The 53,756-nt window shown below is 39.4% G+C and carries 42 protein-coding genes; 20 read left to right on the top strand and 22 right to left on the bottom strand.

All coding sequences use genetic code 11. From position 1 onward, the window contains the following. Window positions 1–792 precede the first annotated feature (792 nt). Together G322_RS0101170 and G322_RS0101165 are read left to right on the top strand one after the other, a co-directional pair. Window positions 793–2,676, top strand: coding sequence for a hypothetical protein (locus G322_RS0101170; protein WP_022939979.1), 1,884 nt, complete (start codon window positions 793–795; stop codon window positions 2,674–2,676). An 11-nt stretch (window positions 2,677–2,687) separates the two neighbouring features. Further along, a complete protein-coding gene (locus G322_RS0101165) occupies window positions 2,688–2,999 on the top strand; it encodes a hypothetical protein (RefSeq protein ID WP_022939978.1) in 312 nt (103 codons plus the stop codon). Between the two features lie 132 nt (window positions 3,000–3,131). Here the strand turns inward: G322_RS0101165 and G322_RS0101160 are convergent, their stop codons facing one another. From G322_RS0101160 to clcA, 6 genes are all read right to left on the bottom strand, one after another. Next, window positions 3,132–3,758 carry a trimeric intracellular cation channel family protein gene (locus G322_RS0101160; RefSeq protein WP_028866335.1) on the bottom strand — a complete coding sequence of 209 codons (627 nt, stop codon included), beginning with the start codon at window positions 3,756–3,758 and terminating at the stop codon, window positions 3,132–3,134. A gap of 65 nt (window positions 3,759–3,823) precedes the next feature. Further along, window positions 3,824–6,967, bottom strand: a complete 3,144-nt coding sequence (locus G322_RS19620; RefSeq protein ID WP_033421952.1) for an efflux RND transporter permease subunit — start codon at window positions 6,965–6,967, stop codon at window positions 3,824–3,826. Between the two features lie 2 nt (window positions 6,968–6,969). After that, window positions 6,970–8,049 carry an efflux RND transporter periplasmic adaptor subunit gene (locus G322_RS0101150; RefSeq protein ID WP_028866334.1) on the bottom strand — a complete coding sequence of 360 codons (1,080 nt, stop codon included), beginning with the start codon at window positions 8,047–8,049 and terminating at the stop codon, window positions 6,970–6,972. Between the two features lie 411 nt (window positions 8,050–8,460). Further along, window positions 8,461–8,808: an iron-sulfur cluster insertion protein ErpA gene (erpA, locus tag G322_RS0101145; protein ID WP_022939975.1), complete on the bottom strand. Its 348-nt coding sequence runs from the start codon at window positions 8,806–8,808 to the stop codon at window positions 8,461–8,463. Between the two features lie 285 nt (window positions 8,809–9,093). Next, window positions 9,094–9,822 (bottom strand): DUF6776 family protein, encoded by a 729-nt coding sequence (locus G322_RS0101140; RefSeq protein WP_022939974.1) that lies wholly within the window; start codon window positions 9,820–9,822, stop codon window positions 9,094–9,096. Between the two features lie 2 nt (window positions 9,823–9,824). Beyond that, window positions 9,825–11,243, bottom strand: a complete 1,419-nt coding sequence (clcA, locus tag G322_RS0101135; RefSeq protein WP_022939973.1) for a H(+)/Cl(-) exchange transporter ClcA — start codon at window positions 11,241–11,243, stop codon at window positions 9,825–9,827. Between the two features lie 177 nt (window positions 11,244–11,420). On the opposite strand from clcA, the gene hemL reads away from it, so the two are divergent. After that, on the top strand, window positions 11,421–12,698 hold the full coding sequence (gene hemL / locus G322_RS0101130; protein ID WP_022939972.1) for a glutamate-1-semialdehyde 2,1-aminomutase: 1,278 nt from the start codon (window positions 11,421–11,423) through the stop codon (window positions 12,696–12,698). A 227-nt stretch (window positions 12,699–12,925) separates the two neighbouring features. Then, complete coding sequence (locus G322_RS22090; protein WP_022939971.1) at window positions 12,926–14,371, top strand: HAMP domain-containing sensor histidine kinase; 1,446 nt, start codon at window positions 12,926–12,928, stop codon at window positions 14,369–14,371. Here G322_RS22090 and G322_RS0101120 read toward each other — a convergent pair. Beyond that, a complete protein-coding gene (locus tag G322_RS0101120; RefSeq protein WP_022939970.1) occupies window positions 14,363–15,481 on the bottom strand; it encodes a response regulator transcription factor in 1,119 nt (372 codons plus the stop codon). The genes G322_RS22090 and G322_RS0101120 overlap by 9 nt on opposite strands. Before the next feature lie 119 nt (window positions 15,482–15,600). Between G322_RS0101120 and degS the strand changes: the two genes are divergently transcribed. Beyond that, complete coding sequence (degS, locus tag G322_RS0101115; RefSeq protein WP_022939969.1) at window positions 15,601–16,662, top strand: outer membrane-stress sensor serine endopeptidase DegS; 1,062 nt, start codon at window positions 15,601–15,603, stop codon at window positions 16,660–16,662. A 46-nt stretch (window positions 16,663–16,708) separates the two neighbouring features. Here degS and murA read toward each other — a convergent pair whose 3' ends face one another. The 7 genes from murA to G322_RS0101080 form a co-directional block, all read right to left on the bottom strand. Then, window positions 16,709–17,968 carry a UDP-N-acetylglucosamine 1-carboxyvinyltransferase gene (murA, locus tag G322_RS0101110; protein ID WP_022939968.1) on the bottom strand — a complete coding sequence of 420 codons (1,260 nt, stop codon included), beginning with the start codon at window positions 17,966–17,968 and terminating at the stop codon, window positions 16,709–16,711. Window positions 17,969–17,987: 19 nt separating this feature from the next. After that, entirely contained in the window at window positions 17,988–18,236 is a 249-nt protein-coding gene (locus tag G322_RS0101105) for a BolA family protein (RefSeq protein WP_022939967.1), read from the bottom strand. Between the two features lie 8 nt (window positions 18,237–18,244). Beyond that, the gene (locus tag G322_RS0101100) at window positions 18,245–18,523 is read right to left on the bottom strand and encodes an STAS domain-containing protein (RefSeq protein WP_022939966.1); all 279 of its coding nucleotides are present in this window, start codon (window positions 18,521–18,523) and stop codon (window positions 18,245–18,247) included. Then, window positions 18,523–19,131, bottom strand: a complete 609-nt coding sequence (locus tag G322_RS0101095; protein WP_022939965.1) for an MlaC/ttg2D family ABC transporter substrate-binding protein — start codon at window positions 19,129–19,131, stop codon at window positions 18,523–18,525. Before G322_RS0101095 ends, G322_RS0101100 begins: the two co-directional genes overlap by 1 nt. Continuing rightward, window positions 19,131–19,601 (bottom strand): outer membrane lipid asymmetry maintenance protein MlaD, encoded by a 471-nt coding sequence (mlaD, locus tag G322_RS0101090; RefSeq protein WP_022939964.1) that lies wholly within the window; start codon window positions 19,599–19,601, stop codon window positions 19,131–19,133. The genes G322_RS0101095 and mlaD overlap by 1 nt, the downstream gene beginning before the upstream one ends. A 193-nt stretch (window positions 19,602–19,794) precedes the next feature. Continuing rightward, window positions 19,795–20,574 carry a lipid asymmetry maintenance ABC transporter permease subunit MlaE gene (mlaE, locus tag G322_RS0101085; protein ID WP_022939963.1) on the bottom strand — a complete coding sequence of 260 codons (780 nt, stop codon included), beginning with the start codon at window positions 20,572–20,574 and terminating at the stop codon, window positions 19,795–19,797. Further along, complete coding sequence (locus G322_RS0101080; protein ID WP_022939962.1) at window positions 20,571–21,380, bottom strand: ATP-binding cassette domain-containing protein; 810 nt, start codon at window positions 21,378–21,380, stop codon at window positions 20,571–20,573. The genes mlaE and G322_RS0101080 overlap by 4 nt, the downstream gene beginning before the upstream one ends. A gap of 197 nt (window positions 21,381–21,577) precedes the next feature. On the opposite strand from G322_RS0101080, the gene kdsC reads away from it, so the two are divergent. The 9 genes from kdsC (at window position 21,578) to mgtE (ending at window position 28,626) form a co-directional block, all read left to right on the top strand. Then, a complete protein-coding gene (gene kdsC / locus G322_RS0101075; RefSeq protein ID WP_022939961.1) occupies window positions 21,578–22,126 on the top strand; it encodes a 3-deoxy-manno-octulosonate-8-phosphatase KdsC in 549 nt (182 codons plus the stop codon). Further along, window positions 22,127–22,690, top strand: coding sequence for an LPS export ABC transporter periplasmic protein LptC (lptC, locus tag G322_RS0101070; RefSeq protein ID WP_022939960.1), 564 nt, complete (start codon window positions 22,127–22,129; stop codon window positions 22,688–22,690). Further along, window positions 22,677–23,231 (top strand): lipopolysaccharide transport periplasmic protein LptA, encoded by a 555-nt coding sequence (gene lptA / locus G322_RS0101065; protein ID WP_022939959.1) that lies wholly within the window; start codon window positions 22,677–22,679, stop codon window positions 23,229–23,231. The genes lptC and lptA overlap by 14 nt, the downstream gene beginning before the upstream one ends. After that, window positions 23,231–23,956 carry an LPS export ABC transporter ATP-binding protein gene (gene lptB, locus G322_RS0101060; protein WP_022939958.1) on the top strand — a complete coding sequence of 242 codons (726 nt, stop codon included), beginning with the start codon at window positions 23,231–23,233 and terminating at the stop codon, window positions 23,954–23,956. The genes lptA and lptB overlap by 1 nt, the downstream gene beginning before the upstream one ends. Window positions 23,957–23,998: 42 nt before the next feature. Continuing rightward, window positions 23,999–25,444, top strand: coding sequence for an RNA polymerase factor sigma-54 (locus G322_RS0101055; RefSeq protein ID WP_022939957.1), 1,446 nt, complete (start codon window positions 23,999–24,001; stop codon window positions 25,442–25,444). A gap of 104 nt (window positions 25,445–25,548) precedes the next feature. After that, window positions 25,549–25,995 carry a PTS IIA-like nitrogen regulatory protein PtsN gene (ptsN, locus tag G322_RS0101050; RefSeq protein WP_028866332.1) on the top strand — a complete coding sequence of 149 codons (447 nt, stop codon included), beginning with the start codon at window positions 25,549–25,551 and terminating at the stop codon, window positions 25,993–25,995. 15 nt (window positions 25,996–26,010) lie between these two features. Continuing rightward, complete coding sequence (gene rapZ / locus G322_RS0101045) at window positions 26,011–26,856, top strand: RNase adapter RapZ (protein ID WP_022939955.1); 846 nt, start codon at window positions 26,011–26,013, stop codon at window positions 26,854–26,856. Window positions 26,857–26,973: 117 nt separating this feature from the next. Further along, on the top strand, window positions 26,974–27,249 hold the full coding sequence (locus G322_RS0101040; protein WP_022939954.1) for an HPr family phosphocarrier protein: 276 nt from the start codon (window positions 26,974–26,976) through the stop codon (window positions 27,247–27,249). 15 nt (window positions 27,250–27,264) lie between these two features. After that, window positions 27,265–28,626 (top strand): magnesium transporter, encoded by a 1,362-nt coding sequence (mgtE, locus tag G322_RS0101035; protein ID WP_022939953.1) that lies wholly within the window; start codon window positions 27,265–27,267, stop codon window positions 28,624–28,626. Between the two features lie 36 nt (window positions 28,627–28,662). Here mgtE and G322_RS0101030 read toward each other — a convergent pair whose 3' ends face one another. Beyond that, complete coding sequence (locus G322_RS0101030; RefSeq protein ID WP_022939952.1) at window positions 28,663–29,028, bottom strand: YacL family protein; 366 nt, start codon at window positions 29,026–29,028, stop codon at window positions 28,663–28,665. Window positions 29,029–29,148: 120 nt separating this feature from the next. Continuing rightward, window positions 29,149–29,982 (bottom strand): winged helix-turn-helix domain-containing protein, encoded by an 834-nt coding sequence (locus G322_RS0101025; protein WP_022939951.1) that lies wholly within the window; start codon window positions 29,980–29,982, stop codon window positions 29,149–29,151. Between the two features lie 794 nt (window positions 29,983–30,776). Between G322_RS0101025 and G322_RS0101020 the strand changes: the two genes are divergently transcribed. The 5 genes from G322_RS0101020 (at window position 30,777) to torD (ending at window position 38,784) form a co-directional block, all read left to right on the top strand. Beyond that, window positions 30,777–33,581 carry a bifunctional aconitate hydratase 2/2-methylisocitrate dehydratase gene (locus G322_RS0101020; protein ID WP_022939950.1) on the top strand — a complete coding sequence of 935 codons (2,805 nt, stop codon included), beginning with the start codon at window positions 30,777–30,779 and terminating at the stop codon, window positions 33,579–33,581. A gap of 703 nt (window positions 33,582–34,284) precedes the next feature. After that, complete coding sequence (gene torE, locus G322_RS0101015; protein ID WP_022939949.1) at window positions 34,285–34,455, top strand: trimethylamine N-oxide reductase system protein TorE; 171 nt, start codon at window positions 34,285–34,287, stop codon at window positions 34,453–34,455. 31 nt (window positions 34,456–34,486) lie between these two features. Further along, complete coding sequence (gene torC, locus G322_RS0101010) at window positions 34,487–35,668, top strand: pentaheme c-type cytochrome TorC (RefSeq protein WP_022939948.1); 1,182 nt, start codon at window positions 34,487–34,489, stop codon at window positions 35,666–35,668. A 13-nt stretch (window positions 35,669–35,681) separates the two neighbouring features. Beyond that, on the top strand, window positions 35,682–38,147 hold the full coding sequence (torA, locus tag G322_RS0101005) for a trimethylamine-N-oxide reductase TorA (RefSeq protein WP_022939947.1): 2,466 nt from the start codon (window positions 35,682–35,684) through the stop codon (window positions 38,145–38,147). Between the two features lie 16 nt (window positions 38,148–38,163). Next, complete coding sequence (gene torD, locus G322_RS0101000) at window positions 38,164–38,784, top strand: molecular chaperone TorD (protein ID WP_022939946.1); 621 nt, start codon at window positions 38,164–38,166, stop codon at window positions 38,782–38,784. Between the two features lie 329 nt (window positions 38,785–39,113). Here the strand turns inward: torD and lpdA are convergent, their stop codons facing one another. The 4 genes from lpdA to pdhR form a co-directional block, all read right to left on the bottom strand. Next, on the bottom strand, window positions 39,114–40,547 hold the full coding sequence (lpdA, locus tag G322_RS0100990) for a dihydrolipoyl dehydrogenase (protein WP_022939944.1): 1,434 nt from the start codon (window positions 40,545–40,547) through the stop codon (window positions 39,114–39,116). A gap of 99 nt (window positions 40,548–40,646) precedes the next feature. After that, window positions 40,647–42,203, bottom strand: a complete 1,557-nt coding sequence (gene aceF, locus G322_RS19610) for a dihydrolipoyllysine-residue acetyltransferase (protein ID WP_022939943.1) — start codon at window positions 42,201–42,203, stop codon at window positions 40,647–40,649. Window positions 42,204–42,463: 260 nt separating this feature from the next. Next, on the bottom strand, window positions 42,464–45,127 hold the full coding sequence (gene aceE / locus G322_RS0100980) for a pyruvate dehydrogenase (acetyl-transferring), homodimeric type (protein ID WP_022939942.1): 2,664 nt from the start codon (window positions 45,125–45,127) through the stop codon (window positions 42,464–42,466). 230 nt (window positions 45,128–45,357) lie between these two features. Next, entirely contained in the window at window positions 45,358–46,107 is a 750-nt protein-coding gene (pdhR, locus tag G322_RS0100975; protein WP_022939941.1) for a pyruvate dehydrogenase complex transcriptional repressor PdhR, read from the bottom strand. Window positions 46,108–46,266: 159 nt separating this feature from the next. On the opposite strand from pdhR, the gene G322_RS23180 reads away from it, so the two are divergent. Further along, a complete protein-coding gene (locus G322_RS23180) occupies window positions 46,267–46,428 on the top strand; it encodes a hypothetical protein (RefSeq protein WP_022939940.1) in 162 nt (53 codons plus the stop codon). Between the two features lie 3 nt (window positions 46,429–46,431). Here G322_RS23180 and G322_RS0100965 read toward each other — a convergent pair whose 3' ends face one another. Further along, the gene (locus tag G322_RS0100965; RefSeq protein ID WP_022939939.1) at window positions 46,432–51,219 is read right to left on the bottom strand and encodes an NAD-glutamate dehydrogenase; all 4,788 of its coding nucleotides are present in this window, start codon (window positions 51,217–51,219) and stop codon (window positions 46,432–46,434) included. 145 nt (window positions 51,220–51,364) lie between these two features. Then, window positions 51,365–53,756, bottom strand: a 2,392-nt coding sequence (locus G322_RS0100960; RefSeq protein ID WP_156873893.1) for a cellulose-binding domain-containing protein, incomplete at its 5' end; no start/stop codon positions are given.

The following is a 53,756-nucleotide window of genomic DNA, read 5'->3' as shown; positions in this document are numbered from 1 at the left end:
TCTCGTTTACGCGCTACAACATGTGCTCTGACGCAGTAGTAATACATTTTCTGAGTTGAGTTGTAGCTTTTACTTGCGCGCTCTGGTGCTACTTTAGCAGTGTAAGCATAGTTATTCTTAGCAAGCGTAATAGGAAACGAATCAATAAGATAAACACGGTCATCATCTGCCGATATTTTTTTTTGCTTGCAAAAAAGATATCAATGCAATAAATCCATTTGACAACTTGTTAACTCGATGTACGAACGCTGCGTAACCACAGAGTTTTGGAAACGGGTCACTAAGATGCTCTTGAGCATAACGATGTATAACTGAGATTGTTCGGTAACCTCTTAATATACCGTAACAATATATTGCCATTACTTCTTCATCCGTAAATGAAATGTTTTTCCCGTTGGTAAACCTTTCAACATGTGAATGAATTATATCTTGATATTCATTGCAGATTATCAAATATAATGATATTAATTTGTCTTCCCAGTTCATGTTTTTATCTCTCTTCGTTGGTTCGCACCTGAAGAGTAATACTAAACATGGGCTGGGTTCTATTGTTTTCGACTTTTGATTCGAATATCTACCCATTGATAGGTATTTTCAGTGAGTAGAATTATATTTTTTTATGGCTCTGTTCCATTTTGCTGTTGCCACCACTACAACCACTTAAATTACAAAGAGTTATAGATAAAGCAAATTAACGTAATCTCAACATTTACAAGGTGTTAGATTAAACAATAAAACCAGCAACATTGTTATGGAACAGAGCCTTTTTTATATTCATATATGGGGAATTTTATGAAACTTCAACACACCTTACTCTCTTTATTTGTTATCGGTGCACTGTCTGCCTGTGGAGGTAGTTATTCATCAGATGATACTTATACAGCTCTGACTACTTCTGTTACAGGTAAAGCTGCTGATGGTTACCTTAGCAATGCCAAAGTATGCCTTGATTTAAATAGCAATAAAATGTGTGATAGTGACGAACCTTCTACGATTACGGGAGAAGGGGGTACGTTTACACTGACAGGGGTAACACGAGCACAGATTGATGCGAATCCATTATTGGTTGAAATTATTGCAGGTGAAACAATCGATGAAGATGAGCCCGGTGTAGTCTTAACACAAGGTTATACACTCAGTGCTCCCGCTGGTTATACCTTTGTTAGCCCACTAACTACCCTAGTACAAAATGAGGTTGATAATGGCAGTAGCGTAAACGAAGCGGAAGTTGCAGTACAAGGCAAGCTAGGCACGACACTCTCTCTTAATGAGGATTACATTGCAGGGACAGAAACGGGGGAAGATGCAGATGAGTTCAAAAAACTACATCAAATAGCACAAGTGACTGCAAATATTATCGCTAATAACATTGCATTACTGGAAGAGACGGCAGATGCGGCAAATATCGACCTTGATGATCTTATTTCATTAATTATTAATGAAATTTTTGATGCACTTGATGAAATCACAGTTCAGGTTAAACTGGCAGAGGCGGATGACAATATCACCTTTGATGCAGATTCGATTGCAACCACGATTGACGATGAATTAATCGCCATAGAACAAGATACACTGGTTGATCAAGTTGCACAAAATGAAGCAGAGAACGCATCAACTACATCAAACCTTGCTGAACTTATAAAAAATGGTGGTATTAATTGGTTTTGGAGCGAACGAGAAGATGGTTATGTTGCATTAGGATTTGGCCATTTAAGCGTAGATAGTGACGATGTTTTTACTGATATAGAATATGAAATTAATGCGGAAGGAATTGCAGAAGAGCGTGAATATGACCCTGAAACAGATCTTGTATTAACCAGTGAAGGCTGGATTATCGGCGATGATACTATTACCAATATTACCCTTAATGCGGATCAGTCAATCACATTAGTGATGACAACAACGGCGCTAAATGAAACAGTGACTGGTACAGAGCTAATTTTAGACGGATTAAATGTAAAAACGGCATTAATGCATACCGGTGGTGATGGGTCATGGGCGGGTACAGTTGATAGTTCTCTAATCTTTCCTGACGGGTCTATCGCTTACCAGTTAAGTTTTGAACAAACGATGAGTACCCTCTACTCGCTTAATTTTTACGGTAGCTGTGATACAAAAGTATCAACGAACCCAGAAGATAATTGTAATGGTGTATGGATCGCAAATACCCCAGTACAGGATCTTGAGTCCCTTATTGTTAGCGACTCATCTGATGACATAAATGATTCAGCATTTCGTGTTATTAATGTAAGTAATGGCCACATATTCGCAGAAGTTGTCACTGGTGGTGTGGTTCATTTCTATAATCGAAATAGTGAGGCAGACACAACGGTACAATTATCATCTGGAACTTGGCAAGATATTACGGTTCACGGTAAAACACTAAGAGCGATAAACGCCCCTGCTTCGGTTGTAAATATGGATAATAACGCATGGTCTGACTTTGAAGATAGCAATACGCTCTACTTGACCGTTGTAGAGGGTTATGTAAGAAAGTTATCCGCTGATGATGATTTTGGAGATGACGGTGAATATGTATTTAATACAATAGCAGCAGAGTATATTTTAGCGAATGCAGACAGAGATAATTTAGCTGGTGATACATTTACTGAAACACTAAAAGCGATTGACGATACGACTGAAACGAGAGAGTTTACCAAACAGAATCTGCTGTAGGTGTTTATGACATGCTCTTTGATGACAAAAATCCAATTACTGTTACCATTGAAAAAGGTGGAACAGGCATAATCCTTTTTGAAGGTGATGACACACCGCAAATCCTTACTTGGGAGATTGCAGATGGTGGGTCATTAGACTTTATTGAATATGAACCTAGTACTGAAGATAATCCTTCTGGCGACCAGTGGTTTTGGTCAGTTATCATGGTGGAAGCCGATGCAGATATGCCAAGTAAAACGGCATTAATCGACGTATATACCCCAGAAGGGCAAGACGATAGCGCTGATTACGTGATATTAAATACTTTCACAAAGCGCTAAACAGAATAGATTAACGATGCTTAAATTTAAACTCAAGGGGCTAATAACTATTATTAGCCCCTTTTTGATTGGTAGCACCACCTAGTGATTACGATAACAAATAGCAGTTATTCCTTGTATAACTGCTATCAACTACGCTTCCCTATCATCACTAAAAACAGGCAAAGAAAGGTGCCAATAGATAGCAGACAATCGTAAAGAGAGCGTGCCTAACATTGCAATCAGCATCGCACTAATGGCACCAAACTCTAGATAGTTACAGATAACATAAAGCGTCGCCCCTAAAATAGAGGCTGTTGCATAAATCTCTTTTTGTAAAACAAAAGGGATTTGCCCGCTGAGCAGATCGCGTATCATGCCACCAACGACACCTGTTACACAGCCCATCACAATAGCAACAGGGCCACTAAAACCAAACGCTAACGATTTTTGCGCGCCAATAATAGTAAAAATAGCGAGGCCAAAAGCATCTAAAATAGGCAGGAGATAAACAGGAAAACGCTGAATACGGTGTAACCAAAAAACAGAAACCGCAGCGGTTATCAAAATCACATAAATATAAGTATTATCGATAATCCAAAAAACAGGGGTAGCCCCCATCATCATATCTCGAAGCGTCCCTCCTCCAATACCAGTCACACCAGCAAGAACCGCAATACCAAAAGGGTCCATACGTAAGCGAGTAGCCACTAACACCCCTGAGATAGCGAACACAATAAGGCCTATCATGTCGGAGATATAGATAAAATTTTCAAGCATTTTGTCACGTTCCATGCAAACTAATGAGGTGATGAATGTTAACCACCTAATCTTAAGGTTGCAAGTTAGTTAATGCTCAACACCTCTTTTTTTATATTGCGTTTTTCTGATAATCGAGAAAACCAATCTGAACTTTTAACACCAATCATTAATAAACAAGGCGTTAATATTAAGGTTAGCACAGTGGCAAAGGTAAGCCCGCCAGCAATAGCTGTTGCTAATTGCGCCCACCATTGTGTTGAGGGTGCGCCAAACTCAATAGTACGTGCAACAAAATCGATATTCATTTTCAATACCATCGGCATTAAGCCTAAAATGGTAGTGATTGTGGTCAGTAACACAGGGCGAATACGCTGCGCACCGGTACGCAAAATTGCATCGTGGGTATTCATGCCTCGCGCTTTAAAAACGTTGTAGGTATCAATCAATACAATATTGTTATTCACCACGATACCCGCAAGGGCGATCACACCAATTCCCGACATCACAATACCAAAAGCACTTTGGGTTAAAAATAGACCTATAAATACCCCTGCAGTTGAGAAGATAACCGCACTTAATATCAAAAATGCCTGATAAAAGGAGTTAAACTGCAACACTAAAATCAGCGCCATTACCGCCAGTGCAACCATAAACGCATTTTGTAGAAAAGCAGCTGCTTCCTGCTCATCTTCATTTTGACCACGCAGTTTTAAACTTACGCGAGGGTCAAGTCCCAATTCAGCTAGCTCTTTTTCAAGCTCAGGTAAAATAAGGCTTAAATTATACCCTTCTGCCATATCTGCACTCACGGTCATCACAATGCGTCCATCGACCTTTTTAATGGCAGACTGTTTTGCCATTGGCGTCAATGTAACAAAATGACTAACAGGAATTTGCCCAAAATCAGTTTGTAGACGCAGCTCTGCAAGCTTGCTTAAACTACGCTCATTTTCTGGATAACGCACACGAATATCGAGCTCATCATCCACATCATCGGGTCGATAAGTGCCTAACATCAAACCATTGGTCAAAAACTGCACACTACTACCAAGCAGTGTTGCATCCGCACCATAACGGGCTGCATCTGCACGGTTTATTTTAAACTGCCATTCAACACCTGGTTTTTCACCATCATCTTCAAGGTTAATAAAATAGGGTTTAGCCGCTAAAGCATGATGTAATTTATCCGCCGCAGCTTGTAACAACTCAGGATAACGCGAGCTTAGCTCTATCTGTAACGCCTTGCCTGTTGGCGGCCCAGCTTGATCTTTTTTAAACTCAATTTCCACACCGGGCAGATCTTTAGTGCGCATTTTAATATCAGCAATGATCTCACTTGCAGGTCGTCTATCTTGCCAGTCTCGTAGGTTAATACGCATCGAGCCTACTGTTTCACCTGTTGAGTCGCCTGTTTTTACATAAAGTGTATCAATCTCATTTTGTAACGGTAATATTTTTTGCTCAATGGTTGCCATGATCTTATCTTGCTCATCAATGGAAAAATCACCATAAGAGCGTACTTTAACATTAATGCCCGATGGCTCTACATCAGGAAAAAATTCCACACCCAAGTTTGATTTAGCAAACAGTGCAATGCCAAAAACGGCAATAAGAGAGGTCATTAACAGCACTAACCAAGGTGCTTTAATCGCTTTATGTAAGGTTTTTACGTAAAGACCTGTAAAACCGCTTAATGTCAGTAGATCGCCTTTATCGGCAATAATGGCATCTCTTTTTTCTTTTTCAGAAAGAGCGCGTGGTTTGCCAAAAATACTGCCTAATACAGGAATAAAAACCAGTGCCATTAATAGTGATGCCGTCAATGTCGCAATTAAAGTTAATGGTAAGTATTTCATAAACTCACCAGTGATACCCGGCCAAAAAAGCAAGGGTGCAAAAGCGGCCAGTGTGGTTGCAGTAGAAGCGATAATTGGCCACGCCATTCGCTTTGCTGCGGTCAAATAAGCTTGATGTCGATGCACACCTGCTGTCATTTCACGATCTGCAAACTCAATCACCACTATGGCGCCATCAACCAACATGCCCACCGCCATAATAAGGGCAAAAAGCACCACAATATTAACCGTGATACCCGCCATCCAGAGTACTAAAATACCTGTTAGAAACGATCCTGGAATGGCAATGCTCACTAAACCTGCACTACGCACGCCTAAAATAGCAATGATCACAATCACCACTAATAGCACAGCACTAATCACATTATTTTGTAGGTCGTTAAGCATCTGTTTTACATCTTTTGAGCTATCGCCCGCATAACTTACCTGAATATTATTCGGCCAATATTGACGATTTTCATCAATGAGTGCTTTAACTTTATCAACCGTTTCAATGATATTTTCACCCGGGCGTTTAATCACTTCTAACGAAACAGTAGGCTGTCCGTTTACCCGCACATACGTGGATGGATCTTTAAACGTTCGACGAATTTGTGCAACATCCGCAAAGGTGATCACCTTGTCACCCGTCACCTTAATCGGCATCTCCATCACATCTTTAATCGATGAGAAAACGGAAGGCACTTTAATAGGAAAGCGTCCTTTGCCATTATCCATGACGCCTGCAGCCACCAAGCGATTATTACGTGAGATCAGATTATAGATATCCCCCATATTAAGTTGATAACTTTCCATCAGTAGTGGATCAACTAAAATTTCCAACATGTCTTCACGATCACCACCAATTCTGACTTCAAGAATTTCAGCAAAACCTTCTAATTTATCTTGCATCAAACGCGCAAGGGTTATCATTGCACGCTCAGGTGCACTACCCGATAACAAAATAGTTAATGCTGGATTTTCAGTGGCTAAAGTAACCTGTTTAACCACGGGCTCTTCACTGTCCTGTGGCAATTTACTTTTCGCTTGGCTAACTTGCTCGCGTACATCGATTAACGCATTTTTTATATCGGTATCCATATAAAACTCAATCACTATTGAAACATAACCAGAGTTTGCGGTAGATTTCATCTCTTTAATACCTTCGATACTACGTAACTCTTGCTCAAGAGGACGTAATAATTGCCGCTCTGCATCTTCAGGAGAGATCCCCTCATGACCCACAGAGACGTAGATAAAAGGGATTGGAATATCAGGATCAGACTCTTTAGGAATATTAATATAAGCAGATAACCCAGCCACCAGCAAAAAAGCAAGCATCATCAATACGGCACGTTTGCGTGACAATGAACCTTCGATAATTGTTTTCATGGTTACTCCTTGCTCGCCGTTGCATCAACCAGCGCACCAGATTTCACAAAGCCTTGCCCCAAGGTAATAATATCAACGGGCCCATCAAAACCCGATAACCACGCGCCATTATTATCCGCTTCAACAAGGTTAATTGCTTTAAAGACAACCCGCCCCTCTTTTACTAACTTAACCCCTAAATTTCCCAGTTCATCCATCGCTAATGCTGAAGGTGAAATATAAATAGCGTCAATAGGATAAAGAGGAATATTAAGTTTCGCACTAATACCAGAGAATATTTTTAAACTCGGGTTGGCAAATTCAGCCTCAATACGAAAGGTACTGCTTTTGCTGTCAGCCATGGAAGCGATAAAGGTCAATTTACCCGTGATCACCTCACCAGAGAGTAGTGTTGCCGTTACTTTCTGCCCCTGTTTTAGCTGTGTGATGTGATGCTCTGTTGCATCTCCGCGAATGACAATGGGGTTGGTATTTTCGATACTAAAAATGGGATCTCCTACCTGTAAGTAATCTCCTTTATCCGCAAACTGTTCCTGTAATATGCCAGAAAATGGCGCAACAACATGAGTACGTTTAAGTTGTAGCTTAAGTTGTTTAACCGTTGTTTTGGCGGCCAGATATAAACTGTTCATCTCAGCAAGACGTGCTCGCCCCTGCAACCCTTTATCATTAAGCGATTTTACCGCTTTATAATTTAATTCACGCTCAGCAAGTAATGCCTTAGCTTGTGCTAACCGCTCTGGTAGTTCACTTTTTTCAATATTAACTAAGCTTTTATTGGCTTTAACATAACGCCCCTTAGCGGTAGATATTTTAATTATTTTACCCGCGACTTCAGCACGAACAATCGCACGACTATTCGCTTCACTTTTACCGTATAAGCTCAATGTTTTAATCATCTGTTGCGGGATAAAATGGGTAGTTTGCACTTTAGGAAGAGGTACTGCCTTAACCTCTTTTCCTGTGGAAACAAGTCCGCTCTGCGCTGGTGAAGATAACATCCAAAAAAACAGCAAACCTGTGATCAATAAAGCTAAAGAGTAGGGATGTAATAGAAAACGGCGGGCAGTGGTAAAAGACATAATAAACCTCAAAAAACAATAAAAAATTTAATGACGTAATATTATAGAGGTTAGTTTTTAATACTAGATAAAACAGTGATTACTGTTACTCACAGTCTGTTTTTGAGAAAAAAAGTGACAAAGCATTGCATACCCGTTACCAATCAAAGTGCTTTATTCAGTCGTCAGCTCGGATACTAAGCCAAGGCGCAGTATGATGACCTTACGAGAGATTAACAAAAAGACGTTAATCCTCTATCGGTATGATTAAAATAAAGACTTTAATCATTAAATGGCTAGCCCTTATCAAATACTGCCCTGAATTAGTTTTCGAGCTGGCGACCCACAGCTTACTGAATTTTGCACCTTGAATGATAATGGGTATAAATCAAAACTTCACCACTTTATAAAGTAGGGCTGTCTGTTAAACAACTAAATAGAAAATGAAGAACCACAGCCACACGTTGCAGTTGCATTAGGGTTATCAACAAAGAAACGTGAACCATCAAGACCACTAGTATAATCAACGGTACCACCGACTAAATATTGTAGGCTCATTGAATCAACAATTAAGGTCACCCCCTCCTTTTCGATTTGCGTATCACCTTCATTGATTTTTTCATCAAAGGTAAAACCATATGAAAAACCAGAGCAACCACCACCCGTTACATACACACGTAACTTCATATTAGGCTCTTCGTCGGCCATTAGCCCTTTTACTTGCTTAGCAGCGCTATCGCTGAAATAAATGGGCAGTGCCATTTCTACTTCGGATGTCATGTTAACCTCTAATTCGATGTGACCTTTTCGTAACTACTCAGGTCGTTGCCATTTAAAATTTGTTCAAGTTAAACTTCAGTTGTTTATCAATAACCGTGTAAAAAATGATCATTTAAACTACTAAACTGCGCATTTTCGCCTTGAACTAGACATAAATGGCTTAGCCCTGAGCATTACTGTCTATTTTGTATATAAATAAACTCATTTTTATAGGCTACTGAATAGTTGCATCTTTTCTAAATGAGGTATTATCTAATACTTGACTAATTTGTTCAAGTATTTATTCTATGGGACAACACGACTTTCACTGCTGTCAAATTCACTCAAATCGCCAATGTCTTTTGTAGTAAGTACACGCCAATCATACCGTTCTTCTAAATTTTGTGTTTTATACCAACGATTACCAGCCACAGTTAACTGTAAAATCACCTCATCAACAGTCATCTTTTCAGGTAGAGAAAAAGATCCTTGGATGGTTTGAAAATATTTAAATTTGAAGCTATTTGTTAGCTCATCAGTTAACTCACTCAATGCTATTTTTTTAAGCTCTTCACCTTCAAAAATTGACAAGTACAGTTCAAATCTGCCCTTTAAAAAACGTCGACCTTTTTGTGACTGCATTAAAACCAGTTCATAATCCCAAAATCCTGTTTGGCTATTATTAGTAATTTCAAAGGAGTGAACTTTAACCCCTGTTGTCTCTAATTCAGGCGAAATAACACGCTCATAAAAAAACAGTTTATTATTAACTATTGCTAATTCATCTTGTAATTGCTTATTACTCTCGATTAAGCTTTTAACTGTTTGCTGATTTGAGGTTAAGTTCATTTGCAAACGAGAAAAGTTTGTTTCCAAATGATCATTACGGACTTTGATGGTGATTAAATCAGTCGTTATCACCGCTATTTTATCAATTAATAATTCTTGCTTAAATTTCCCTAGTAAAAAACCTAATAACAAACAGATAAGTGCAACCACAAACCATTTTATAACACTATTTCTTAAACGCTTCAAAACTACTCCTTAGGCTCAGTGGGTGCAATACGAGACATCGCTTTACGTGTTGTTTCTTCCCGCTTACGGCGCATAGAAAGTTTCATAGTGCGCTCTAAAAGTTGTGTATAAATAGGACGACCACCTAATGATTGTGCCACCATCGTAGCGCCCAAACAAGTTACAATCAGAGGTAAAATCATCTCATAATTACTGGTCATCTCAATCACTAATAATATCCCTGTTATTGGTGCACGTACCGTGGCTGCAAATAGCCCGCCCATACCTGCAATGGCAAATGTGCCAGCATCACTCACGATATCAGGAAACAGTTGCTGCGCGGCTAACCCAAACAACATGCCAAACAGTGTACCGAGCGCGAGTGTAGGCGCAAAAACGCCACCCGGCGCCCCCGATCCAAAACTAAGCAGGGTGGTAATGGTACGAAACAGGAACAGCATCAGTAATCCGCCCATCAAATAATGCCCCCCTTCCACATCGGGAATAAGCTCAATACCACTAAATGCGATATCGGGTTCAACAATTGATAATGCTCCAAAAACAGCACCAAGAAAAAGCCCAATAGTCACAAAACGCCAACGTTGATTTTTATGAATAAACAGGTACATATCTTGAGTGGCAAGGATCATTTTATTAAAAAGTACACCAATCACTCCAAAACAAAATCCTAACACAAGGTATAACCACAAAGACATCAGATCTGGGTGAGAGTATTGTGTCACCGTGACAACCGCATTTTGATCGGTAATTAAGCGCATCACAATGGTTGCCATTACCGCACTCAGAAAGACACTTTTAGTGGAGGTTAAGCTGTAATTAAATTGTGATCGCATCTCTTCAATGACAAACATGATGCCCGCCAAAGGGGCATTAAAGGCAGCGGCAAGCCCTCCTGCAGCACCAGCGGCAAGCAATGCCTGAGCATCAATTTTATTTACTTTAAAGAGATCAGAAATCATACGACCTAGGTTGGCACCCATTTGCACTGAGGGCCCCTCTCGCCCGAGAGCCATGCCACTGCCTAATGCCAACAAACCACCAAAAAACTTAACTGGGATCACGCGTTTCCAACGCACGGGTCGCATCCCTTCCATTGCACCTTCAATTTCAGGAATACCACTGCCTCCTGCTTCTGGTGCAAAACGATGCGTAATGTAAAAAGCAAGACCTGCCATCAATGATGAAATAGGAATTGCCACTAACCAAAGTGGAATATCGGAACCACTGTAGGTTTCAATAAATAACAGTCGTAATTCGCCTATCCAGATAATACCGTGATCAAAGAGTGCAGACATTGCTCCCGCTAATACACCGATAAAGACGGATAACCAAATAAGCAACGCACTGCTTTTTCGGGTAAAGAACCGATCCACAAAACGACGCAGATTATTGATAAGAAAGGATGAAGCTTTTTTTGCCATAGGAATGGAAGCAACTCTAAAAAGAAGATGAATGAAAGTATTATATAAAATAAACAGTGAATAGAAACTTGATATAGTTCAAATAAATCACTGAATATAAAAATAATTGCTATTTTTATCAATACAGAGAACCTGCTATTATTATGTTTTCTAAAAAACAACTAAAATAGGCATAATATGAGCAATTCAGAGACTCTTTTCCAACGTGCACAAAATATCATACCTGGTGGTGTCAACTCCCCTGTTCGTGCTTTTAATGGTGTGGGCGGAAGTCCTCTCTTCATTGAACGTGCACAAGGCGCTTATATTTTTGATGCCGATAAAAAACAGTATATTGATTATGTAGGTTCGTGGGGGCCCATGATTTTAGGCCATAATCACCCAGCAATAAAAAAAGCAGTCATAGAAGCGGCTGAAAATGGATTAAGTTTTGGTGCCCCCACTGAACTTGAAATTATCATGGCAGAAAAAGTAAGAAGCTTCGTCCCGTCGATGGAACAACTTCGTATGGTAAGCTCCGGCACAGAAGCAACCATGAGTGCAATTCGCCTTGCACGTGGTTATACCCATCGCGATAAAATATTGAAGTTTGAAGGTTGCTACCATGGCCATGCCGATTCTCTATTAGTAAAAGCGGGATCAGGTGCACTCACATTAGGCCAACCAAGCTCTCCGGGTATTCCAGCAGATTTTGCAAAACACACGTTGACCGCTGATTATAATGATTTAAATTCAGTTGAAGCATTATTTTCAGAGTATCCAGAACAAATTTCTTGCATCATTGTTGAGCCCGTTGCCGGCAATATGAACTGTATTCCACCCGCGGCAGGTTTCTTGCAAGGACTACGTGACATTTGTGATAAACACGGTGCGCTACTTATTTTAGATGAAGTCATGACCGGCTTTCGTGTTGCACTCGGTGGCGCACAAGCACATTACGGTATTACGCCCGATTTAACCACATTAGGAAAAGTAATTGGTGGCGGTATGCCAGTGGGTGCGTTTGGTGGTAAAAAAGAGATAATGCAACACATTGCACCAACAGGCCCAGTTTATCAAGCGGGCACACTTTCTGGCAATCCAATCGCAATGGCGGCTGGGCTTGCCGCTTTAAACGCATTAGACACGCCTGAATACAAACAACTGGCACAGAAAACAGAAAAGCTAGCTCTGGGTTTACAACGTGTCGCGAAAGAGGTTGGTGTACCACTCGTGGTAAACTACGTAGGAGGAATGTTTGGTTTCTTCTTCACAGAGGCAAAACAGGTCACTAACTTTAGCGACGTCTGTGAGTGTGATATTGATAAATTCAAGAAATTCTTTCACTTGATGCTCGCAGAGGGGATTTACCTTGCCCCTTCCGCTTTTGAAGCAGGATTTTTATCCTTAGCACACACTGATAAAGATATTGAAGACTCCCTACAAGCGGCTAAGCGCGCTTTTGCAAAACTGTAATGGTGAAATAATAAGTAACATTAGCTTATAAACAATACCTTCGCCAAAATGGAAACTAACCCATTTTGGCGAACTTTTTACTTGTAAGTGTTTGATTTGTACTGGTGTGAAACTCCATTTTAAACTTAAATCAAAATTGGCAAAGGTATTGTATAAATCATCGATATTTTTTTGTCAAAATCAATATTCATTCTTATACTTTAGCGAATCTTCTCTGAGAGTATAAAATGAATATTGATAATTTTTCAATTAAGACAAAAGTATTTTTAATCACTTTTTGTATTTTAACTTTTATTTCACTTACCTACTTCTTTGTTTTTTCCCGCCTTTTTATGCAAGTGAAGAATGATGTTTTTAATGATTACAAAGCGCTTATTCAGATCGAACATCAAATAAATTACCTAAATCAACATCACACACACAGAATTGAAAGTGAGTTTAATGCACTTTTACAACTCACAAACCATTATCAGAAACTAGTGATTAATAATGATGATTTAGAAGATGAAAGAGCTGAATTTGATGTCGCGAATAACATCGTAAAATTCAGCGTGCAATATGTAAAAACGAGTAAAAAATCAAACAATAATCTCAGTAATACGGAAAAAAAACGGTTAAAAAACAAAGTTGAGCGCTTCAAACTACAATTAGCTAATTCAATCAATAACGCTTTTGATATTATCGAACAGAAAGCAGATGAAAACTTGCATAAGTTATTTTATTTCGAGGTACTAAGCACTGTTATTTTCTTCGTCGTTACTCTATTTTTGGTCATGTACGGTATCAATTTAATCATTAAACCCCTTGTCTTATTACGTGCAAAAATAGAAATATTCCAAGGAAAAGTGATACAAAATGAAATTAAAGGCGATGAAGTAAAGTTATTAGTGAAGTCTTTTTTAGAGATGCGCACAGAGATAGAAGATAAACAAAAGCAATTAAATACCGCACTACAACAAGCCAAACAAGCCAATATCGCAAAGTCCGCCTTCTTAGCGAATATATCCCATGAATTAAGAACCCCCATGTTAGGTATTTTAGGTTTCGCAGAACTTGGTATAAAAAAATTCGAGAGTGCAGACAAAGATAAATTATACAAATATTTCGATCGAATTTATATCAGTGGTTCACGCCTATTATTGCTACTGAATAATTTACTGGACCTCTCTAAGTTAGAAGCGGACAAGATGGAGTTTGATTTTCATCGCTACCCTATTGATAAAGTGCTAGAAGATGTTTTAATTGAGCTAAGTAGCCTTATCAGTAGTGCCTCAGTTGACATAAAGAAGGAGTATATTGGTCGCCATTTTGAAGCTGACATTGATAAAACCCAGATCCATCAGCTTATCTACAATCTACTTTCTAATGCGATTAAATACTCCCCTAAAGGAGGAATAATTACCATTAATTTAATGGAAGAGAGTAACAATACCGTTAAAATGATGATTTCTGATCAAGGGATTGGCATTCCCGAAGATGAATGCCAATCTATTTTCACAAAATTTACCCAATCAAGTAAAACCTGCAGTGCGGCAGGAGGGACAGGCTTAGGACTTTCAATATGCAAGGAAATTTGTAAAGCACACCATGCATCGATATGGGCAGGAAATATTGCGACTCCCGCACATGGTGCATACTTTGCTTTTGTACTACCTAAAAGCCAACTAACTTAGCGAGTTGATAGTATCGTCAAAGAAACGTTCAATCACCTTCTGCTCATCAAAAAGGTCGGTTAATTGATTGGTGCTTTTCTCTATTAGCGTGACTAAGTGTTGTTCTTGATCTTCATCTAAACCAAGTGAAATAAGATCTCTCTCTAACTGATGGAGCAAATTCTGACTAATATACATTGCTTGGATTTTTTGTTTTTGTAGTGTTTCTTGTACGGTGACTATACCCTGCTTGGTCTTTGTTAAAAGCGCTTTATTATGCAAAATATGTTGCGCTACTTTTTGCTCTTTCAAAATAGCGATCACGCTTGCATCCACACCCTCCATTAAAATACACAGATGATCCAAATAACGTCCTCTTAAATCATCCTCAGGATCTTCCTTCGGCATATTTTTAATTAACAACGAAGCATTACTAAAATTAAAAATACTGCGTTGATTATAATGAAAAATACGCCCTTTGCTTTTAGCTAACTCTAGCAGTTCCGCTTCAACGGGCTTATAATTACCACTACAGCCAAATGTTTGTATACGCTCACCATCACCATTAAACTGTATTGTGCTTTTAAGTTCAAGTTGCGCTAAGGTTTCAAAAACAAGGGTGGCTAATGATTGAAGGTCATGACAAGAAAAAGTTTGTCGTAAAAAATTGACTAATAAACCGATCTCACCACTACTAGTGATCACCATCATAGTAAGATCAGTCGCACTTTGAATCTCTGTGTTTAGCTCATCTTGCTTATGAATAAAACTCACCATACTTTGCACTTTCGCAACGAGCTCCTGACTATTAAACGGCTTAACAAGGTAATCGTCACCACCCGCTTCATAACCCATCAATCTATCTTCTAGTGCACCACGCGCAGAAACAAAAATAATGGGTAACGTTAAGCTCGAATCTTGTTTGATGGTTTTGCATACCTCATAGCCATCCATACCCGCCATCGCCACATCTAACAATAAAATATCAGGGTTATTATTTTCTAAAAAAGTAAGACATTCCACCCCTGATGCAACACAATCAACAACATAGTCATCTTCTAAAATTTCTTGCATCAATTCAAGATTTAATGGTTCGTCATCGACAATTAATAGCTGTATTTTCTCAGACATCTGCTTCTCCTTTAAAAATTAATAGCACAATGATGAGTGTATACCAGTTTAAAAAAACAGGGTTAAAATGGATACCTTAATATATACTGTTTTTTCTCTTTATTAATTGGCACTCGGCTATGAATTTCAAAACACGATTTTTCTATTTCTTTAAGCCTATTTTCTGGGGACTTATCATCGCATTGGTTGTTTTGTATGGTACAAAATTGGTTAATAATATCGATAATTTATTTAACAATAAACCAGTGGCAAGTTATAGCGAAGCGATAAAAAAAGCATCTCCTGCAGTCGTGAATATCTACTCGCAACAATATGTAGACTCTAGCATTGATAATAAACAACATTTACAACCAACAGGACTTGGCTCAGGCATTATTATTGATAAAAAAGGCTATATCCTGACTAACTTTCATGTGGTTGCACAGGCCGACCAAATACTGATTGCACTACAAGATGGGCGTTTATTCAGTGCCAGTGTTGTGGGTAGTGATGTTATTAGTGACTTAGCGCTATTACAAATTGAGGGCAATAATCTACCTGTTATCCCACAAAATGCTGATTATATCCCACAGGTAGGAGATATCGTATTTGCTATCGGTAACCCTTACAACATAGGGCAAACAATTACTCAGGGAATAATTAGTGCGACAGGGCGCTCAGGTATGAGTAACTTAGGCAGACAGGATTTTTTACAAACGGATGCGGCCATCAATGAAGGAAACTCAGGTGGCGCACTGATTAATAGCCGAGGAGAGCTTGTAGGCATCAATACTTCGGAGTTTTACGCAACGTCAAAAAACATTAGCAGTGGCATCAGTTTTGCCATTCCTTATCAGTTATCACAGCGTATCATGCACAGTCTTATCAAAGATGGCCGTGTTATTCGAGGTTCTTTAGGACTAGTAGCAGAAAACTTAGATCCACTGTTTGCCCGTTTATGGGGCCTAAAAGCACAAAACAGTATTATCATTAAAGCGATTAATAAAGGTGGGCCCGCATTTAATGCAGGTGTCGAAGTGAATGATATTTTGCTAAAAATCAATGAAAATAAAGTTGAAAACTTAATCATGGCGATGGATGAGGTAGCAGAGATAAAACCCGGTACGACAATAACATTAACACTGTTAAGAAAAGGGAAAGAGATTCAACTCACGGTTATTATAGGTGAATTGAAAATTTAAAATAAAAAAAGGAAGCAAACGCTTCCCTTTTTTTAGTAGAAAAAGCTTACTCTTCGAGTCGCTTCATGACCGCGCCCAGTGGAATAAGCTTATCTTCAATCGCTTCATAACCACGATCAATATGATAAATCTCATCAACAATGGTTTCACCTTGTGCTATAAGACCCGCAATCACTAAACTTGCTGAGGCACGTAAATCCGTTGCCATCACTTTAGCACCACTTAATTGGTCGTGATCACCACAGATAGCAAGATTACCCTCAAGTTCAATATTTGCGCCCATGCGTTGTAGTTCAGGCACATGCATAAAACGATTTTCAAAGATATTTTCTTTAATCCGGCCAGTACCTGGTGCAACGGTATTTAATACTGTAAATTGCGCTTGCATATCCGTAGGAAAAGCAGGGAAAGGTGCGGTAGTGATATTCACTGACTTAAGTTCTCTACCGTGCATATCAGCTTCAATCCAATCCTCACCAGTTGTAATTAATGCACCCGCCTCTTCTAATTTAGCAAGTACAGCCATCAATAGCTTAGGGTCTGTTTTTACACATTTCACTTTACCACCACTCACGACACCAGCCACAAGAAAAGTACCTGTTTCAATTCGATCCGGTTGAATTTCATACTGACAATCACCTAACGCTTCAACACCTTCAATGGTGATGGTATCAGTACCTGCACCGCTAATTTTTCCACCCATGCCATTGATAAAATGAGCAAGATCAACAATTTCAGGCTCTTTAGCAGCGTTTTCAATTGTGGTTACGCCCTCAGCAAGTGAGGCTGCCATCATTAAGTTTCCTGTCCCTGTTACGCTGACCATGTCCATGTACAGATGACAACCTTTTAAGCGACCATCTACACGCGCCTTAATAAAGCCATCTTCCACTTTAATGGTTGCGCCCATCTGCTCTAAACCATGAATATGTAGATTAATAGGCCGTGCACCAATCGCACAGCCACCCGGCAATGAGATATCTGCTTCACCAAAACGAGCAACCAACGGCCCTAATGATAAAATAGAAGCACGCATACTACGCACTAGCTCATAAGAGGCTGTATAGTTTTTAACAGATGATGCGTTAATATGTACTTTATGGCCATCTTGAGAAGTGCTTGCTCCTAGCTCCTCTAATAGCTCTAATGTAGTAGAGATATCTTTTAGCAGGGGGACATTAGTTAAATTAATATCTCCTTTTGAAAGCAATGTAGCAAAAAGAATTGGCAGTGCCGCATTTTTGGCACCTGAAATAGTTACTTCACCATTTAGCTGGCAACCACCTTGAATTAAAAACTGACCCATCGAACTACCCTTCCACTTACTAAATAAAATGTTTTTGTTTTTGCCACTCATCTGGCGTTAACGCTTTAATCGTTAACGCATGGATAGCATTAGATGCTATCTCTTCTGTTAATGGTGCATAGATTGTTTGTTGTTTTTTCACGCGACTCATTCCATTAAAAAAATCAGCCACTGCGATCACTTGAAAAGTACCGTTTTCACCTTTTACAATGCACTCTTGTAACACTAATGCACTTTCTAACTTTTCTTTTATTATTTCAATATCCATTGAAAACCTCATTCTGTAAAGAGAAAATCAACCCCATATAATGCGGATAAGATAGCTATCTTTTCCGTGCCGTTGATAAACTGTATCGCTGAATAGGTTGCTTTAATTTGTGCCAAATAGGCAATGCCTGCAGAGTCTATATTTTTTACCCCCTGTAAATCAATTGTTTTTATGCTCTGGTAACTTTTTATCCGAGGGAAACAGCGATTGGACAACTCACTTAATAGTAAATTTCCAAATAGTTCTTTGTGTCGCTCTCTGTGTTCAGCCATTGGTTGTCTCACCATTAAAACTCGTTATTTTTCTGCTCTAAAAGTCCGATCACATGATCGACCCCTTTTTTGCGAATAAGTTCACCTAATTCTGATTGCTTGGTATTTAACATACTAATTCCTTCTGCAATCACATCAAATACCTTCCATTGCCCGGTTTTTTTATTCTTACGTAGCTTAAAAACGATTTTAGTTACCTGGCCATTACTGTCGTGAATTCTAACAGCAATAGAGATGATTTTCTTATCCTTAAAATGGTTATTATCTATTATTTCAACCTCTTGATTGTCATATTTAAACAATATATGCCCATAAGCATTCACTAAATAACTTCTAAAAGCATCTACAAAACGTGTGCGTTGCTCCTTGCTAGTCTTTTTAAGATGAGGTCCCATTACTTTATAAGCCGCATATTTATAATCGAAATAGGGGATCAACTCCTGTTCAATAATTACTTTTATAAAACCAGGTTCAACCGCTAAGCGGTCTCTTTCTGCATTAATACGGGTGAATGTATTAATAGAAACGGAGTGAATGACTTGGTTGGGATCGCTCATATCCTTTTCATCTGCAGCAACCTGTACAGATAACAACCCCAAAAGCATACATAATATAAGACGCATTAATCGTCCTTATTTATTGAGTAGATAAATTGACCGATTAGATCTTCTAGAATTAATGCTGACTTAGTATCTTCAATAGTATCGCCATCAGCCAGCATCTCAATATCTTCATCAATAAACCCCGGCGTAATGCCAATATATTGCTCACCTAACAGGCCAGACGTTAATATTGACAAAGAAGATGTTTCTGGATAAACACCTTTATTTTCAAACATCGATAAACGCACCACAGGCATATAACTTTGCAAATCTAAACTTATCTCTTCAACACGCCCTACCACAACACCGCCAAGCTTAACCGGTGCTCTTACTTTTAAACCACCAACATTTGAAAAACTTGCATGAAGCGTGTAACTGCTCCCCTCTCCTTTAAAGGAGAGTCCCGCCACGCTAAAAACAAGTATTGCTAACGCAAGCATTGCGCCAATAACAAATAATCCGACCCATAATTCAATTTTTTTCACAGACATACTCATTCCAATTTTTATCAATTCAGCACCTAATTCAACGTTAGGTGCTTTATACAAAATAGACTGTAAATGCTCAAGGCTAAGCCATTTATGGTTAGTTCAAGGCGAAAAAGCACAGTTTAGTCGTTTAAATGAGCATTTTTCAACGATGAAATAATCTTAAATGGCGACGACCTGAGTCGTTACATCAATGCTAACCGCCAAACATTAACACAGTTAATAAAAAGTCCATTGCCAGTACCAGCAACGAAGCAACAACAACCGTTTTTGTGGTTGAAGAGCTGATCCCTTGCGCCGTGGGTACAACATAATAACCATTATAAAGAGCCACCCAAGTGATCATAAATGCAAAAATAACACTTTTTAATACACCGTTCATCACATCAGGCAAGTAGTCAACACTGCCCTGCATCACTGACCAATATGCACCACCATCAATGCCCATCCAACTAACACCAATCAGGTATCCACCCCAGATAGCAACAACATTAAACAGTAGCGTTAACATCGGTAGCGTAACGATTCCCGCCAATAATCGAGGTGCGAGTACACGCTTATAGGGAGAAACAGCCATCATCTCCATACTCGCTAATTGCTCTGTGCTTTGCATCAAACCAATTTCAGCGGTTAATGCAGAGCCTGCTCGTCCTGCAAACAATAACGCAGCCACCACAGGACCAAGCTCGCGCAACAGAGAGAGTGCAACCATGCTGCCTAAACTTTGTTCGGCGGCATAATCAACTAACACATAATAACCTTGTAAACTGAGTACCATGCCGATAAACAAACCCGCGGTTAAGATAATAGGCAAAGATAAGATGCCTAGTTGGAATACTTGCTGAATAAAAAGAGTGAACAATTTACGGTGTGGTTTACCAAATAGCGTAAACCATAACATTAAACAGGCACGACCAATCGCTTCTACAAACAGTAAACTGCTACGACCAACGCGACTTATATAAGTACTTATCATCGATTAACCTGCTGTAAATCATCTGCAAAATGAGGCGCTTTAAAATGAAAAGGCACAGGACCTTCACTTTTACCCAATAAAAACTGTTGCAGTAGTGCGTTATCTTTTTGTTTGAAAATATCATCAACAGAGCCACTAGCGATAATTTTTTGCTCTGCTAATACATAAACGTTATCCGCAATAGAGAGCACTTCATTAACATCGTGAGAAACAATTATTGAAGTTAGCCCTAATGTAGTATTTAATTGTTTGACCAGTTTTAATAACACATTCATCGAGATTGGGTCTTGCCCCGTGAAAGGTTCATCGTACATGATTAATTCGGGATCAAGTGCAATCGCGCGAGCGAGTGCCACTCTGCGCGCCATTCCCCCAGAAAGCTCAATAGGTTTGAGATCTTTAGCGCCACGTAAACCAACCGCTTCTAGCTTCATTAAGACTAAAGTAGAAAGTAACGCTTCATCCAATTTAAAATGTTCGCGCAGTGGAAATGCTACATTTTCAAAAACAGAAAGCTCATTAAACAGTGCACCACTTTGAAACAACATGCCCATTTTTTGACGCGCTTGATAACGCACTTTTTCACTACAATTGTGAATCGCTTGACCATTAAAGAGTATCTCACCACTATCAACAGGTAGTTGTCCACCAATCAGTTTTAACAGTGTTGTTTTACCTATACCACTTGGCCCTAAAATAGCGGTAATTTTTCCGCGTTCAAACTCAAAATCTAAGTTATCAAACAGTAACCGTTCATTACGAGAAAAAGAGAGATGTTTTATCACTAGATGATTTTCTGTTTTCATTGATTATGATATTCATTTGATAATGTTGATAATAAGAGAGGATGCTAGTCTATGGGATAAAAGTAGAGATTCAAACCTTAAACAGCGTAATTTTACTATTTAAGTGCAAAATCAAGCTAAACAGATAATCATTACTCGCCTTGAACCAACCATTTTGCTATTTTGTTTGTTAGAAAAGTTATTAGGATAAAAACTAAATGATCACAACCCCCTACGGCCTTATTAGCAATGAAAACTATCAGCGCGCTGCCCAGATAAAACTGCTTATTTGTGATGTAGATGGTGTATTTTCCGATGGGCGCATCTATTTAGGCAATCAAGGTGAGGAACTAAAAGCATTTCACACTAAAGACGGCTTTGGCATGAAAGCAATTATGCAAGCAGGGATTGAAATTGCAATTATTACCGGTCGCCAGTCCAATATTGTTGAAAATAGAATGAAAGCGTTGGGTGTTACTCACATTTACCAAGGTATTGAAAACAAATTTAACCTGTACCAATCACTACTAAGTGATCTGAATTTAAACAAACATGACGTCGCTTATATCGGTGATGATGTTGTTGATCTGCCTGTTATTCTGGATTGTGGTTTAGGTATTGCTGTTTTTGATGCACACCCACTGGTATTAAAAGGTGCGGATCTTATTACCACCACAAAAGGTGGCTTTGGCGCAGTACGTGAAGTATGCGACCTTTTCCTACAATGCCATCACAAACTTGAGATGATACAGGGCAAAAGCGAGTAGATGAATAAACGCCAAGCTATCCCTTATATAACACTGCTGATTGTTTTTTTAATCTGGTTATACCTAAAACCACAGGAAAACTTGCCCTCTTTACCAGAGCATCACCCCAGTTATATCGCTTACAATCTTGATAATATCCACTTTGATGAAACAGGTGAGATTGCTCATAAAATTTTTGCTTCTAAAACCACCAATTTCAGTGATAAAGAAACCACTATTTTTGAAGATCCAAAAGTCATTATCTATATAAAAAATGAACAAGATAACAGTATAACAACATGGCAGGTGACCAGTAAAAATGGCTTCCTGTCAGGTAATAATAAGTTAGTATTATCCGATGATGTCTGGGTAAAAAATCTCAGTCTAGATCAGTTAATACAAACGATGCACACAGAAAAACTGACCATTTTATTAGCAGAGAAAGAGATCAGCAGTGACCTTTTTGTGCAGTGGGAAGGACCACAAATGAAACAACAGGGCATTGGTATGTGGGCATCGCTCATTAGTGAAGAGTTAATTATTAAAAAACAGATAAAAGCGGTATATCTAAATGAAACTAAATAAAACAGGTTTAATCCTCGGTACAATGCTCTGTTCACTTTCAGCAGTGGCACTGGAGTCTGATTTCGATCAGCCCATCAATGTAAGCTCTGTCAGTCAACATGCAAAGATGAAAACAAATACCATTGTTTTTAATGAAGATGTATTACTTACCCAAGGCACCATTAAAATAACAGGTGATAAACTCACGGTTATTCGCGGTAAATCAGCAAATCATGAAATCATGATAGCCGAGGGCAAGGTGGCCACCTTCTATCAAACTCAAGATGATGGAAAGCCCTTTGATGCAGAAGCAGACACCATCCATTATGATGTTGCCAATGCTAAAATCACGCTCACAGGTAATGCCCAAGTTAAGCAGCTTGATAGCCAAATTAACGGGGCGAAGATTATCTATTTCCTTAATACCGAAGAGTTAATTGTTGAAAGTGACAAAAATAGTAAAGAGCGCGTAAAAACAGTATTTTTACCCGTGCAGTTTGAAAAAAATAAAGATGAAAAACGCTCAGAAACAAAAAACAAACAACAAACTGAAGAGAAATAATGGCTGAATTAATCGCAACGGGTCTCGTTAAAAGCTACAAAGGTCGAACCGTTGTAAATGGTGTTAACTTAACCGTAAAAACAGGTGAAATTGTTGGTTTGCTAGGCCCCAATGGTGCCGGTAAAACCACCTCTTTTTACATGGTGGTCGGACTGGTGAAGCAGGATGAAGGTACCATCGTTATTGATGATGAAGATATCTCTCACTATCCGATGCACATTCGCGCACAAAAAGGGATTGGCTACCTTCCCCAAGAAGCTTCTATTTTCCGCCGTTTAACGGTGACTGAAAATATTATGGGGATTTTAGAAACACGTAAAGGGCTCACCAAGGCACAACGTGTAGAGAAATTAAATACGCTACTTGAAGAGTTTAACATTACCCATATCCGTGATAATAAAGGCATGAGCCTCTCAGGGGGTGAACGCCGTCGGGTAGAAATTGCACGCGCACTGGCCACCGAACCTAAGTTTATTCTGCTTGATGAACCCTTTGCAGGCGTTGATCCTATTTCCGTTATTGATATTAAAAATATTATTGGTCAATTGCGTGATAGAGGATTAGGTGTTTTAATCACAGATCATAACGTGCGTGAAACATTAGATGTATGTCAACATTCCTATATTGTTAGCCACGGTGAAATTATTGCAATTGGGACACAGGACGAAATATTGGCAAATGATCATGTAAAACGCGTCTATCTTGGTGAAGAATTTACACTATAAGTTATAGTAACTACTCAGCGATACGAGGAATAAACTACTTTGATGAAACAAGGGTTACAATTGAGAATGGGTCAGCAACTTGCGATGACCCCTCAATTACAGCAAGCGATAAAATTATTACAACTCTCAACCCTTGATCTTCAACAAGAGATACAAAATGTGCTTGATGAAAATCCTCTGCTCGAGCAAGAGGATAACAGCTCTCTTGAAGAGGTCGTCGAAGAGCAAGATAGTAGTCTACTTGATACCAGCGAAGCACTCACTCAACAAGAGTTTTCGCAAGAGATTCCCGATGAAAGCAACTGGGAAGAAGCTTATACCCCCCCTCCGACTACCTCTGTTTCATCGGGATCAGCAAGTTATGAGGGTGAAGACACTGTTTACCAAGGTGAATCATCAATCTCACTGCAAGATCATCTTGTTTGGCAGATGCAACTAACCCCCTTTACAGACACAGACCTACTTATTGCCACGGCAATTATTGACTCTATCGATGAGTATGGCTACTTAACCAGTAGCACTGAATCACTTTTAGAGGGGTTAATCAATGAAGTTGAAGAACTTGAACTTGATGAGATAGAAGCCGTTTTAAAACGTATTCAACACTTTGACCCCATTGGCATCGCAGCAAAATCGACACAAGATTGCCTACAGATACAACTTCGTCATCTTGCCAGTGATACCCCTTGGCGTGATGAAGCGATCATGGTACTTGAACACCATATGGATTTGCTAGGCAATCGTGATTACCGAACGCTGGCACGAAAAACAAAATTAAAAGAGCCAGAGCTTGCACAGATAATGCGCCTAATTCAAAGCTTAGAGCCACGCCCAGGTAACCAATTTGAAGATACTCAAGCACAATATATTGTGCCTGACGTCTATGTAAAGAAAATAGCGGGTCAATGGCGAGTATCGCTCAATCCAGATTGTGATCCTAACCTTTCAATTAATCAGCAATATGCAGACCTATGTAAAGGCAATATCAGCAAAACAGATTCACAATTTATCAAGGGTAACCTGCAAGAAGCAAAATGGTTTATCAAAAGTCTTGAAAGCCGTAATGAAACACTATTAAAAGTCTCTAACTGTATCGTACAACAGCAACAAGCTTTTTTTGAGTATGGTGATGAAGCAATGAAGCCGATGGTATTAAATGATGTCGCTTTTGAAGTTGAGATGCATGAATCCACTATCTCACGAGTGACCACACAAAAATTTATGCATACCCCGCGTGGTATCTACGAATTAAAGTTTTTCTTCTCAAGCCATGTAGCAACTGAAAGTGGTGGAGAGTGTTCCTCAACGGCGATTCGCGCACTGATTAAAAAATTGATCAGTACCGAACTAACCACTAAACCGCTCAGCGATAATAAAATCACTCTGTTATTAGAGGAGCAAGGGATTAAAATAGCTCGGCGTACTATTGCTAAATATAGAGAGTCTTTAGCCATTCCCCCTTCCAACCAACGCAAACAACTAATGTAATATTGATTAATATTAACAAAAACAGAAAGAAAATAGATTTCTTAATAGCCATTATTATTTAACCTGATAAAATCGCGCCAATTGTGCCAATAGAAAAAGTTATTATGAAAATTTCAGACCTATTAGATAAAGAATCTGTATTTAGTCAAATTGACTGTAGCAGTAAAAAATGCGCCTTAGAAAAAATAAGTCATATCGCAGCAGAAAAATTAGGCATGGATGCGCAGCAGTTATTTAATGCGCTTATTGCTCGAGAAAAGATAGGCTCAACGGGTGTGGGTCATGGTATTGCTATACCACATGTAAAAATTGATAGCTCATACCCTGCAACAGCTATCTTTATGCAATGTAGCACAGCAATCGATTACGATGCTTATGATGGCAATAAAGTTGATATTTTATTTGCTATCTTTGTGCCTGAAGATCGCTGTAAGCAGTATCTCGTCGCCCTTTCTGAAATTAGTAAAAAATTACTCGATAAGCGTTATTTACGTCAACTCCGAAATGCAAAAGATAACGACAGCTTATACCAATTATTGCAAGTAGATTAATTTAGCGAGAATAAAATGAAGTTAATTATCATTAGTGGCCGTTCTGGCTCAGGAAAAACGATTGCACTGCGGGTGCTTGAAGATCTGGGTTATAACTGTATTGATGGTGTGCCTTTTCAACTGTTAGAGCAACTTCTTGATAGTGTCGATCCAAAAAATAATAAAATAGCGATCACCTTAGATATTCGCAATCTCCCTCATGAAGCATCAGAAATAGAACAATTATTACTAACACTAAAAGCAAAAGTGGCAATGGAGATCCTCTATATTGATGCTATCAGCACCGAGCTTATTCGTCGTTATAGTGAAACCAGACGATTACATCCCCTGTCAAAACAAAAATTATCACTTTCCCAAGCACTTGCTTTAGAAAAAGAGCTACTAAAACCAATTAGAAAAAATGCAGCACTAGAGATAGATACCACCACACTCTCTATTCATAACCTCAATGAGCGCATTAAAATTTATCTGCAGGGTTCTAGTAAAAGTAAGTTATTAATTGTTTTTCAATCTTTTGGTTTTAAATATATCCACCCTGAAGATGCTGATTATATTTTTGATGTGCGCTTTTTGCCTAATCCACATTGGGAAGAGAAACTACAAAAATTCAGTGGCCAAGACCAACCTATTATTGACTATCTTGAATCTTTTCCACTGGTTAAACAAACCGTAAACCAAATTGAGAATCTGTTTCAATCATGGCTTCCACACCTTGAAAATAACAATCGTAATTATGTCACTATTGCCATTGGCTGTACCGGTGGAAAACACCGCTCTGTTTACTTAACTGAACAGATTGCCAGTCGCTTTAAAAATAAATATCAGGTACAAATTGAACACAAGTGCTTACGCTCACAGTAAGGATCGGCTTCAAAATTACTTGCGTTTTTGTTTTCAAAATAACCAGTCATTTCAGGTTTTTTGAAAACAATTTAGCGTAAGTTATTGTGTAACGATTCCTAAAGGTAATAAAAAAAATTGGATATCATTAAACAAACTATTACAATACAAAATAAGCTAGGTTTACATACTCGTGCAACCATCAAACTGGTTGAGTTAGTTAACAATTTTGATGCAACTATTACGATTAAACATCATGATAAACAAGCAGATGCCGATAGTGTATTAGGATTACTGGTATTAGAAACCTGTTACGGGCAAGAGATAGAGATCATCGCAACAGGCACCGAGGCAAAACAAGCCATGTTTGCTGTGACTAAGCTAATAGAAAATAAGTTTTTAGAAGACCAATAATTTAGGAGAAAACCAATGCTGGAAAAAACAGACTTAAAAGATACCCAGCAACAGCTCCAAGAGATCAATAAAGCGCTCGAAAGTGGCATGTTTGTACTTGTCCGAAGTATTTTAGAAAAAATGCATGCCTGTGATGTAGCACTACTGCTCGAATCTTCTCCCCCAGCAAATCGTAAAATCCTCTGGAATCTAACCGATCATGATCAACAAGGTGAGATCCTTGAAGAGTTAAATGAAGATGCAAAAGATGGCATCATCAGCTTGATGGATGCAGCTAATTTAGTTGCAGTCACAGAGGGGATGGATACTGACGATCTTGCTTATATTTTACGTGGTATTCCAAATAGCCTTTATCAAGCAGTGATAGGACAGATGGATGCACAAGACAGGCATCGTGTAGAGCAAGCACTTGCTTATCCAGAAGACACAGCGGGTTCGATGATGAATACCGATACCATCACCTTACGTCCAGATGTTTCTATCGATGTAGTATTACGCTACCTGCGCCTTAAAGGTGAACTACCAGAAGCAACCGATACATTGTATGTGGTCGATTCAAAAGATCACCTGATTGGTGATGTACCACTTTCAACACTATTAACCGTTGATCCGTCCCTCTCTATCGCAGAGGTAATGAATAATCAAACGGGTAGTTTATTAGCAGAAATGCCAGAGCTTGAGATAGCAAAACTGTTTGAACGCCATGATTGGATCTCAGCCCCTGTTGTTGATCACAATAACCACCTACTTGGCCGTATCACGATTGATGATGTGGTTGATATTATTCGTGAAAATGCCGAACATTCTATGATGGGCATGGCGGGTATGGATGACGATGAAGATACCTTTGCCCCTATTTTACCCAGTGCAAAGCGCCGTACAGTGTGGTTATCGATCAACTTAATTGCCGCTTTTATTGCAGCTTCCGTTTCAAATATGTTTGAAGCCACCTTAGAGCAGATGGCAACTTTAGCGGTTTTAATGACCATCGTACCCAGCATGGGTGGCATTGCAGGGAATCAAACCTTAGCACTGGTTATTCGTGGGATCGCGGTTGGCCATATCGGCAATAGTAATACCCGCTGGTTAATTGGTAAAGAAGCTGCCATTGGTGTATTAAATGGCATGGTTTGGGCAATCATAGTGGCTACGGCAGTGGTGTTATGGAAAGGTGATATTGCCGTGGGGTTAATTATTGCAGGCGCAATGTTTATTAATTTATCCATTGCAGGCATTGCAGGTGTTAGCATCCCACTTATTATGCATAAATATAAAATAGACCCAGCCCTTGCAGGTGGTATGGCATTAACAACCATTACCGATGTGGTTGGGCTATTTTCATTTTTAGGGATGGCAACCTTAGTATTACAACGCTAACGTAAAATACAACCATTGCTCTATTATGAATAGCTGTTAGCTTATAAACTCTAACCATGACTCAATTAGGTTTTTAAAGTCCTCTAGGCCACAACATGCTTCTATTTCAGCGTTATAGAAAGATAAGTTGTCATCTAGCTCTTCATCTTCCCTCTCTTCCATTAAACGATGGTTAGTAACTTGTGCTTCTGCATTTGTTAATAATAGATCAAACTCACTGCCTGCTAACTTATACTCTGTTGCTTTTCGATGTTGTAATAATTCAATCTCTATAAGTAAAACCTCAATCCAGTCAATGGATTGCCCCTCCATCTCAAGCCATGTTGCGAATGCTTCATGATCCATCTCTGTTTTGATGGTTGCTTGTCCACTAATAAAATCTTTTCTGAATTCGAATTCCATATTTTATGGTCTCTTAAAATAAAAAAGGCCCTCATGTCACCATGAGAGCCTTTATACCCATATTACTTTAAGATGCTTTTGCATCTCGATATATCATGGATATATAACGAGGAAAGTTTATTAACTATTTACCGCTTTCGCAGCAACAGCAGTGCCTAATACATCTGTTGGCACAAGCTCATAAGCAGCTTGTGGTTTTAAAACAACATTTGATTTAGTAGCAACCATTAACATCTGTTTTAAACGGCTAGACTCGAAAGGTTTCAATAACAGACCTTGTACATCTAATAAGCTATTTAAACCAAGTAGTTCACGTTGTACATCAAAGTGTGAACTTAATAGGCAGATATCAGCAGCCGCTGATGTTTGACCAGTACGAATATTTCTAATGAACTCAATACCAGAATTATCAGATAACAATGTATCAACAATCACTAAATCAAAGTCTTGTAGTGCAACACTACGCTCAGCTTCAATGGTTGTAGCAACACCTTCTACATAAGCAACATCTAACCCTTCTAGCAATTCAATCAATTGAATACGATCAGCTGCTTGACCTTCAACGACAAGTACTTTCATCGCTGTAATGACATTTGTTGAGTTTTCACCTTGTGTCATCGGTGCAATATTATTTTCAGAGATACCAACACCTTCCATACGCGCAATGTAACCACGTTTGGGAATAGTAGAGATATTTAAACCGTGTAGGCTTAAAGTACCAATACTTTTACGTAATTGAGAGATATGTTGATTAATCGTATGATCCGTCACTAAACGACCCCATACATGTTGAGCAAGATCTTCACGTGTTACTACTGTATTTACATTTTTACATAAAAAATGCAGTAGTGATGTACGTAAAGGACCTAAGTAAACCTTACGGCTTCCGTGAATTAAACTGTTTTGACTTGTATCAATGTGGTATTCACCCACAACTAAGCTTTTTTCTAACATAATAGCACCCACTTATAATTATTTAATATAGAAAATACCAATAGATAATGTTTCTATTTTGTAAACGTCTCATCGATATCTATTAGTATTCGTTAAATTGCTTATTTCGGACTGTTTAGACAGTCTCTGTTTTTTGTCATCTTTAAGATAATATCAATTTTTGGTGAAAAAACAAGCTAATTTGAGCGTTTTCACACTTTTGTCATATTGGTTTGATCTAGATTGTTATTTATCAAACAGTTAGATTTGACATAGTTATATCAAAAATTACTAAAGTGTGGTTTTTAAGCACAAAAAAGCTTATTTACTGGCAATAACAAATAGTGTTTTTGTCAAATATAACAAACTAAATTAGACTTATATAAAATGTAAAATATTAACCTTCTTTACATTACTGTTACTGAATTAGCCTTGTCAGTGTCACTTAGGATTTTTAAATAACAGTAAGTTTCCACCGCTATTATATCTAATGTTTTGGAATACTTCATAACTAAATATTGCCGTTATAGGGTAATAGGTATCCAAAGGGTTTAAGCAGTTATGTTATGTAATATAATATAATATAATATAATATAAATCATTACATATAGTTAAACCTTACCAATCGCATTTGTAAGTGCTACTAATCCTACTAACTATTTCCTCTATCCGACATAAATCACATGAATAGTGTTAATTTAATGTTAATTTGACCAAAACCTAGTCGTGGCTAGAAAATAAGGTAAACTACAAGCAAAATTTTTCCGTGCTAAAAACGATCATGTGCAGCACATTAGAACTAGAGAGAGTTTTAAATGAGTCTATATTTAGAGTACATCAAAGAAATTGAAAATCGTAAAAATGAGCTAGGATTGGCCCCTCTGCCAATTGATTCTGCCGATTTGTTGTCGGAAATTATTGCTCAAATTAAAGATTTAGGAAATGAATATAGAGAGGATTCTCTTAATTTCTTCATTTATAATACTCTACCAGGCACAACCAGTGCGGCTGGTGTAAAAGCAACTTTCCTAAAAGAGATCATTCTCGCTGAATCTGTCGTTGCAGAAATTACACCAACCTTTGCTTTTGAATTGTTATCTCATATGAAGGGGGGGCCTTCGGTTAAGGTACTTCTTGATTTAGCACTCTCTGATAATACATCAGTAGCAAAACCAGCGGCCAAAGTATTAAAGACCCAAGTGTTTCTTTATGACGCAGATACAGAGCGACTTGAAACAGCGTTTAAAGCAGGCAATAAAATTGCCAAAGATATCTTAAAAAGTTATGCACGAGCAGATTTCTTTACCCAACTTCCTGAAATAGACGAACAGATTGATGTTGTCACCTACATCGCAGGTGAAGGTGATATTTCTACGGACCTGTTATCTCCTGGTAATCAAGCTCACTCTCGCAGTGATCGTGAATTACACGGTAAGTGTCTGATCTCTCCAGAAGCACAAGCTGAGATTCAAGCACTGCAAAAACAATACCCGGGTAAAAAAGTGATGTTAATCGCTGAAAAAGGCACCATGGGCGTAGGTTCATCTCGTATGTCAGGTGTTAATAACGTGGCATTATGGGCGGGTAAGCAAGCGAGTCCTTATATTCCATTCGTGAATTTTGCGCCTGTTGTTGCCGGTACTAACGGCATATCGCCTATCTTTTTAACCACGGTTGGTGTTACTGGCGGTATTGGTCTAGATCTTAAAAACTGGGTTAAAAAGCTTGATGCTAATGGGAAAATAGTTCTTAACGAAAGTGGCGACCCTGTTCTTGAGCAAACCTATTCTGTTGCAACAGGCACAGTGCTTACCATTAATACTAAATCTAAAAAACTATACAACGGTGATAAAGAGTTAGTTGATATCTCTTCAGCATTCACGCCTCAATCCGTTGAATTTATGAAAGCTGGTGGCTCTTACGCTATCGTATTTGGTAAAAAATTACAGGCTTTTGCTTCTGAAACACTTGGCGTTGCAATAGAGCCTGTTTTTGCAGCTTCTAAAGAGATATCCCATGAAGGCCAAGGTTTAACGGCGGTTGAAAAAATATTCAACAAAAATGCAGTAGGCGTCACTTCTAAAGTAGATCTTCACGCAGGCTCTGATGTTCGCGTCACGGTAAATATTGTTGGTTCTCAAGATACGACTGGGTTAATGACTTCTCAAGAATTAGAGTCGATGGCGGCAACGGTTATCTCTCCCATTGTTGATGGTGCTTATCAATCAGGTTGTCATACGGCTTCAGTCTGGGATAAAAAAGCACAAGCTAATATTCCTAAACTAATGAGCTTCATGAATAAGTTTGGTCTTATCACGGCGCGTGATCCTGAAGATATTTACCTGCCGATGACAGATGTTATTCATAAAGTGTTAAACGATATTGCCATTGATGAATGGGCCATTATTATTGGTGGTGACTCTCATACAAGAATGTCTAAAGGGGTCGCTTTCGGTGCTGATTCAGGCACGGTTGCACTTGCACTTGCCACAGGCGAAGCGACGATGCCGATTCCAGAGTCGGTAAAAGTGACCTTCAAAGGCCACATGAAAAGCTACATGGATTTCCGCGATGTAGTACATGCTACACAGGCACAAATGTTGAAAAAATTCGGCGACAATATCTTCCAAGGTAGAATCATCGAAGTGCATATCGGTACTTTACTCGCAGATCAAGCCTTCACATTCACTGATTGGACTGCCGAAATGAAGGCTAAAGGCTCTATTAATATTTCTCAAGATGACACTTTAGTTGAATCATTAGAAATAGCGAAAAGTCGCATCCAAATAATGATCAACAAAGGCATGGACAATAAAGGCCAAGTGCTTCAAGGACTGATCAAAAAAGCAGACAAGCGAATTTCTGAAATAAAATCAGGTGAAATCCCAGCATTAAGGCCTGATAATAATGCACAATATTTTGCAGAATTAATCGTCGATCTTGATGCCATTGATGAACCGATGATTGCCGATCCTGACGTTAACAATGAAGATGTTTCAAAACGCTATACCCACGATGCCATCCGACCTATTTCATACTATAAAGGCAGCAAAAAAGTTGATCTCGGTTTTGTTGGTTCATGCATGGTTCACAAAGGTGATATGAAAATTATTGCGCAAATGTTGAGAAACATAGAAAAGCAACATGGCTCGGTTGAATTCAAAGCGCCTTTAGTGATTGCACCACCAACGTATAACATTGTTGACGAATTAAAGGCAGAAGGTGATTGGGAACTACTGCAAAAATACAGCGGTTTTGAGTTTGATGACAGTAAACCCAAAGAAGCTGCACGTACAAAATATGAAAATATAATGTACCTTGAACGCCCTGGCTGTAATTTATGTATGGGTAACCAAGAAAAAGCTGAAAAAGGAGATACTGTACTCGCCACCTCAACACGTTTATTTCAAGGCCGTGTAGTGGAAGACACAGCCGAGAAGAAAGGAGAGTCATTGCTTGCCTCTACACCTGTCGTTGTTTTATCGACTATCTTAGGTCGCACACCGAGTTTAGATGAATACAAAAAAGCAGTTGAAGGTATTAACTTAACTGACTTTGCTCCACCACTTGAAGCACTAACAACAGCGCCTACAGTAGCGATACCAATTAAAGTCGTGTAATTAAACGCTAAATCAGCATAAAGTAAGAGGGTTACTTGTTTGGTTGAACTGACTATCAACTAAAACAGGTCACCCTCATTTTTTTAACTTTAAAATACAGAACAACACAAAAAATCGTAACTACTCAGTACTCCTTCAAATTTGGGGTGTTTTTATAAAAACAGACTGTAATTGCTCAGGATTAAGCCATTTATGCTTAGTTCAATACGAAAAATCGCAGTTTAGTGGTTTAATAGCAATTGGATTAAGAATGTGATCTAAATTTTACGCAGGAAAAACAGCTTAATTCAGGCGAAAGTTGACGTAAGTAGTTGTTCTATTTACGAAAATTATAACGAAAAAGTAAGTTATTTTAACCAGTAAAATAGATCAGCTATTTATTCCGATTGGTATAAATGAGCATTTTTCAACGAAAAAATAGACTGAATGGCAACGACCTGAGTAGTTACAAAAAATATTCGATAAAATCACATGCATATAGATTTTGAATAAAGCCGTACAAAACCACATTCACAGCCCCGACAACAAACCCTAATACAGATCAACAAAAACACATTTATTACACTTCATCACATAAAATACAATGCATTTACACTTTCTGATTTTGTCTGTAAACTTGAGTTTATCTCCTTTCAAACCTACTCTGTGGAAGCAGAGAGTCACGTTATTTATACTTTTACTATTTACCCTATTTGGAATATTTATGTCAAATACAAACAATGAGCCTGAAGTGCACAATAAATCTTCAGAGTGGAAAACATTTTTGTTTCTCACCATCTGCCTTTTTCCTGCACTCAGTATCGCTTTAATTGGTGCTTATGGATTTGGAATTTGGTTTCTACAGATGTTTTTAATGGGCCCTCCTGGTCATTAATCTTCCCATCTTTCAAACTTAAGGTCTCATTATGAAAAAAATAATTAAACGCTTTTGGCAAATTATCAGCAAGCCAAGCGTACACCTCAGTTTTGGTTTTCTTACCATTGGTGGGTTTCTTGCGGGTATTATCTTCTGGGGTGGCTTTAACACTGCATTAGAAGTGACTAATACCGAAGAGTTTTGTATCGGCTGCCACGAGATGGCCGACAATGTTTATGTCGAGTTACAAGAAACCGTACATTGGCAAAACCGCTCAGGAGTGCGAGCAACCTGTCCAGATTGTCATGTACCACACAATTGGAGTGATAAAATAGCACGTAAAATGCAAGCTTCAAAAGAGGTTTGGGGCACCATTTTCGGCACCATTAATACCCGTGAAAAATTCTTAGAGAAACGCGGTGAACTAGCACAACATGAATGGGATCGCTTTACTGCCAATAATTCTCTTGAGTGTAAAAATTGCCATAACTATGAAAGTATGGATTTCAATATCATGTCAGAGCGTGCACAAGTTCAAATGAAAATGGCAGCAGAACGCGATCAAAGTTGTATTGATTGTCATAAAGGCATCGCCCATAAACTACCTGATAATATGCACTCAGGAGAAGGTACATTAGCAAAACTTGAAGAGATGGCAACATCAGGTTACCAAGCAGGTAAGAGTTATTATAGCGTGCGCCAGTTGCCCCTGTTTACTGATGAAAGCTTAAGCACAGAAGCGGGACAACTAAATGCGGCCACTAAAGTCAATGTACTAGCCGTTGAAGGTGATGCCATTCAAGTTGAACTTGATGTCTGGCGTAAAACCAAAGGTTTTGGTCGCGTGATGTTTGAAGACTTTGCCATGAATATTAATGATGGTTTCCTCACCAAAGAGGTTGCACAGAGTGATCAATATATGCAAAAAGGTGAATCTAAAATTGATGATCTCACTGGCTTGCCTTGGCAAAAAGTAGAAGTAACACTGTGGATGCGTAATGGCTCGCTAACCGAATCACGTGATACATTGTGGACATTTGCGAAATCAACCTACCGGACTAGCTGCAGTGTTTGTCATTCCCAACCGGCTGAAAATCATTTTGATACCAATACTTGGCCAGGTATGTTTAACGGCATGTTATCGTTTGTTAACTTAGACGGCGATACACAAGCATTAGTTCTTAAATATTTACAAAAACACTCATCTGATTTTTCAGATGAAGCACATTAATCAGGAGCTCACAATGTCAATTTCAAGACGCAGTTTTTTAAAAGGTTTGTTAGCTTCTAGCGGTGCAGTATTAATTGGTCCCGGATTATTGCAAGTTGCACATGCAGCAACAATTGAAGAAACAGGGCAATGGAAAGTCAGTGGCTCACATTGGGGTGCGTTCCGCGCCCGTGTTTATGCGGGAAAAGTACAAGAGATAAAAGCATTTGAGGTAGATAAATACCCAACCGATATGCTTAATGGCATTAAAGGTATCATTTACAGTCCCTCACGTATCCGTTACCCAATGGTGCGTTATGAGTGGTACTTAAATCGTCAAAAAAGCGATACCACAAAACGTGGCGACAACCGCTTTATTCGTGTCACTTGGGATGAAGCGATCACCCTTTTCCATGATGAATTAGAGCGAATGCAAACCCAGTATGGCCCTTGGGCAATTCATGCAGGTAGTACTGGCTGGCGCTCAACAGGACAGGTTCATTCCTGTGGTAACCATATGGCACGAGCCATTGCGATGCATGGATACACGGTAAACAAAGTGGGCGATTATTCAACAGGTGCAGGCCAAACTATCATGCCTTATGTGCTAGGTAGCACCGAAGTTTACGCGCAAGGTACTTCTTGGCCATTGATCCTAAAAAACAGCAAAACCATTGTACTTTGGGGTAATGATTTAGTTAAAAACTTACAGGTCGGTTGGAACTGTGAAACCCATGAATCATTTGAATACCTTGAGCAACTAAAAGAAAAAATTGCTAACAAAGAGATCCGCGTGATCAGTGTTGATCCGGTGATCACCAAAACACAAGATTATCTAAAGTCAGAGCATCAATATATCAACCCACAAACCGATGTGCCGTTTATGCTCGCCATTGCACATACGCTTTATAAAGAGAACTTATACGATAAAAAATTCATCGATACCTATGCCTTAGGCTTTGAAGAGTTTGTTCCTTATCTGCTAGGTAAAACAAAAGATAAAGAAGAAAAAACCGCAGAGTGGGCAGAAGCAATTTGCGGTATTAAAGCAGAAAACATCCGTAAATTTGCGCGTATGCTAGTCAAAGAGCGCACTCAAATTATGGTTGGTTGGAGTATTCAACGCCAACAACATGGTGAACAACCTTATTGGATGGCGGCCGTACTGGCGACTATGCTAGGACAAATTGGTCTGCCCGGTGGTGGTATCAGTTATGCACATCATTACAGCTCTGTTGGTGTCTCTTCAACAGGTGCTGCAGGCCCTGGTGGTTTCCCGCGTAATCCTGATAAACCAGAAAAACGTATCCATAAAAACAAAGATTTTAATGGATACAGCAGTACTATTCCCGTTGCTCGCTGGATAGATTGCATTTTAGAGCCGGGTAAAAAAATCCAAGCGAATGGCGCAACCATCACCCTGCCCAACATTAAAATGATGGTATTTTCGGGGTGTAATCCGTGGCATCATCACCAAGATCGCAACAACATGAAAAAAGCGTTTCATAAATTAGAAACCGTTGTTTCAATTGATTTTACATGGACCGCCACCTGTCGTTTCTCAGATATCGTACTGCCCGCTTGCACACAATGGGAGCGTAACGATCTGGATCTGTATGGCTCATACAGTGCGCGTGGCATTATTGCTATGCAGAAATTGGTTGATCCTCTGTTCCAATCTAAAACTGACTTTGAAATATTTACCCTGCTTGCGCGTAAATTGGGTCAAGAGCAAGATTACACGCGTGGAAAAAGCGAAATGCAGTGGGTAAAAGAGCTTTATGATGGTTGTGTTGATGCCAACAAAGGTAAATTTACCATGCCAGACTTTAAAACATTCTGGAAAGAGGGATTTGTTGATTTTGGCAAGGGTAAAGATTGGACCCGTCAAGCAGACTTCAGAGAAGATCCTGAAATCAATGCGTTAGGCACTCCTTCTGGTTTCATCGAGATCTTTAGCCGTAAAATAGACAGATATGGTTATAAAGAGTGTCAAGGTCACCCAATGTGGTTTGAAAAATCAGAACGTTCACATGGTGGACCAGGCTCAGATAAACACCCTATCTGGTTACAATCTTGTCATCCAGATAAACGTCTGCATTCGCAGATGTGTGATTCGCAGCAGTTCCGTGAAACTTACACCGTACAAGGGCGTGAGCCAATCTACTTGAATCCACAAGATGCCAAACAACGTGGCATTAAAGATGGCGACTTAGTGCGGGTATTTAATGATCGTGGTCAACTATTAGCGGGTGCAGTTGTCTCTAGCAACTTTGCTCCAGGTGTCGCGCGCATTGAAGAGGGAGCATGGTATGCACCGATAGATGAGACGATTGGCTCATTAGATACCTATGGCGATCCAAATACCTTAACCCAAGATATTCCAACCTCAGAACTCGCACAAGCGACCAGTGCAAATACCTGTCAGGTGCAGTATGAGAAATTTAAAGGTAAAGTGCCTGCTGTAACCGCATTTACAGGCCCAACTGAAATAAGCTAAGAGAGTAAGTGAATCAATGAAAAACAGTGAAAACAATGAGCAACGCGCAAGCCTCTATTGGTGGTTTTCAACCTTGCTCAGCAAAGAGTTAACCACCGAGCAACTAACCCACTATTTCTCAGGAGAGGGTGTTGAGTTATTAAATCAACTTGCACAAGAGTCACTATTTAGTGAAACAGTCACACAGATAAAATCAGCATTAGTGATCATCATGGCCATTAAACAGCCAACGTTAGAGCTAGCAGCAGACTTTAGCCAACTGTTTTTAACCGATGCAAAGAAAGGTGCTCCGCCCTACGCATCCGTTTACCTTTCTAAATCGGGACAATTGTTTGAAAAACCACACCAAGAAATGGTTGAGCTATTCAAAAAAGAGGGATTGATGGTTGATCCCAACTTTAAAGAGCCAGCAGATCATATCGCTATTCAATTGGATTATTTAGGTAACCTGATTATAAAAGAGGGAGAGAATAATAGTCAGGCACAAACTAATTTTATTAATAACCAGCTGTTATCGTGGTTACCCCCCTTTGTTGAGGCGACCAAACGCGTGAATAACTCAGGATTTTATCAAGGGGTTTGTCAGCTGTTATTACTGTTTATTAAGCAAGATATTACTGCGCTTAAACAGCAATAAAGCAGTTAAAAAGGGGCAAATAATTGCCCCTTGTTAACATGGATAAGAGGCATCTAAGCAACTTCCATATATTGAAAGCATCATCTGTTTTGGCCTTGTCTGCAATTCCTGTTTTTCTTGTAAATAATTTTCCATTCACCATGCACTTCAAACATAACAGACTCTCTTTTATTCCTTTATTATTCCTTTATTACCCCTTTATTACCCCTTTATTACCCCTTTATTATTCAATAAGATAGCTTAAAACAGATAAACAGACAAAAACAAAACATAAAAAAGGCTTGTTACCTTTACAATAACAAGCCTTCAAAAACTAATCTATGCGATGATTATTTTTTACGTTTAACCGCTTTTGCATTAGGAAGATCAGTAATTGAACCTTCGTAAATTTCAGCAGCCAAACCAACAGACTCATGCAGTGTTGGATGCGCGTGAATAGTCAGTGCGATATCTTCAGCGTCACAACCCATTTCAATTGCAAGGCCAATTTCACCCAGTAGTTCGCCAGCATTAGTCCCAACAACAGCGCCACCAAGAATACGGTGTGTATCTTTATCAAAAATAAGCTTAGTCATACCTTCAGAGCAATCCGATGCTATGGCGCGACCAGAAGCTGCCCAAGGAAAGACTGATTTCTCAAAATTGATGCCTTGCTCTTTTGCTTCACGCTCAGTTAAACCAACCCACGCCATTTCAGGCTCAGTGTAAGCAATTGATGGAATTGTTTTAGGGTCGAAGTAATGTTTCTTACCCGCGATAACTTCAGCTGCAACATGACCTTCATGCACACCTTTATGCGCAAGCATAGGTTGACCAACAACATCACCAATAGCGTGAATATGTGGCACGTTAGTGTGCATCTGCTTATCAACTTCAATGAAACCACGCTCAGAAACTTCAATACCTGCTTTTTCTGCGTCAATTGAGAAACCGTTAGGTACACGGCCCACCGCCACTAAAACAGCATCGTATGCTTTTGCTTCTGCAGGGGCATTTTTACCTTCAAAAGAAACATAAAGCGCATCTTCTTTAGCATCAACCGCAGTTACTTTTGTTGATAACATAATGTTGAATTTGTTTTTAACTTTTTTAGTATAAATTTGCACAATATCTTTATCAGCTGCAGGTACTAATTGGTCTGCAAATTCAACAACATCAACCTCAGAGCCTAGCGATTTGTATACTGTTCCCATCTCAAGACCGATAATACCACCACCTAAAATAAGTAGACGTTTTGGTACACAACGAAGCTCTAGCGCATCCGTTGAATCCCAAACACGATGATCATCATGCGGAATAAAAGGTAATTTAACAGGGCGAGAACCCGCGGCAATAATTGCATTATCGAAAGTAATGGTGGTCACTTCACCGTCACGATCAGTGGCTTCAATGGTATTTGCCCCCGTAAAGCGCCCCCAACCCGTCACGGTTTTCACTTTACGCATTTTAGCCATGCCTAAAAGACCACCTGTTAACTGTGAAACTACTTTATCTTTCCAGATACGGATTTTATCAACATCGGTTGTTGGCTCACCAAAAAGTACGCCGTGCTCAGCAAGTGCTTTTGCTTCTTCAATTACTTTTGATACATGAAGCAATGCCTTTGACGGGATACAACCGACATTAAGACAAACACCACCGAGTGTTTCATATTTTTCAACTAAAACGGTTTCTAAACCTAAATCGGCGGCGCGAAATGCTGCTGAATAACCAGCAGGGCCTGATCCTAATACTACAACTTGTGTTTTAATCTCTTTGCTCATTTTGACCTCTGTGTTTGATCTAAAATAAAAATTCGATTCTATTTAAATGTTAAATAAATGCAAAATAAAAGGTCGACAAATGCCGACCCGTTAACATAATTATAGGATTAGTGTACGTAAATCAGATAAGTAGTTGTTTATTGCTGTAATGAAGCGTGCACCATCCGCACCATCGATCACACGATGATCGTATGAAAGTGCCAGTGGAACCATTAAACGAGGTTTAAATTCAGTGCCATTCCAAACAGGTTTCATCACTGATTTTGAAACACCTAAAATAGCAACCTCAGGCGCATTGACGATAGGAGTAAACTGAGTACCACCGATGCCACCCAGACTTGAGATACTCATGCTTCCACCCTGCATATCTTTCGCTGTTAATTTACCTTTACGTGCTTTTTGAGAAATTTCACCCAGTTCACGCGAAATATCGTAGATACCTTTGTTGATTACATCTTTAACAACAGGAACAACTAAACCGTTTGGCGTGTCGACTGCGATACCAATATTAATGTATTTCTTAAGAATGACGCTTTCACCATCATTTGAAAGGGCCGCATTAAAGTTAGGAAACTCTTTTAATGCTTTCGCAACCGCTTTCATCATAAACACCAGCGGGCTAATTTTAAGACCTAAATCTTGTTTAGCTGCAATGGCATTTTGCTGTTTACGGAATGCTTCTAAATCGGTGATATCCGCTTCATCAAACTGCGTTACGTGTGGAATAGTGACCCAGTTACGGTGCAATACTGGACCTGAGATCTTCTGAATACGTGAAAGTGGTTTAATCTCAATTTCACCAAATTTCGAGTAATCAATATCCGCATAAGGAAGTACTTGTAGACCACCACCGCCACCACTTTTAGCGATAGCAAGTTGCGCTTTAATAAATGTTTGCACATCTTCTTTCGTAGTGCGACCTTTACGACCCGTTGCAGGAAGTCGCGATAAATCAAGATCAAACTCACGTGCTAAACGACGTACCGAAGGAGATGCTTTGATTGGACCCGTTGTAACTGGCTCAGCAGGTTTTGCAACGACAGGCGCCGTTTTTACTGGCGCAGGCGTTTCAACCGCTTTAGCAGGAGCAACTTGCGCGCTAGCTTGTGCTTCAACTTGTACTTCAACAACGAGGATTAATGTGCCTTCAGACACTTTATCGCCCGCAGTAATTTTAATCTCTTTTACAATGCCTGCAAACGGGGCAGGAACATCCATTGATGCTTTATCGCCTTCAACAGAAAGGATATCTTGATCTGCAACGATAGCATCACCAACAGACACTAATACTTCTGTGACTTCAACTTCATCACCACCGATATCTGGCACACAAACATCTTTAAGCTGTGTTGATGCAGCAGGCGTGGCTTCAGCAACAGGTGCAACGTTATCTTCTGCTACAGGAGCAGGAGCAGATCCAGCCACTTCAATAAGCAGTACAACTTGACCTTCAGAAACGCTATCACCGACGTTCATCTTGATCTCTTTAACGATACCAGCAACTGATGAAGGTACATCCATTGACGCTTTATCACCTTCGATTGAGATCACATCTTGATCTTCAACGATAACATCGCCCACAGAAACTAATATTTCAGTCACATCAGCCGCATCTGCGCCAATATCAGGGAGTAAAAATTCTTTTAATTCAGACATAATAATTTTCCTAATTAATTAAGGATCGGCTTCAAAATTACTTGAGATTTTGTTTTCAAAATAGCCAGTTATTTAGGATTGGCTTCAACATTACTTGCGATTTTGTTTTTAAAATAGCCAGTCACTTAAGGCTTTTTGGAAACAATTTATCGGCAAGTTATTGTGTAACAATCCCTTCAGGCTTTTTGAAAACAATGTAGCGCAAGTTATTGTGTAACGATTCCTAAGGCTAACGACTTTATCGTTAACCAAAAGTTTGTTTACGCAAATAATGGGTTAACTTTGTTCACATCAATATCAAACTTAGCAATCGCTTCTGTTACCACAGATGCGTTAATATCGCCACGTTTTGCAAGCTCACTAAGGGCAGCAACAACAACGTAACCCGCATTTACCTCAAAGTGACGACGTAGGTTTGCGCGACTATCAGAGCGACCAAATCCATCAGTACCTAATACTTTATAAGTATTAGATGGGATAAAGGCACGTACTTGCTCTGCATAGTTTTTCATGTAATCGGTAGCAGCAATCGTTGGCGCGTCACCTAATACTTGGGTGATGTAGGCTATTTTTGCAGGTGCTTCAGGGTTTAACATGTTTTCACGATCAATATTCTGACCCTCACGTGTTAACTCGTTAAACGAGGTAACCGAGAAGATATCAGACGCAACATTGTATTCTTCGCTTAAGATTTGAGCCGCTTTAATCACTTCATTCATAATAGTTCCAGAGCTCAATAACTGAACTTTAGTGCCACCTGTATATGATTTAAGTTTGTAGATACCTTTACGAATACCCTCTTCAGCACCTTCTGGCATTGCTGGCATTGCGTAGTTTTCATTCATCACCGTTAAGTAATAGAAAACGTTTTCTGGGTTATCACCATACATACGTTCAATACCGTGCTGCACGATAACCGCAAGCTCATACGCAAAGGTGGGATCATAAGAGATACAGTTAGGGATAGTATTTGCTTGAATGTGGCTGTGACCATCTTCATGCTGTAGACCTTCACCATTTAGCGTTGTACGACCCGCCGTAGCACCTAATAGGAAACCACGTGCTTGTTGGTCACCCGCTAGCCATGCCATATCACCAATACGTTGAAAACCAAACATAGAGTAATAGATGTAGAACGGAATCATGGGTAAGTCGTTGGTGCTGTATGAAGTTGCGGCTGCTACCCAAGAAGACATCGAACCTAATTCATTGATACCCTCTTGTAATACTTGACCTGAAACCGCTTCTTTATAATAAGAGACAACACCTCGGTCTTCTGGTGTGTATTCTTGACCATCAGGGTTATAAATACCCACTTGACGGAAAAGACCTTCCATGCCAAAAGTACGTGCTTCATCACAGATGATCGGCACGATATTTTTACCGATGCCTTTATCTTTTAATAATACGTTTAAGATACGCACGTAAGCCATGGTGGTTGAAATTTCACGTTTTTGCTCTTGTAAAAGAGGCGCAAATTTTTCCAATGTCGGTATTGCTAGCTTGCCACTAAACTGAGGTGAACGTTGTGGTGTGTAACCATGTAATTCATCACGGCGAGCATGTAGGTATTTGTACTCTTCACTGCCCTCTTCTAATGTCAGATAAGGTAGTTCAACCGTTTGCTTATCACTTAATAACTCTTGTAAACCTAAACGGTCACGTAAACTATTAATGTGCGATTCATTCATTTTCTTCACGCCGTGAGCAATATTTTTACCCTCAGCGGCAGCGCCCATGCCGTAACCTTTCACGGTTTTAGCAAGAATAACCGTGGGTTTACCCTTTGTTTCTTCTGCATTTTTAAAGGCAGCAAACAGTTTAGATGAATCATGGCCACCACGTTTCAGTGCAAATATCTCATCATCAGTCATATCAGCAACTAAGGCTACTGTTTCAGGGTATTTTCCAAAGAAGTGTTCACGCACGTATGCGCCATCTTTAGATTTAAAGGTTTGGTAGTCACCATCAACGGTTTCATCCATCAATTGTAATAATTTTCCTGAGGTATCTTTGGCAAGTAATGCATCCCAATTGCCTCCCCAAATAACTTTAACCACATTCCAGCCAGCACCTGTAAATAGGCCTTCTAGCTCTTGAATAATGCTACCGTTACCCATTACAGGGCCATCTAAACGCTGTAGATTACAGTTTACTAAGAAACATAAGTTATCTAATTTTTCACGGGCTGCAAACGACAATGAACCACGAGATTCAGGCTCATCCATCTCACCATCACCAAGGAAAGCATAAACACGCTGCGCAGTGGTATCTTTAAGACCACGACCATTTAGGTATTTTAAGAAACGCGCTTGGTAAATAGAGGTAATTGGACCCAGACCCATCGAAACTGTTGGGAACTGCCAGAACTCTGGTAATAGTTTAGGATGCGGATATGAAGGTAGACCTTTACCATCTACTTCTTGACGGAAGTTATCGAGTTGAGCCGCGCTTAAACGCCCTTCAACAAATGCACGTGCATAGATACCGGGTGAGATATGACCTTGGTAATAAACTAAATCACCGCCGTCTATTGCATTAGGCGCACGGAAAAAGTGGTTAAAACAAACTTCATAAAAGGCAGCTGCCGACTGGTAAGAAGCCATGTGGCCACCTAAGTCTAAATCTTTCTTTGATGCTCGCATAACAATCATGATCGCATTCCAACGAATGATAGAACGAATACGTTGCTCAATTTTAAGGTCGCCCGGGTAAGTCGGCTCTTGGCTAGGTGGAATCGTATTAACATAATTGGTATTAATACCATGTGGCAGGTTAACACCATCTGCTTTCGCTTTTTCTATCACTTTTTCAAGGATAAATTGTGCGCGCTCTACGCCCTCATCTTCAAGAATATCGGCTAATGCGTCAAGCCATTCTGAAGTTTCTTGTGCATCAATATCGCTGTTTAAGATGTCAGTCATGACACTTTCCTTCTTTATAATAAGTATCTCAGTGATTAAACCAAGTATTTTTATGTTGTAACTATTTCAATTAACCCACTACCATGTGGGTAATACGTAATTGAAATAATTACCCAGTGTAATTTTAAAAGTTTACAACAACTCTTTTCACGTATCACAGAACGTGTTTGTTCATATAACAAATAATTAAAGTAATGATCACCTTAAAATGGGATGTCATTTTCAAAAGGTTAAAAACGCCCTAATTCACGTTTAAAAGAGCTCTCTTCACGTAACATCACAGAACGTGTTTGTTCAATGTAGATAAGGTGCTGAGCCGATGCTTTTTGTGCCTCCAAAGGCTGTTTGGAAAGAATTGCTTCTAGCAACTGTAGACGATGTTGATGAATTTTTTTAGCCACTTCGGGATAACGATAAAGTTGCTTGACATTGTCTGAAATATTTTTTTCTAATAATGGTTTGATACCACGTGCTAAATGCAAGAAAACCACATTACGTGAGGCTTCAATCACCGCTAAATAAAAAAGTGCCACACTTTGAATCTCAAGCTCTAAATCATCCTGTTTTTGTGCATCTTCAATGGCAACAAAACAACGTTTAATTTCATCTAAATCATCCGCAGTACCGCGAAGAGCGGCGTAATAGGCAGAAAAACCTTCTAAGGCATGACGAAATTCAAGCAGATCATATTGAGACTCTGGATGGGAATTGATTAATTCAAACAGGGGATCGGTAAGCTGTTCACGTAACGCCTCTTTGACGTAAGTACCACCGCCTTGACGACGAGAGAGTAATCCTTTTGATTCTAAACGCTGAATTGCTTCACGTAATGAAGGGCGAGAAACATCAAACTGTTTCGCCAATTCACGCTCAGAAGGTAGCTTTTCACCTAGCTCTAATGAACCATCTAAAATCATCGTTTCAATGCGATCTTCTATCACATCAGCCAGTTTAGGCTGCTTGATTTTTGCGTAAGCCATGATGCCCTTTTTTGTTAACCTGTAAAATGGTATTACCAATTCACTTTGTGCAGAGAAATTAACAATTTTTTTAACATCTGTCTAGTAAAGTTTGATCTACCGCAAGTAAAAACCCATCATTTTGTCTTTTTTTTAACAGATAATCAGGAAAGGTTTTAAATGGTAAGACCAATTATATTTTTTGTTAAGAAGTTGTTATTGCAAACAACAGGTAAAAAAGGGGGGAGTATAAAAGCAGAAATGGAAGTAACACTTCTGATCTACCGTTATTCAGAAAAGCACAACGGCGAAACGAAAATTTCACTTCCAAATAAAAAATAACAATCAGCTTTGTGAAAGGTCTAATAACTCACGTAATGCGACCTGACACATACTAAATTCGGGATTACTGACGGCGAGCATCGCTTCTGCCATGCGCTGCCATCGCTCTGACAATATATGATGCGAAGTATGCCACTCAACAAATGCATCCCCAATATCGGTGCCCTCTTTCACTTTCTCTAAAATACCTTTACTGATGCGTAGCTGTTGCCACTCTAAGTCATCACGCATCGCTTCGCGCGCAAGTGACTGCCAATGGCTATCCCCGGGTAAAAGGTTAAGCTGTTTATTAATATCAAACAGTTTTAATGATTCACCACTGTGGAAGTAAACTTGCAATGCCTGCTCTGGTTTTACCGCCACTTTTTTAGCGATAGAGATAACACCTAACATAGCATAAATTTGATCGCTACTTGCCAGTGAGGCGGCTAAGTCATGTGGAACCTTGTCAGCCACAAAACAATCAATGACGGTTTGACGATGGCTAATAGAGCTACCAATTAAGATTTTATCAAACTGTGTCACCAGTTTTTTCAGTGGTGCTTGATAAGCTTTCACCAAACTACCGGTATCTAAATCATTGCGATGATTACGCACCAACCAACGTGTTGCATGGCGTACCATGCGTTTTAAGCGTTCAATGAGTACGCTTTGCACATCGGTAGTCACAATATTATCGAGTGCTTCAATCGCGACTAACGTTTCACTCATAGAGAAAATATCGCGGGCAGCCACCCATGCTTTACACACATCTAAAAAAGAGCAACCTGCACTGGCCATAATACGATGGGCAAATGTAGGCCCCATGCTGTTAAACAGATCGTTACTTACCTGTGTAGCAACAATTTCATTGACCAATGGATGTTGATGTACCTCTTTTTGATACTGCTTAACCAATGAAGCGGGGAATACTTTTTCCGCTTCTTTTAATAGATAAGGATCATCTGCTACTTTCTCATTCGCTAACGCCTCTTTTAATTCATTTTTTGCATAAGAGAGCATCACCGAAATACTTGGGCGTGTTAGCCCTTTCTGAGTACTTTTGTATTCATTTAACACATCATCAGTGGGAATAAACTCTAGCGCACGGTTTAACTTACCTTTATCTTCCAAATCGATAATTAAACGACGAAACTCCTCAATACGTTTGTAACTTTCAATGTATGAAAGGCTAATCGATTGCGCTTGGCGATAGTTATTGGCTAAGACAATTTTCCCCACCTCCTCGGTCATATTAACCAGCCAAACATTACGTTGCTTCACGGTGAGATCTCCTTTAGAGACTAACTTATCAAGCAATATCTTAATATTTACCTCTAAATCTGAGCAGTTAACACCGGCAGCGTTATCAATCGCATCGGTAAAACAGTGCCCGCCAGTGAGTGCGTATTCAATACGTGCACGTTGTGTGAAACCTAAGTTCCCACCTTCTCCCACCACGCGACAACGTAACTCGCCACCATTAATACGTAAAATATCGTTGGCTTTATCACCCACATCAGCGTGGGTTTCTGTGTTGCCTTTCACATAAGTTCCGATACCACCATTCCATAACAAATCTACCTGCGCTTTTAATAAAATGGTAATTAGTTCGGCAGGTGTTACCTGCTTTTGGTAAATATCAAAACGTTTTGCCATTTCAGGGCTAACTTTGATTGATTTAGCAGAGCGTTCAAAAACCCCCCCCCCTTTGGAGATAAGGGTTTTATCGTAATCATTCCAACCTGTACGTGGTGTTTCAAAAAGACGTAAACGCTCATTAAAACTTACATCATTATCAACAGGCGAAGGGTCTATAAAGATATGTAGATGGTTAAATGCGGCCAACAATGAAATATATTTAGAACTCAACATACCATTACCAAAAACATCACCCGCCATGTCGCCAATACCAATGACGCTGATAGGTTTGCTTTGCACATCAATGCCTAATTCACGAAAATGACGCTGTACACTTATCCACGCACCACGCGCAGTAATACCCATTTTTTTATGATCATATCCATTACTACCACCCGAAGCAAAAGCATCATCGAGCCAAAAATCTCTATCGGTTGCTAATTTATTAGCAATATCAGAAAAAGTAGCCGTGCCTTTATCGGCAGCGACCACCAGATAAGGATCATCACCATCGTAACGTTGCACATCAATCGGCGGGATAATCTTGCCTTTATCTAAGTTATCGGTAATGCCGAGTAATGCGCTAATAAATATTTTATAGCAGCTAATGCCCTCTGCCATAAATGCTTCTCTGTCCATGCTTGGATTCAATTTTTTAGCAACAAATCCTCCTTTCGCACCGACGGGCACAATCACTGAGTTTTTAACCTGTTGCGCTTTTACCAGCCCCAATACCTCGGTGCGGTAATCTTCACTTCTGTCTGACCAACGCAAACCGCCACGCGCCACTTTACCACCACGAAGATGCACTCCCTCAATACGCGGAGAGTATACAAATATCTCATAATTCAAGCGTGGTAATGGGATTTCAGTGATCAGGTTATGATCAAATTTGAAACTAATATAATCGTGGTTTTTACCTGCCTCTTTCTGAAAATAGTTAGTACGCTGTGTTGCCATAATCAGCTCTACGTATTTACGTAATACTCTATCCTCATTGAGGTTAGTGACATCATTCAATGCCGTTAAAATCTTCTCTTGTAGTTTTTCCTGTTTATTAATATCGGCCGATTTTTTAGGATCAAAACGCAAGTTAAACAGCGTCACGATCTCTTTCACTAACTTGTTATGATCTAATAGTGTTTTCGCAATACAAGAATGGCTGAAACCAAAACGTAACTGTTTTAAATATTTAGCGTAAGCACGTAACATGCTGATATCACGCCAAGCTAATCCCGCCCCTAAAATTAACTTGTTAAAAGGATCATTATCTGTTTTTGCATACCAAACTGACAGGAATGCATCAGCAAAGTGATCACGATAGGTATCAGGATTAAAATTTTTCACCTGTGAATAAAGTAGAGTAAAATCGTATAACCAGAAAGATCTCTCACCCACAGGGGTTACTTTGTAAGGATACTCTTCTGCTACTTTCAAGCCCATATTTTCTAAAACAGGGATTAAATCAGAAAGCAGTAATGCACCATCTTGATGGAAAAGTTTCAGTTTTAGCTCACTGCTATTAGGCTCGATAGAGCGATAAAAACGCAATGTCATAGAGCGATGTTCATCAGCATACAAAGATTCAATACGATCAATATCTGCCACTGCAACACGCGAACTAAAGCTATCTTGATAACTGCTCGGAAAGGCATTTAGGTATTTTTTAGTCAACTTTATACCCGTTTCTTCTCCTCTTTGTTCCACTAACGTATCATGTAACTCATCGTCCCAGCGCTTGGTAAGCTGCTTCATACGATCTTGAATTGCTTGCTCTTCTAATACTTGATCAAGTGGAAATTTAAGACGTAAAACCACGCGCAAACGCGCTAAATTAGATTCACTAAGATAGGTTTGAAAGTCAATATCTTCCACCTCTAAAGTGCGGCAGATTAACTCTTCAAAGGTAAGCCTCACTTTAGTACTGTAGATATCACGAGGCACATACAATGTGGCAATCACAAACTGTTTATTACCTGCACAACGCATAAATAGCTTTAGCTCTTTACGCTCCTGCGCATGTAATACTTCAACCACATTTTTCAGCAACGTTTGCTCATTACAAAGCAGTAGATCTTCCACGGGGAAGGTATAAAGAATTTGTGATAACTCTTTAAAGTAGTGGCTACCGGCGCTATAGCCAGATTGTGCTAATACGTTACTAATTTTATGGCGCACGATAGGGATATCTTTAGGTGTACCGCTATACACCGCCGAGGTATATAAACCAATAAATCGGTAACCAGAGATAAGATCGCCCTTATCATTAAAGCGCTTTATATAGACAACATCAGGATAAGCACGGCGATGCACCATAGCGCGCTGTGAGGCTTTACTGAAATGGATAATTGACTGTTTTTTTAAAGTATCAAATAACTCAAAAGGTAGTGGTTCTTGCAGAAAATCATCACGTTTTAATAAACCAAGTTGACTGCCCTCAACAGAGTAAACGACTCCCTCTGTAACGGTAAATTGATCACAACCGATAAAGGTAAAATGATCATCTAATAACCAAGTCAAAAAGGTTTGTTGCTCTGCGATATCATTAATCTGATCACTAAAGCTATCATTTTCACTCTGTTTGAGTGCAGTTTTTACATTTTTTGTTAAGTGTTTAAAATCATCAACTACTAAACTAACATCTAATAATGCACTTTCTATTCTCGTTTTTATCTGCTCACGCTCAATGACTGCACTCGTTTGGTCTATCTCAAAATAGAGCAGTAACTCATCCGCATGGTCTGCATCTAACGCAGTTAATTTTCCTGATTTAGTACGTTGGCTGGCTATCTCACTGTAAAAGATTCGATGTAATTTGATATTTAATTCGTTAACGACCAATTTTAAGGTATCAATCACAAAAGGGATATTACGACATAATACACTAATAACAGTATGTGAAGATTGCCACTCATCCTGCTCAACATCAGGGTTAAATACTTTAACCTTAGCAAACTCCCCCTTCCAAACTAATAACTCACGCCATAATGAAACGGTTAAACCATTGAGATCTTCTTGGTTAATTTGAGTCAGGTCGGTGATTGAAACATCACGATAAACACTATTGATAAATAGCTGTAAGGTTTTTTGTTCTTTCTCTGAGAAGTGGCTTTTTAATTGGGTAAATATTTGCTCTAAAATATCATTTTTCTGGTTAAGAATAGACGTCATACGATTCACCTTATTCATGGTTTTCTTTTTAGACAATAACTCTAAAGCTAGAACAAATAAAGAAATTAACCATTTTTAAAACAAAAAAATGCCAGTCGGTTAAGCACCGACTGGCATTGACAAGGCTTCAATATAAACGATTGTTTTATTGAGGGTTAAGACCTAGTTTTTCTAATACTAATTTAAAGTTTGCACGACGTTCGTTAATTGCATGAACGTCACCACTTACTGGACAAGTATCATCTGGACAACCACGGTTTACAATACCTGATACAGCATCAACAAATGCAGTCCCTTTCATGCCACCATCTACATAAGCTTTAAGCTCAGTGTAGTAATTCCAGTCAGCGTATTCGCCACCCTCATCGCTATATGCTTGCACTGAGTTAACCCAAAAGAATAAACCAGCAATCCACTTAAGCTCTTTATGCTCTTCAGAACTACAAACAAGCCCAGGGTTCGAACATAAATCTAAATCAGAGTACAACGGACTTTCAGGTGCAGCTACAACTGTTGTGCCATCAATCGTTTGTCCAATAGTCTCAGGATCAACGTGTGAACGGCCTATAAAGTGATTAAGTGTACCGAAGTTTTGGCGACCTGTGGTTTGAATAACACCTCGACCCCACCAGCCACAACCTTCAACACTACCATCACTACCGTCCCATATAAAGCTACCTGCTTTTTGACCTTCATAGATTTTACAGTTATCACGTTCAAATACTTGCTTAGAAGTATCTATCGCAGTGGGTACCGTATTACAGTGGCCTGCATTCGTCCAACGACCTGTTTTACCGTTAACCAGTAAACCTTGCTCTTCAAGTACAGCATCTGGTGCTACAAAGATTGGCGCTGGTGCACCGTACCATTTAGCATGAGTACTTGCAGTTTGTTCCATCTTATTGTCACGCGGACAAGAGTAAGGGTGATCTTTACCTGATGTAGGATTCGTTCCGTAATCAGCATATTTCTGACCTAACTGGCCACAACTTGCTGTCATTGGGTAATCTACAGCTGCGCCATATTTAACTTCTGACCAGTTGTTCTCATCACAAGCATCGTAACGAATTGTTTCTTGCATACTTTGTGATAAGAAAGCAGCCATCGCAACTTTAGCGTATTTTGCATTGGTTGCATCATTAGCAGTTTCATCAATTAACCAGAATTTATCGCCCGCCACACCCACATTGTGCATTGAGTTTAAGCCCGTTAAAAAGTCATTCCACTTATAGATAGTAGATGGAGCCCAAGCATTGCCTGTCGCTAGTTCGTAAAGGAAAACTTCATTATTCATGACACTTTCAATGGCAGCTAATTCACTGTTTAGAGAAGTAATGCGTGTTAATGGCGTGTCGGCAGCGCCAGCACCTGTATAGTACAATGGTACTTTACTATTTTGGTAACTCGCAATTTTACTGGTTAACAGTTCACTATCAGCATCGAATAAAATAGCAAAAATGTTATTGGCAGCAGCTTTACGTACATGACTTTCACCAGCAGTATTACCCATGAAGTAAGTTGTTGCTTGTGCCGTTGAAATAGAAGATAACATGGCAGGAGTCTGAACAAAGTCAGTCACTTGTTTAACGTATTCTAACGCGTTATGCCATTGATCGCTTGATAAACTAGCAGAAGCACCAGACTTAGTAAACGTAACGAAATCTGCTTTTGATACACCTTTATACAGCGCTAATTTATCAAGTAAATCAGCCGTTGCTTTTGATGCGGCGTTCCATACTGATTTTTTACCCGAATGCGTTGCATAAGCAAAGTCGCCAATACTTAAAGACCAACCAAAGGTAGCGTTAGTCGCAACATCAGACATGATTAAGTTTTGAGCCTGAGCCCAACCTTTTGCATCATCACTTAATGCGCTGATTTCGCTATCAGTAATGTTTGCACCAGTGAGTGTTACTGCTTCTGTTAACGCTTGCTTAACAGCAATTACGCCCAAAGATGCGCCTTTATCTGCCGTAATATTATCAAGTACATCACTATTGATGATCACAGATGAAGTACCCGCTTGCTCAGCGACAAGAATCAACGCTTCAAAAGCACTGGTTAATTTAATATAGTTAGATAGATCAGCACTGTTAATTGCATTAATCACAATCGTGATTGGTGCATCTGAAGATGGGCTAGCAACAACAAAATCACTTGGCCAACCGTTAACTTTCAAACTCACAGGATCTTTAGCACTTGGTAAAGAGAGAAGCGCAGCTGTACCTGGTGCAGTACCATCACAATTTAGATGATGTACCCAAGTATCATCACTACCAGGCACTGTACTTGTATAGTACTTCGCAGAGTAAGCAATATTTCCAACAACCATTATATCGCCAGTGGTTGCATGTGTCTCTTTAGTCCAATTTGGGTAAACATTGAAATCAGCACATAGGCCATCTGGTGTAATTATTGGCGTTGGCGTAACAGTCGGTGCAACGGTTGGCGTAACAGTCGGTGCAGCGGTTGGCGTAACAGTTGGTGCAGCGGTTGGCGTAACAGTTGGTGCAGCTGTTGGCGTAACAGTTGGTGCA

The sequence above is a fragment of the Psychromonas hadalis ATCC BAA-638 genome (assembly GCF_000420245.1).
GTDB classification, from domain to species: Bacteria; Pseudomonadota; Gammaproteobacteria; order Enterobacterales; family Psychromonadaceae; genus Psychromonas; species Psychromonas hadalis.
This window is presented reverse-complemented; position numbering and strand designations above follow the sequence as displayed.

Coding starts and splice junctions, on each gene's coding strand:
- G322_RS0101025 (WP_022939951.1), bottom strand. CDS start 29,982: ATGTTAGAAAAAAGCTTAGTTGTGGGTGAATACCACATTGATACAAGT.
- rapZ (WP_022939955.1), top strand. CDS start 26,011: ATGAAGTTAATTATCATTAGTGGCCGTTCTGGCTCAGGAAAAACGATT.
- torD (WP_022939946.1), top strand. CDS start 38,164: ATGAAAAACAGTGAAAACAATGAGCAACGCGCAAGCCTCTATTGGTGG.
- G322_RS19620 (WP_033421952.1), bottom strand. CDS start 6,967: ATGAAAACAATTATCGAAGGTTCATTGTCACGCAAACGTGCCGTATTG.
- erpA (WP_022939975.1), bottom strand. CDS start 8,808: ATGACATCCGAAGTAGAAATGGCACTGCCCATTTATTTCAGCGATAGC.
- G322_RS0101120 (WP_022939970.1), bottom strand. CDS start 15,481: ATGTCTGAGAAAATACAGCTATTAATTGTCGATGACGAACCATTAAAT.
- pdhR (WP_022939941.1), bottom strand. CDS start 46,107: ATGGCTTACGCAAAAATCAAGCAGCCTAAACTGGCTGATGTGATAGAA.
- torE (WP_022939949.1), top strand. CDS start 34,285: ATGTCAAATACAAACAATGAGCCTGAAGTGCACAATAAATCTTCAGAG.
- G322_RS0101020 (WP_022939950.1), top strand. CDS start 30,777: ATGAGTCTATATTTAGAGTACATCAAAGAAATTGAAAATCGTAAAAAT.
- mgtE (WP_022939953.1), top strand. CDS start 27,265: ATGCTGGAAAAAACAGACTTAAAAGATACCCAGCAACAGCTCCAAGAG.
- G322_RS0101165 (WP_022939978.1), top strand. CDS start 2,688: ATGCTCTTTGATGACAAAAATCCAATTACTGTTACCATTGAAAAAGGT.
- G322_RS0101055 (WP_022939957.1), top strand. CDS start 23,999: ATGAAACAAGGGTTACAATTGAGAATGGGTCAGCAACTTGCGATGACC.
- murA (WP_022939968.1), bottom strand. CDS start 17,968: ATGGGTCAGTTTTTAATTCAAGGTGGTTGCCAGCTAAATGGTGAAGTA.
- hemL (WP_022939972.1), top strand. CDS start 11,421: ATGAGCAATTCAGAGACTCTTTTCCAACGTGCACAAAATATCATACCT.
- G322_RS22090 (WP_022939971.1), top strand. CDS start 12,926: ATGAATATTGATAATTTTTCAATTAAGACAAAAGTATTTTTAATCACT.
- G322_RS0101030 (WP_022939952.1), bottom strand. CDS start 29,028: ATGGAATTCGAATTCAGAAAAGATTTTATTAGTGGACAAGCAACCATC.
- torC (WP_022939948.1), top strand. CDS start 34,487: ATGAAAAAAATAATTAAACGCTTTTGGCAAATTATCAGCAAGCCAAGC.
- kdsC (WP_022939961.1), top strand. CDS start 21,578: ATGATCACAACCCCCTACGGCCTTATTAGCAATGAAAACTATCAGCGC.
- G322_RS0101160 (WP_028866335.1), bottom strand. CDS start 3,758: ATGCTTGAAAATTTTATCTATATCTCCGACATGATAGGCCTTATTGTG.
- mlaD (WP_022939964.1), bottom strand. CDS start 19,601: ATGTCTGTGAAAAAAATTGAATTATGGGTCGGATTATTTGTTATTGGC.
- mlaE (WP_022939963.1), bottom strand. CDS start 20,574: ATGATAAGTACTTATATAAGTCGCGTTGGTCGTAGCAGTTTACTGTTT.
- degS (WP_022939969.1), top strand. CDS start 15,601: ATGAATTTCAAAACACGATTTTTCTATTTCTTTAAGCCTATTTTCTGG.
- lptA (WP_022939959.1), top strand. CDS start 22,677: ATGAAACTAAATAAAACAGGTTTAATCCTCGGTACAATGCTCTGTTCA.
- G322_RS0101150 (WP_028866334.1), bottom strand. CDS start 8,049: ATGTCTTTTACCACTGCCCGCCGTTTTCTATTACATCCCTACTCTTTA.
- torA (WP_022939947.1), top strand. CDS start 35,682: ATGTCAATTTCAAGACGCAGTTTTTTAAAAGGTTTGTTAGCTTCTAGC.
- lptC (WP_022939960.1), top strand. CDS start 22,127: ATGAATAAACGCCAAGCTATCCCTTATATAACACTGCTGATTGTTTTT.
- aceE (WP_022939942.1), bottom strand. CDS start 45,127: ATGACTGACATCTTAAACAGCGATATTGATGCACAAGAAACTTCAGAA.
- G322_RS0101095 (WP_022939965.1), bottom strand. CDS start 19,131: ATGCGTCTTATATTATGTATGCTTTTGGGGTTGTTATCTGTACAGGTT.
- ptsN (WP_028866332.1), top strand. CDS start 25,549: ATGAAAATTTCAGACCTATTAGATAAAGAATCTGTATTTAGTCAAATT.
- G322_RS0101170 (WP_022939979.1), top strand. CDS start 793: ATGAAACTTCAACACACCTTACTCTCTTTATTTGTTATCGGTGCACTG.
- G322_RS23180 (WP_022939940.1), top strand. CDS start 46,267: ATGGTAAGACCAATTATATTTTTTGTTAAGAAGTTGTTATTGCAAACA.
- clcA (WP_022939973.1), bottom strand. CDS start 11,243: ATGGCAAAAAAAGCTTCATCCTTTCTTATCAATAATCTGCGTCGTTTT.
- lpdA (WP_022939944.1), bottom strand. CDS start 40,547: ATGAGCAAAGAGATTAAAACACAAGTTGTAGTATTAGGATCAGGCCCT.
- G322_RS0100965 (WP_022939939.1), bottom strand. CDS start 51,219: ATGACGTCTATTCTTAACCAGAAAAATGATATTTTAGAGCAAATATTT.
- G322_RS0101105 (WP_022939967.1), bottom strand. CDS start 18,236: ATGGATATTGAAATAATAAAAGAAAAGTTAGAAAGTGCATTAGTGTTA.
- lptB (WP_022939958.1), top strand. CDS start 23,231: ATGGCTGAATTAATCGCAACGGGTCTCGTTAAAAGCTACAAAGGTCGA.
- G322_RS0101100 (WP_022939966.1), bottom strand. CDS start 18,523: ATGGTGAGACAACCAATGGCTGAACACAGAGAGCGACACAAAGAACTA.
- G322_RS0101080 (WP_022939962.1), bottom strand. CDS start 21,380: ATGAAAACAGAAAATCATCTAGTGATAAAACATCTCTCTTTTTCTCGT.
- aceF (WP_022939943.1), bottom strand. CDS start 42,203: ATGTCTGAATTAAAAGAATTTTTACTCCCTGATATTGGCGCAGATGCG.